This is a genomic window from Pedobacter sp. B4-66, from assembly GCF_018492665.1.
Lineage (GTDB): Bacteria > Bacteroidota > Bacteroidia > Sphingobacteriales > Sphingobacteriaceae > Pedobacter.
Genome location: NZ_JAFVME010000014.1, coordinates 1 through 57,671, shown reverse-complemented (window position 1 = coordinate 57,671; position 57,671 = coordinate 1). Strand labels below are relative to the sequence as shown.

At 38.8% G+C, this 57,671-nt stretch carries 45 protein-coding genes and 1 tRNA gene (1 of these 46 running past the window's edge); 27 read left to right on the top strand and 19 right to left on the bottom strand.

The window, feature by feature from the left end; genetic code table 11:
* The 3 genes in view from J1905_RS20500 to J1905_RS20490 are tightly spaced (at most 18 nt apart) and all read left to right on the top strand, a layout consistent with a single transcriptional unit that may run on beyond the window.
* Positions 1-1,970: the 3' portion of a bifunctional aldolase/short-chain dehydrogenase gene (locus tag J1905_RS20500; RefSeq protein ID WP_214229092.1), read on the top strand. It extends 151 nt beyond the left edge of the window; 1,970 of the gene's 2,121 nt are visible here — the last part of the coding sequence; its start codon lies beyond the left edge, outside the window; its stop codon occupies positions 1,968-1,970.
* Between the two features lie 18 nt (positions 1,971-1,988).
* Positions 1,989-3,263 (top strand): sugar isomerase, encoded by a 1,275-nt coding sequence (locus J1905_RS20495; RefSeq protein WP_214229091.1) that lies wholly within the window; start codon positions 1,989-1,991, stop codon positions 3,261-3,263.
* A gap of 3 nt (positions 3,264-3,266) precedes the next feature.
* On the top strand, positions 3,267-4,637 hold the full coding sequence (locus J1905_RS20490) for an FGGY-family carbohydrate kinase (RefSeq protein WP_502928749.1): 1,371 nt from the start codon (positions 3,267-3,269) through the stop codon (positions 4,635-4,637).
* Between the two features lie 55 nt (positions 4,638-4,692).
* On the opposite strand, the gene J1905_RS20485 is transcribed toward J1905_RS20490, so the two are convergent.
* Positions 4,693-5,640, bottom strand: coding sequence for an EamA family transporter (locus tag J1905_RS20485; protein WP_214229090.1), 948 nt, complete (start codon positions 5,638-5,640; stop codon positions 4,693-4,695).
* A 96-nt stretch (positions 5,641-5,736) separates the two neighbouring features.
* The gene (locus J1905_RS20480; protein ID WP_214229089.1) at positions 5,737-6,663 is read right to left on the bottom strand and encodes a hypothetical protein; all 927 of its coding nucleotides are present in this window, start codon (positions 6,661-6,663) and stop codon (positions 5,737-5,739) included.
* Positions 6,664-6,861: 198 nt separating this feature from the next.
* Here J1905_RS20480 and J1905_RS20475 point away from each other — a divergent pair, with 198 nt between their 5' ends.
* From J1905_RS20475 to J1905_RS20460, 4 genes are all read left to right on the top strand, one after another.
* A complete protein-coding gene (locus tag J1905_RS20475) occupies positions 6,862-8,091 on the top strand; it encodes a polysaccharide deacetylase family protein (protein ID WP_214229088.1) in 1,230 nt (409 codons plus the stop codon).
* Between the two features lie 58 nt (positions 8,092-8,149).
* Positions 8,150-8,221, top strand: a tRNA-Arg gene (locus J1905_RS20470).
* A gap of 242 nt (positions 8,222-8,463) precedes the next feature.
* The gene (locus tag J1905_RS20465) at positions 8,464-9,555 is read left to right on the top strand and encodes a sensor histidine kinase (protein ID WP_214229087.1); all 1,092 of its coding nucleotides are present in this window, start codon (positions 8,464-8,466) and stop codon (positions 9,553-9,555) included.
* A 37-nt stretch (positions 9,556-9,592) separates the two neighbouring features.
* The gene (locus J1905_RS20460; RefSeq protein ID WP_214229086.1) at positions 9,593-10,351 is read left to right on the top strand and encodes a LytR/AlgR family response regulator transcription factor; all 759 of its coding nucleotides are present in this window, start codon (positions 9,593-9,595) and stop codon (positions 10,349-10,351) included.
* Between the two features lie 12 nt (positions 10,352-10,363).
* On the opposite strand, the gene J1905_RS20455 is transcribed toward J1905_RS20460, so the two are convergent.
* The gene (locus tag J1905_RS20455) at positions 10,364-11,185 is read right to left on the bottom strand and encodes a universal stress protein (RefSeq protein WP_214229085.1); all 822 of its coding nucleotides are present in this window, start codon (positions 11,183-11,185) and stop codon (positions 10,364-10,366) included.
* A gap of 333 nt (positions 11,186-11,518) precedes the next feature.
* On the opposite strand from J1905_RS20455, the gene J1905_RS20450 reads away from it, so the two are divergent.
* From J1905_RS20450 to J1905_RS20435, 4 genes are read left to right on the top strand one after another with little or no spacing between them, the layout of a single operon-like run.
* A complete protein-coding gene (locus J1905_RS20450; protein ID WP_214229084.1) occupies positions 11,519-12,652 on the top strand; it encodes an efflux RND transporter periplasmic adaptor subunit in 1,134 nt (377 codons plus the stop codon).
* A gap of 2 nt (positions 12,653-12,654) precedes the next feature.
* Positions 12,655-15,804, top strand: coding sequence for an efflux RND transporter permease subunit (locus tag J1905_RS20445; protein ID WP_214229083.1), 3,150 nt, complete (start codon positions 12,655-12,657; stop codon positions 15,802-15,804).
* A gap of 2 nt (positions 15,805-15,806) precedes the next feature.
* Positions 15,807-17,216 carry an efflux transporter outer membrane subunit gene (locus J1905_RS20440; protein WP_214229082.1) on the top strand — a complete coding sequence of 470 codons (1,410 nt, stop codon included), beginning with the start codon at positions 15,807-15,809 and terminating at the stop codon, positions 17,214-17,216.
* Between the two features lie 10 nt (positions 17,217-17,226).
* A complete protein-coding gene (locus J1905_RS20435) occupies positions 17,227-17,439 on the top strand; it encodes a hypothetical protein (protein ID WP_214229081.1) in 213 nt (70 codons plus the stop codon).
* Between the two features lie 253 nt (positions 17,440-17,692).
* On the opposite strand, the gene J1905_RS20430 is transcribed toward J1905_RS20435, so the two are convergent.
* A complete protein-coding gene (locus tag J1905_RS20430) occupies positions 17,693-19,108 on the bottom strand; it encodes an aminotransferase-like domain-containing protein (RefSeq protein WP_214229080.1) in 1,416 nt (471 codons plus the stop codon).
* A gap of 97 nt (positions 19,109-19,205) precedes the next feature.
* Between J1905_RS20430 and J1905_RS20425 the strand changes: the two genes are divergently transcribed.
* Both J1905_RS20425 and J1905_RS20420 read left to right on the top strand, forming a co-directional pair.
* The gene (locus tag J1905_RS20425; protein ID WP_214229079.1) at positions 19,206-20,087 is read left to right on the top strand and encodes a DMT family transporter; all 882 of its coding nucleotides are present in this window, start codon (positions 19,206-19,208) and stop codon (positions 20,085-20,087) included.
* Positions 20,054-20,725 (top strand): FMN-binding negative transcriptional regulator, encoded by a 672-nt coding sequence (locus J1905_RS20420; RefSeq protein WP_350027992.1) that lies wholly within the window; start codon positions 20,054-20,056, stop codon positions 20,723-20,725. The genes J1905_RS20425 and J1905_RS20420 overlap by 34 nt, the downstream gene beginning before the upstream one ends.
* Here J1905_RS20420 and J1905_RS20415 read toward each other — a convergent pair.
* Positions 20,722-21,918: a multidrug effflux MFS transporter gene (locus J1905_RS20415; RefSeq protein WP_214229077.1), complete on the bottom strand. Its 1,197-nt coding sequence runs from the start codon at positions 21,916-21,918 to the stop codon at positions 20,722-20,724. The two genes, J1905_RS20420 and J1905_RS20415, sit on opposite strands and share 4 nt — an antisense overlap.
* Before the next feature lie 190 nt (positions 21,919-22,108).
* Between J1905_RS20415 and J1905_RS20410 the strand changes: the two genes are divergently transcribed.
* Positions 22,109-24,226 carry a hypothetical protein gene (locus J1905_RS20410; protein WP_214229076.1) on the top strand — a complete coding sequence of 706 codons (2,118 nt, stop codon included), beginning with the start codon at positions 22,109-22,111 and terminating at the stop codon, positions 24,224-24,226.
* A 3-nt stretch (positions 24,227-24,229) separates the two neighbouring features.
* On the opposite strand, the gene J1905_RS20405 is transcribed toward J1905_RS20410, so the two are convergent.
* A complete protein-coding gene (locus tag J1905_RS20405) occupies positions 24,230-25,462 on the bottom strand; it encodes a hypothetical protein (protein ID WP_214229075.1) in 1,233 nt (410 codons plus the stop codon).
* A 217-nt stretch (positions 25,463-25,679) separates the two neighbouring features.
* Between J1905_RS20405 and mgtE the strand changes: the two genes are divergently transcribed.
* A complete protein-coding gene (gene mgtE, locus J1905_RS20400) occupies positions 25,680-27,053 on the top strand; it encodes a magnesium transporter (RefSeq protein ID WP_214229074.1) in 1,374 nt (457 codons plus the stop codon).
* A 394-nt stretch (positions 27,054-27,447) separates the two neighbouring features.
* On the opposite strand, the gene ychF is transcribed toward mgtE, so the two are convergent.
* A complete protein-coding gene (gene ychF, locus J1905_RS20395; protein WP_214229073.1) occupies positions 27,448-28,542 on the bottom strand; it encodes a redox-regulated ATPase YchF in 1,095 nt (364 codons plus the stop codon).
* Positions 28,543-28,643: 101 nt separating this feature from the next.
* Between ychF and J1905_RS20390 the strand changes: the two genes are divergently transcribed.
* Complete coding sequence (locus J1905_RS20390) at positions 28,644-29,156, top strand: DUF5362 family protein (protein WP_214229072.1); 513 nt, start codon at positions 28,644-28,646, stop codon at positions 29,154-29,156.
* Between the two features lie 19 nt (positions 29,157-29,175).
* Here the strand turns inward: J1905_RS20390 and J1905_RS20385 are convergent, their stop codons facing one another.
* The gene (locus J1905_RS20385; RefSeq protein WP_214229071.1) at positions 29,176-29,886 is read right to left on the bottom strand and encodes an SRPBCC family protein; all 711 of its coding nucleotides are present in this window, start codon (positions 29,884-29,886) and stop codon (positions 29,176-29,178) included.
* Positions 29,887-30,041: 155 nt separating this feature from the next.
* Here J1905_RS20385 and J1905_RS20380 point away from each other — a divergent pair, with 155 nt between their 5' ends.
* Entirely contained in the window at positions 30,042-31,481 is a 1,440-nt protein-coding gene (locus J1905_RS20380) for an alpha-L-fucosidase (protein WP_214229070.1), read from the top strand.
* Positions 31,482-31,484: 3 nt separating this feature from the next.
* Here the strand turns inward: J1905_RS20380 and J1905_RS20375 are convergent, their stop codons facing one another.
* The 5 genes from J1905_RS20375 to J1905_RS20355 all read right to left on the bottom strand — a co-directional run bounded on the left by J1905_RS20375 (position 31,485) and on the right by J1905_RS20355 (position 39,147).
* Positions 31,485-34,622 (bottom strand): efflux RND transporter permease subunit, encoded by a 3,138-nt coding sequence (locus J1905_RS20375; protein WP_214229069.1) that lies wholly within the window; start codon positions 34,620-34,622, stop codon positions 31,485-31,487.
* A 17-nt stretch (positions 34,623-34,639) separates the two neighbouring features.
* Positions 34,640-35,743 carry an efflux RND transporter periplasmic adaptor subunit gene (locus J1905_RS20370; protein ID WP_214229068.1) on the bottom strand — a complete coding sequence of 368 codons (1,104 nt, stop codon included), beginning with the start codon at positions 35,741-35,743 and terminating at the stop codon, positions 34,640-34,642.
* A gap of 7 nt (positions 35,744-35,750) precedes the next feature.
* Entirely contained in the window at positions 35,751-37,034 is a 1,284-nt protein-coding gene (locus J1905_RS20365; protein ID WP_250318157.1) for a TolC family protein, read from the bottom strand.
* A gap of 74 nt (positions 37,035-37,108) precedes the next feature.
* On the bottom strand, positions 37,109-38,470 hold the full coding sequence (locus J1905_RS20360; RefSeq protein ID WP_214229066.1) for a sensor histidine kinase: 1,362 nt from the start codon (positions 38,468-38,470) through the stop codon (positions 37,109-37,111).
* Positions 38,467-39,147 carry a response regulator transcription factor gene (locus J1905_RS20355; protein WP_214229065.1) on the bottom strand — a complete coding sequence of 227 codons (681 nt, stop codon included), beginning with the start codon at positions 39,145-39,147 and terminating at the stop codon, positions 38,467-38,469. The genes J1905_RS20360 and J1905_RS20355 overlap by 4 nt, the downstream gene beginning before the upstream one ends.
* Before the next feature lie 287 nt (positions 39,148-39,434).
* Here J1905_RS20355 and J1905_RS20350 point away from each other — a divergent pair, with 287 nt between their 5' ends.
* The 4 genes from J1905_RS20350 to J1905_RS20335 all read left to right on the top strand — a co-directional run bounded on the left by J1905_RS20350 (position 39,435) and on the right by J1905_RS20335 (position 41,575).
* Positions 39,435-39,881: a KTSC domain-containing protein gene (locus tag J1905_RS20350; protein ID WP_068886564.1), complete on the top strand. Its 447-nt coding sequence runs from the start codon at positions 39,435-39,437 to the stop codon at positions 39,879-39,881.
* A gap of 116 nt (positions 39,882-39,997) precedes the next feature.
* Positions 39,998-40,423, top strand: a complete 426-nt coding sequence (locus J1905_RS20345; protein WP_214229064.1) for a hypothetical protein — start codon at positions 39,998-40,000, stop codon at positions 40,421-40,423.
* Positions 40,424-40,455: 32 nt separating this feature from the next.
* Positions 40,456-41,043, top strand: coding sequence for a DUF3267 domain-containing protein (locus tag J1905_RS20340; RefSeq protein ID WP_214229063.1), 588 nt, complete (start codon positions 40,456-40,458; stop codon positions 41,041-41,043).
* Positions 41,044-41,092: 49 nt separating this feature from the next.
* Positions 41,093-41,575 carry a hypothetical protein gene (locus tag J1905_RS20335; protein WP_214229062.1) on the top strand — a complete coding sequence of 161 codons (483 nt, stop codon included), beginning with the start codon at positions 41,093-41,095 and terminating at the stop codon, positions 41,573-41,575.
* 81 nt (positions 41,576-41,656) lie between these two features.
* Here J1905_RS20335 and J1905_RS20330 read toward each other — a convergent pair whose 3' ends face one another.
* A complete protein-coding gene (locus tag J1905_RS20330; protein WP_214229061.1) occupies positions 41,657-42,373 on the bottom strand; it encodes a 3-keto-disaccharide hydrolase in 717 nt (238 codons plus the stop codon).
* Between the two features lie 170 nt (positions 42,374-42,543).
* On the opposite strand from J1905_RS20330, the gene J1905_RS20325 reads away from it, so the two are divergent.
* Positions 42,544-43,455: a hypothetical protein gene (locus J1905_RS20325; RefSeq protein ID WP_214229060.1), complete on the top strand. Its 912-nt coding sequence runs from the start codon at positions 42,544-42,546 to the stop codon at positions 43,453-43,455.
* A 3-nt stretch (positions 43,456-43,458) separates the two neighbouring features.
* On the opposite strand, the gene J1905_RS20320 is transcribed toward J1905_RS20325, so the two are convergent.
* Entirely contained in the window at positions 43,459-44,604 is a 1,146-nt protein-coding gene (locus tag J1905_RS20320; protein ID WP_214229059.1) for a serine hydrolase domain-containing protein, read from the bottom strand.
* A gap of 99 nt (positions 44,605-44,703) precedes the next feature.
* On the opposite strand from J1905_RS20320, the gene rpiA reads away from it, so the two are divergent.
* A complete protein-coding gene (rpiA, locus tag J1905_RS20315; RefSeq protein ID WP_214229058.1) occupies positions 44,704-45,405 on the top strand; it encodes a ribose 5-phosphate isomerase A in 702 nt (233 codons plus the stop codon).
* On the opposite strand, the gene J1905_RS20310 is transcribed toward rpiA, so the two are convergent.
* From J1905_RS20310 to J1905_RS20300, 3 genes are all read right to left on the bottom strand, one after another.
* Positions 45,377-46,264 (bottom strand): cation diffusion facilitator family transporter, encoded by an 888-nt coding sequence (locus J1905_RS20310; protein ID WP_214229057.1) that lies wholly within the window; start codon positions 46,262-46,264, stop codon positions 45,377-45,379. The genes rpiA and J1905_RS20310 overlap by 29 nt on opposite strands.
* A 134-nt stretch (positions 46,265-46,398) precedes the next feature.
* Entirely contained in the window at positions 46,399-48,939 is a 2,541-nt protein-coding gene (locus J1905_RS20305; protein WP_214229056.1) for an ABC transporter permease, read from the bottom strand.
* Positions 48,926-49,621: an ABC transporter ATP-binding protein gene (locus J1905_RS20300; RefSeq protein ID WP_214229055.1), complete on the bottom strand. Its 696-nt coding sequence runs from the start codon at positions 49,619-49,621 to the stop codon at positions 48,926-48,928. Before J1905_RS20300 ends, J1905_RS20305 begins: the two co-directional genes overlap by 14 nt.
* A gap of 83 nt (positions 49,622-49,704) precedes the next feature.
* On the opposite strand from J1905_RS20300, the gene J1905_RS20295 reads away from it, so the two are divergent.
* The 4 genes from J1905_RS20295 to dnaE all read left to right on the top strand — a co-directional run bounded on the left by J1905_RS20295 (position 49,705) and on the right by dnaE (position 55,164).
* Positions 49,705-50,400, top strand: coding sequence for an arylesterase (locus J1905_RS20295; RefSeq protein ID WP_214229054.1), 696 nt, complete (start codon positions 49,705-49,707; stop codon positions 50,398-50,400).
* 53 nt (positions 50,401-50,453) lie between these two features.
* Complete coding sequence (locus J1905_RS20290; protein WP_214229053.1) at positions 50,454-50,906, top strand: hypothetical protein; 453 nt, start codon at positions 50,454-50,456, stop codon at positions 50,904-50,906.
* Between the two features lie 145 nt (positions 50,907-51,051).
* Positions 51,052-52,209 carry a DNA polymerase IV gene (gene dinB, locus J1905_RS20285; protein ID WP_214229052.1) on the top strand — a complete coding sequence of 386 codons (1,158 nt, stop codon included), beginning with the start codon at positions 51,052-51,054 and terminating at the stop codon, positions 52,207-52,209.
* Positions 52,210-52,212: 3 nt separating this feature from the next.
* A complete protein-coding gene (gene dnaE / locus J1905_RS20280) occupies positions 52,213-55,164 on the top strand; it encodes a DNA polymerase III subunit alpha (RefSeq protein ID WP_214229051.1) in 2,952 nt (983 codons plus the stop codon).
* 343 nt (positions 55,165-55,507) lie between these two features.
* Here the strand turns inward: dnaE and J1905_RS20275 are convergent, their stop codons facing one another.
* The gene (locus J1905_RS20275) at positions 55,508-56,806 is read right to left on the bottom strand and encodes an MFS transporter (protein WP_214229050.1); all 1,299 of its coding nucleotides are present in this window, start codon (positions 56,804-56,806) and stop codon (positions 55,508-55,510) included.
* Between the last annotated feature and the right edge of the window lie 865 nt (positions 56,807-57,671).

Here is a 57,671-nt window from a genome sequence, read left to right as displayed (position 1 = left end):
ATACCTCTTGCAAAGCTATCGCAAAACATCCTTTAACCGGAGAGGATACTGAGGTGATGTGGGTTAAAGGGTCTGGAGGCGATTTAGGTACATTAAAGCAAAGTGGTTTAGCTGCTTTGTATGTAGATAGCCTGCGCAATCTTAAAAATATTTACAGAGGGCTTGCACATGAGGATGAAATGGTTGAGTTGTTTAATCATTGCATCTATGATTTGAAATCTAAGGCACCTTCTATTGATACTCCATTGCATGGCTTTTTGCCTTTTAAACATATTGATCATTTGCATCCTGATGCTGCAATAGCAATTGCTGCGGCTAAAGATGGGGAGCGCATCACCAAAGAATTGTTTAACGGAACAATTGGTTGGGTGCCATGGCAAAAACCAGGCTTTGAGCTTGGATTGCAATTGCGCAAATGTTTGGATGAAAATCCTGGAATTAGAGGTATTATGTTAGGCTCACATGGTTTGTTTACATGGGGAGATACAGCTTTCGAAAGTTACATTAACACCCTTGAGGTAATTGAAATGTGTGCCGAATATCTTGAAGAGAACTTTGGTAAAAATAAACCTGTATTTGGAGGTCAGAAAATTGAAAGTGCAGGACAGAATCATCGTCGTAAACAGGCAGCGGCTATTGCTCCTGTGTTGAGAGGTTTTTGCTCAAGCGAGCGTCATATGACCGGTCATTTTACTGATGATGCAAGGGTATTAGAGTTTATTAACTCAAATGATCTGGATCGTTTGGCTCCACTTGGAACAAGTTGCCCTGACCACTTCTTACGCACTAAGATCAGTCCGCTGGTACTTAAATTAGAAGCCAACGAAGATATTAGTGATGTTAAAGCACTTAAAGAAAGATTAGCTCCTGAATTTGAAGCATACCGTAAAATGTATGCTGAATATTATAATTCTTGCAAACATGATAACAGTCCTGCAATACGTGATGCCAATCCGGTAATCATATTATATCCCGGAATAGGAATGTTCTCCTTTGCTAAAGATAAACAAACTGCCCGAGTTGCTGCCGAGTTCTATACTAATGCCATTAATGTAATGAAAGGCGCTGAAGCCATATCTGAATATACTTCCTTACCGAGACAGGAAGCATTCAATATAGAATATTGGCTTTTGGAAGAGGCAAAACTGCAAAGAATGCCTAAACCAAAACCACTTTCTGGTAAAGTAGCCCTCATTACTGGCAGCGCCGGCGGAATTGGTAAAGCTATTGCGCGTAAATTTATTGAAGAAGGTGCATGTGCTGTAATTAATGATAATGATGCAGGAAGACTGCAAAAAGCTAATGATAGCTTTAACAATGAATTTGGGAAAGATGCTTATACAGCAGTAATTTTAGATGTAACTGATGCTGCAAGCATTAAGAATGCTTTTGAAGAAGCAAGTTTAGAGTTTGGAGGGGTAGATATAGTAGTGAATTGCGCTGGAATCTCTATTTCAAAACCAATCGAAGAGCATACCGAAAAAGACTGGGACTTGTTATATGATATCCTGGTTAAAGGGCAATTTCTTATCACTCAGGCAGGAGTAGAAGTAATGCGTAAACAGGAAATTGGTGGCGATGTGTTGAACATAGTTAGTAAAAATGCATTGGTTTCAGGTCCAAACAACGCAGGCTATGGATCTGCTAAGGCGGCCCAGTTGCACTTAAGTAGATTAAATGCTGCAGAACTTGGTGCTGATCATATTCGTGTGAATACGGTTAATCCTGATGCTGTAATATCGGACAGTAAAATTTGGGAAGGCGAATGGGCTGCCGGTAGAGCAAAAGCATACGGAATTAGTGTGCAAGAGTTGCCAGCTTTCTATGCAAAGCGTACCTTGCTTAATGAAGTGATCTTACCTGAAGATATATCTAACGCATGTTTTGCCTTTGTTGGCGGACTAATGAATAAATCGACAGGTAATGTACTGAATGTGGACGGGGGTGTTGCAAATGCCTTTGTTCGTTAACCTTAAAAACCTACACAAATGAAACTTGAAAATTACCACTTAGAATCACATAACAGCGAGCGCTTGGCTAAGCATGAGCGTCAGCTGGATTTCATTACATCAGAGATTTCTGACGCTCAGAACATTATTCAGAAGCTGGTAGACTTCCAGATCGCTATACCAAGCTGGGCTTTAGGTACTGGTGGAACACGTTTTGGACGTTTCTCTTCGGGAGGTGAGCCCAGAAATATTGAGGAAAAGATTGAAGATATAGGCTTGCTTCATAAGCTTAACGGCTCAAGTGGTGCTATCTCATTGCATATTCCATGGGATACCGCTGATAATACAAATGCAATTAAAGCTTTAGCTGCGCAGCATGGTTTACGTTTTGATGCTATGAACTCAAATACGTTTCAAGATCAGCCAGATCAGGCACAGAGTTATAAATTTGGATCATTACAGCATGTTGATAAAGCTGTTAGGAAACATGCAATTGAACATAATATCGAAGTTATTCGTCAGGGTGTAGAGTTAGGTTCTAAAGCATTAACTGTATGGTTGGCTGATGGATCTTGTTTCCCTGGTCAGCTTAATTTTAGGAAAGCCTTCCAGAATACTTTGGAAAGCTTACGCGAAATCTATGCAGCTTTGCCAAGCGACTGGAAAATCTTTGTAGAGTATAAAGCTTTTGAACCTAATTTCTATTCGACAACAGTTGGAGACTGGGGACAATCGTTGTTATATGCAAATAAGTTAGGGCCTAAAGCATTTACATTAGTAGATCTTGGTCACCATTTGCCAAATGCAAATATTGAGCAGATTGTCTCACTGTTACTAATGGAAGAAAAGCTTGGTGGTTTCCACTTTAACGATTCGAAATACGGTGATGATGACTTAACTGCGGGTAGTATTAAGCCTTATCAATTGTTCCTTATATTTAATGAGCTTGTTGAAGGTATGGATGCTCGTGGAATGGATCACAGAGAAGATTTGGGTTGGATGATTGATGCTTCACATAATGTTAAAGATCCACTTGAAGATTTATTACAATCTGTAGAGGCCATTATGATCGCTTATGCGCAGGCTTTATCGGTTGATCGTGTTGCCTTACAGGAAGCTCAAGCTATTAATGATGTGGCACGTTGTCAGGAGATTCTGCAACAAGCTTTCAGAACAGATGTACGCCCATTAGTGGCTGAAGCACGCTTACGTACAGGAGCTGCATTAGCACCACTTGAGGCTTTCAGGACATTTAAAGTGAGACAAGAGTTAATTAGTAATCGTGGATCAAAAACGGTAGCAACCGGGTTGTAATTGATGGGAGTTAAGATGAAGGCGATCCCTGTAATAGCAATTTTTGATGTTGGTAAAACCAATAAGAAACTGTTTCTTTTTGATGAAAACTACAAAATAGTTTTTGAAAGATCGGCGCGGTTTACCGAAACGATGGATGAGGATGGGGATCCTTGTGAAAATTTGGAGAGTTTAAGGTTGTCTGTTTTTGACTCTTTAAGGGAGGTATTCAGAAACCCGGCTTTCGAAATTAAGTCTATTAATTTTGCAACCTATGGTGCCAGTTTTGTTTATCTGGATGAAAATGGTAATCCTTTGGCACCGTTATATAATTACCTGAAAGCATATCCTGAGGAGCTTAAAGATCAGTTTTATAATACCTACGGAGGTAAAGAAGAGTTCTCTAACCTTACTGCGTCTCCTGTTTTAGGTAGTTTGAATTCGGGAATGCAATTGTATAGGATTAAGTATGAAAAGCCTGAGTTGTTTAACAGGATAAAGTATGCGCTTCATTTGCCGCAATACCTTAGCTATCTAATTTCGGGGGAGACATACTCTGATTTGACAAGTATAGGCTGTCATACCAATTTATGGGATTTCACTAAGAATGCTTATCACGAGTGGGTTAAAAAGGAGGGCATATTTGAAAAGCTTGCACCTATTGTTCCTTCTAACAGTGTGATGCCTGCTGCATTTCCAGGGAATAATTATGCCGTAGGAGCGGGGTTTCATGATAGCTCGGCAGCTTTAGTGCCATATCTTGTGAATTTCCATGAGCCATTCATTTTATTATCGACAGGTACTTGGTGTATTAGTTTTAATCCATTTAATTCTTCTCCGCTTACGGCAGAAGAACTGGAAAATGACTGCCTTTGTTACTTGCAGTATGAGGGCAAACCGGTTAAGGCATCGCGTCTTTTCTCTGGATATGAGCACGAGCAGCAGGTAAAACGAATTGCCGCTCATTTTGGTACAGACATTATTACTTATCGCGCTGTTCCATATGATGTAAGGATTATTGAAGAATTGCAGCTTAATGCCCAAACAGACATTACTTCTTTTGGGGAGCGTGACCTGACTGATTTCGCAACCGATATTATTGCGTACCATCAATTGGTTTTAGATCTAGTAAATCAGCAATATATAGCTACAAACAGGGTTCTTAAAGGAACACAAGTGAAGCGAATATTTGTGGATGGAGGTTTTAGCAAGAATAGCATATTTATGAATTTACTTGCTGTGGTTTTTCCTGAACTTGAAGTATTCGCAGCTTTTATGGCGCAAGCAACTGCCGTTGGGGCAGCTTTGGCTATTCATAAATCGTGGAATACAAAACCATTACCAAATGATATTATTGAACTGAAATATTATTCAGTAGTTCAGCACCAGAATTAATTATCGTGAGGCAAATTAGCGGTAATTAATATTGGTTAATTATAGTTTATGAAAATTAAGTCGCCTTAACGGGCGACTTTTTGTATTTAGATAGATTGATAAGTAAAACGCTGGCCAGAATAACAACTAAACCTGTTACCTGAACAATGCTTATAATCTCATTTGCAAAAAATACGGCCAGTAATACAGCAACCACTGGGTTTACATAAGCATAGGTGCTAACCTGAGTTGCGGGACGAACTTGTAATAGCCATACATAGGCGCTAAAGGCAACGATTGAACCGAATATGATTAGGTAGGCCGTTGACCACCACGCAGATTCGGGTACATTTTGAAATTGAAAGCTATTCATTTCCCCTGCTATAATGCTTCCGGGAACGAACACTATTCCGGCAATTAGCATCTGCCATGCAGTAGAAACTGATGCAGGCGTATTAGGTGCAGGGTGATATTTTGAATACAGGGATCCACCAGCCCAACCGATAGGGCCAATGATCAGAAGGATCATCCCTAAGACATTTCTTGAATCTTGTTCAACAGAAAAACTAGCGGTGAGTTGTTCCCAGAATAATAGAATTACCCCTAAAAAGCCGATAATTAAACCAGCCACAGTAAATTTGTTGCTGAAGTTTTCTTTCCATTTACCTTTGTCTAGTATTACAAACCAAATCGCTGCTGATGAAACCATGATGGCAACAAGGCCACTTGGTAAAAACTGTTCAACCCAGATCACTATTCCATTACCCACGCCCAGCATGAGTATGCCACTAACTCCAGCATGAAATATGTTCTTTTTATTAAATACCGGGAGGCCTTTAAAAATACACCAGCCAAGTAGAAGTGTACCCGCAATTATGAATCTAAATGCACCCAAAAAGAATGGCGGGAAACCGGCTACAGCCTTAGAAATGAAGAAATAGGTGGAACCCCATACCAGATAAACAATTAAAAAGGCTAATAAAACAAGTAAAAGTGGAGCTGATTTTTGTTGAACAGAGGGCATAATTCTTTTTTAACAAATAGAACGTTTATCAAAGAGAAAATCATTCTTTAATAAATTATATAACAATTCTATTACCAAATGTGCCTTGTAGTCTATTTACAGCTCTTCTCCGGTTGTCAAGTTTATTTCAGGTCTAGCATTAATGCTCACCCCGTTTTGATTGATCACTGAATAATCGATTTCAATTGAATTGCTGTTAATCTTTACTTCGTTAATAACGCCACTTCTAATTGTCCCAATTTTTTCAAGAAGATCTACATCATACTTTATAGAATTGTCGGCAAGTCTTTTACAAGTAAAATGAAAATCACTGGTTACCAAGATGTATTCTGAAGCAGATAAGGCTTTCTCAGCATACTTAAGGTCTCTCGGAGAAGGGAAACTGCCAACTAAGGTTCCTTGTTCATTGTATATAGAATTAATGGAACTTACGATGTTACCTGCGGTGTTTATTTTACTTTTTGTAATCTGAGTTAGGTTCGTAGTCCAAGGTAATATTTCGGAAGTGTAAGGTTCAGCTTTCCCTGGTATCACCGCAGTGTAACTATTGGTGATTGTACTGGTACTCATATCAATTTTTGTAAAGTCTTCAATAAAAGGATCTGAAGGATTGTTGATCTGGCTTTCTCTCATTTGTCTGGCTATGTAAATAGCTTTGTTAACTTCTTTTATGCGGGTATAAAAATTATAGCCGACAGGTACTTTACTACCGCTTGCAGTTGGAATTTCAGTAGGGTCTTGTGTATAAGTTTGAACTTTTAATTGATTTCCTGAGGCATCAAAATATCCAATCCAGTATTTTTTATCTTTTGCTCCGGCAATTACATTATTGCCTTTGCTATCCTTAAACACTAAAACTTTAATAATAAGATTTTGCTTGTCGGTAATTTTTAGTTTTAATCTTGAAACTAATGAGTCATTACCCAAGCTTGGGCCAGTATCTGGATCTTTTTCAACAGGGTTTTTACTGCAACCTGCAATAGCAAGACATATGATTACAAATAGAGTTAAATGTATTTTCATTAGGTTTAGTTTGGTTCTTTGTTATAACGATTTTGCTGAGGCGTAAACCTTTATTTGTGTTTAGTATCCGTTATGCAGAGCATGATATGGTAAATATATTGTTTTGTATTAAATAGTTAAAGCGCAATGTTAATATTTCGATTAATTATCTATTTTTATAAAGCCCTATTTTGAATTATCCAATTAAAAAGATGAAATATGAAAGTCTACAAAGGTGCGATTGGAAAATTGCTAATATGCGGTTGTGTTAGTTTGACGCAATTTGTAAATACCTCAATTGCTAATGTGATCCATCCTATTTCCCGAAGCAAGACGATCTTTGTTAAGATTAAACTAAACACTAATACCAAGGTTAGTATTGAAAAAGCGGCATTAAAGTATAATAAGCGATTGGCCTATAGCTTTATGTTAGATGATGGGTATCGATCAGCTTTTTTATGTGCTTATCCGTTATTAAACGGAGGTAGAATTAGTGCTTCTTTTATTGATGGGTGGCAGAAAGATCAGGGAGGAGATGGTAGTTTATCGAAAGGTCTGTATTTTTCGGATGGTTGTGGCAATTTAGTCCCTTTTCGCATGGGCATTGCAATTAATGCTGCCAGTCTTACTGAAACACCCGAAAACAGAGGTAACTTATCGTGGTCGGAAGTTAAAACACTTTATAATTCTGGATGGGATATTTTGAATCATAGTTACCATCACTCTACAAAACATGGTACAGATTATTCTGAAGAAGTTCGTGAAAATGGAACTGCCGTGTTTAAGGGATTAGGCTTTCAAATGACACAGTTTATTGTCCCTGGAGGAGAAGGCGATCCTGGTTATCAAGATGAATATGCTAAAGCAGCGTTTGATAACGGGATAGTGGCAGTAGGTACTATCAATGGGGCGGGGCCTATTATAAAAGTTGATAAATCGGTTAATCTTAATCGCCTGGTTTATCAAAGGGATTTTGTTAAAAGTACTTCAAATAAGGGGTTTACAGATATTGATCAACATTTGCATAAAATAGATTTACTTCTTAAACGACCTGAGGTGTTGTGGTATAATGAATTTACTCATGGTGTTGGGAATGATAATTTATGGGATATTAGTTTGACCTTTCCTGATTTTAAGTACTATATGACTTCAATTGCTAAAAGGTACGGAATAGGTGGAACTGATAATTTGTGGATGGCTCCTTGGCAGGAAGTTTATGAATATATATGGTTGAGAGATCGTATTAAAATAAATACTAAACAAAATGGACAGGATGTGACTCTGGAAGTCATTTTGCCTGATATTCCAGCCTCTTTTAGACATGGCGGGATGTCCTTTCATATAAAAACTACCTCAACTTTTAGTGTGATTTCTCAAAGTAAGGATATGAAAGTTACTACGAATGGGAAGGGGAAACATAGTTTGCTGAATATACAGTTAACTAAATGATGTAATGTCTGAAACAGACGGTAATGTATTCAATCAATTTTATATATTTGCGGACTTAGTCTCCGTAGTTCAATGGATAGAATTTTGGTTTCCGGTACCAACGATATGAGTTCGAATCTCGTCGGGGACACATTTTTAACACAGTGCTAGTACAGTGTTAAAGTTTATTAGAAAAATTATTAAAAGGTTATAGATTATTCTGTAGCCTTTTTTTGTTTTGAATTTTCAGAGTCGGATCAAATTCCGGATCAATCCCAAATTTCTTCGATTCAGCACGGTGATGAGGTGATTTAAGTATGGTTTTTGTTGGATGAGCACAATAAAAACATAAAAAGACAGGTTTATGGCTATTTTTGTTTTTACAAAACAAAGATGATGACGGCTAACCGGGAAACTTTTTTAACCAATAACGGACGCAGGATACTTTTTATCCTCTTTGGATTTATCATGATTTATCTGATTACTTATCTGATAGATCCTTATGCGCATTACTGGACTGTATATTTCCATCGACCGATTAAGGATATTGTAATAGAATTGGTATTTACATTGTTTTTCTGCATTCTTATATCTGAATCCAGCATCTACCTCAATACTAAATTCAACGCCTACATCTCCTGGATGGAAAGACCGGTACTGCGGCTAGTGCTTCAAACCTTATCCACTTTAATTTGTACAGCATTGATTATTGCCTTGGAGTTTGCAATCGGCTACTTATTTGACGATCAGAAATGGAACTTTGGACAGGAGGAGATTACTGGAATTAGTCAGTGGATCATTGTCAGTACCATTATTGCGTTAATGATTAGTGGTGTCCATACGGCCAGTTATCTGATTAACAATTGGAAAAATAGCTCTATTCAGGCTGCAGAATTTAAACAAGCTGCTGCCGAAGCCGAATTGCATGCGCTGAAACTTCAGGTTGATCCACATTTTGTATTTAATAATCTCAGTGTACTCTCTGAATTGATTCTGGAAAATCAGCAACTCGGTTATGAATATGCTGAGAATTTTTCGAAAGTGTATCGTTACCTCCTACTGAATGCAAAGAAAAATATCATCAGTCTGGAAGATGAGCTGAAGTTTGTACATGCCTACATTTTTCTAATTGGAAAAAGGGTTGGGACAGGTGTAGTATTTGAAATTGATATCCAGCATCTGTTTCTGGGCTTGCAACTGCCACCTTTAACTATGCAGATTCTTATTGAAAATGCACTTAAACACAATAAAACAGTAAAAAAGAGTCCGCTTAAAATTAATATTACAGTAGATGATCAACAATACCTAGTGGTTTCCAATAATTTGATTCCATTGGAAAGAAAGCCATTGGCTTCTGGTATTGGGCTTGCGAACATCATCAGCAGGTATAAACTAATGAGTAATGAAGAAGTGAGAATTGAGAAGGATCATGGGTATTTTAGGGTTAGTATTCCTTTGTTGAAGTCCACAATTTATCAAAGCTAAATAGCTTCATCGTCAATAAAAAACAAATTATATACTGATGAAAAAGAACATATTGATTATTGAAGATGAGAAACCAAATGCAGACAGATTAAAACGTTTTATTGGTGAGTTGCGATCTGAGTATTTTATTTTGAATCCTTTAGAAGCTGTTGCTGATGCAGTCAGTTGGTTGCAAAACAATCCACATCCCGATCTGATGTTTCTAGATATACGGCTCTCGGATGGATTGAGTTTCGAAATCTTTGACCGGGTGAAAATATCATGCCCAATTATTTTTACTACCGCCTATGATGAGTATGCTGTGCGGGCATTTAAATTTAACAGTGTCGATTACTTATTAAAACCTATTGATAAGGATGAACTCGAAAACGCAATGCTGAAACTTGAAACCTATGAGCAGGAAGTACAGCCCTCTGTTGAGGAGTTATTGTCGTTTCTTAAACGGGATCAGCAGGAGTACCGGACTAGATTTCTGCTTCCCTTCAGGGATGGTTATAAGACGCTTCTGGTTTCTGATGTTGAATATTTCTATCTTGATCAAAAAATCATGTATGCCCGGCTAATGAAGGGTACTGAAGAAATTCTGCCACAAAGTATGGAAGAGCTGGAGCAGCAGTTGGATCCAAAGCTCTTTTTCCGGGCAAATCGTCAAATTATCATTCACATGGACTCAGTGAGTCAGATCGTAAACAGTTTCAACGGAAGATTGAAAGTGACTCTGAAAAAAAGCAGGGAAACGGAAATCTTCATTAGCAGGGACAAAGCCCCCCAGTTTAAAGCCTGGATGGGGGCTTAACAGATATACCTTTTATATAGGTAAGGAAAGCAAGGGTATACTTTCTCCTGCTGCCATTTCCCTGGTTTTGCTCCGATGAACCAAGGAATTCCAAAATCCATACCTATGTGTCACCATGATTAGCAAATCTGTATTAGACGTTACAACCTCTGTCCTAATCGCTTCTACAATCCTTTTTGAGGCTACTCCCTTAAACAAATAGCGAATCCCTTCCAATTCATGCTGGATCAATTCATAATTTTCCTGAATCAATTCAGTTTCCTTTAAGGCGAGAACGTGGTCGCGCACATGAAATACTTCTACTGTTGCACCAAATAGTTTAGCCAGCTGACGGACCTGCAATAGCACTTTAGTTTGAACTCCACGCATAACATCACAAGCAAATATGATCTTTTTGACCCCTTTGTATTCGGCACCTAATGGAATTGCAAGGACCGGAATGTTCAGCCTGTCCATTGATTTTGTGGTGGTATTACCCAATAAGTCCTGTTCCATTGATTTTTGGGGCATGCCCAAAACAACTAGATCTGCAAAGTATTGGGCTTGACATCTTTCCAGTTCCTCGTAAAAGTTACCCGTAGCGAGATGCGGGATAATTTCTATCTCATGTTGCCGGCTGATTTTTTTAGCGACATAGTTGATCATTTGATTGCACTGATAAATGATTTGGTCAAATGAGCTCCCAGGTAGCCTGGCATTGAGTGCATGAATGGAAATGTTTTGCAAGGAGAAGAGGATAATTTTAATCCCGAGTTTACTTGCTGCCTTTGCGGCGTATTGAGTTGCATTTTCTGCTTCAGCAGAAAAATCTGTGGCGACAATGATGGTTTTCATACTTGTAGTGATTTGCATAGGTGATGCCCATTTTTTAGTTTTTTCATTTATTTGATGTTAAATGGTTATTGATAATCCAAAACTAGGCTGATTCTGTAAGGAATGGCCCATTTTTTTGCTGAATGGTAAAAACATGCACCTGAATTGTAAACGTGTCTCTTCTCAACCGTAATGCCTTGTTTTGTGTTTGAAATTTGATAAGTAACCAACTGTGGGGATTCAGAACGGACATGTTTCGATTCAGGTCCAATTATCTACGATTCGGCAAAATATTTCAAATCCCACCCATAACAATCAGGTTACTTTGCCTTTAAATATTAATCACAGAAAAAAATGATTCAGCAAATTATTCAGTGTAGAAGAACTTTAAATAGGCTCTTATTTCTTGCCGCTGCTATGATACTCAGTGCCTGCGGAGGAGGTCAGTCACAAACTGTAAGTCTGGCACTAACAGAAGTCGATTTTTTAACCGTAAGTACCGCTACGGCGGGCATACAGAAAAAATTTCCTGGAAATGTAGAAGGAAGTGTAAGTGTGGATGTGAAAGTGCAGGTTAGCGGTTATCTGGATGCAATTTATGTAAAAGAAGGTGATTATGTGACCAAGGGTCAGCGATTGTTCCAGATTAAATCAGAAGTTTTTAACGAACAGGTCAATAATGCACAAGCTATGCTCAAGTCGGCTATAGCCAACCAAGCCACCGCTAAAATTGAGGTGGAGAAGATCAGACCGTTGGTGGAAGGCAAGGTAGTCTCAGCGGTGCAACTGCAATCTGCTCAGGCTGCTTATGATGCCGCTTCGGCAGCAGTTTCGCAGGCTAAAGCTTCAGTGAGTTCGGCACGGTTAAATGCCGACTTTGCATTGATAAAAGCACCTGTAAGTGGTTATATCGGCCGAATCCCTAAAAGGGTCGGTAACCTGGTTACCCCTTCAGATGCCCAGCCACTTACTACGTTGGCCGATATCAATACCTTGTTTGTTTACTTTTCCATGAGTGAAGCCGAATACATTGGGTTCCGTAAAGATGTTGCCAGGGATCCAGGGATCGTCAATAACGTAGAACTGATCATTGCGGATGGAAGTACTTACGGACAGCTGGGTAAACTAGAGACCGCAAGCGGAAATATAGATCCTTCTACTGGTAGTATCACTTTGAAAGCGGTGTTTTCAAATCCGGATAAACTGCTCAGATCCGGAGGGTCTGCAAGGGTAGTGATCAACCAGAAAATAGAATCGGCATTAAGCGTACCTATGGCCAGTGTAAAAGATATTCAAGACAGATTTTTTGTCTTTATGCTGGATGACAGCAACAAGGTTTCCATGAGCCCGCTTCAGATTGCCGGCAGATCGGGGGAAAATTATCTCGTGAAAAGTGGAATCAAAGCCGGAGATAAGGTAGCCCTGAACAATATAGATGTTTTAGTAGATGGGATGCAGGTAAAACCTAAGCTCGTTAAATCAAAATAGAAATGTTAAAAAAGATAATAGACAGGCCGGTAATGGCCACAGTAATCTCTGTGGTATTGCTCATACTAGGTATTCTGGGTCTGACCAAACTTCCCGTAACCAGATTCCCAGATATTTCCCCACCTACAGTAATGGTGAGTGGAAGTTATCCCGGTGGAAATAGTGAGGCAGTAATCCGCTCGGTGGTTACACCGCTGGAGGAACAGATCAATGGTGTGGAAAACATGCAGTATATCAGATCCTCAGCAAGTAATGATGGTTCATTTTCCATTACTGTGGTATTTAAGCAGGGGGTTGATCCTGATCAGGCCGCAGTGAACGTTCAGAACAGAGTGCAGCAGGCTACTCCAATTTTGCCGCAAGAAGTGATCCGTATGGGATTGACGACTTCCAAACAGCAGAACAGTATGGTGATGATTTTCAATCTCTATACGGAAGATAACAGCAAGTACGATGAGGTATTCTTACAGAATTATGCAAACATCAATCTTATACCACAGGTAAAACGGGTTCCGGGGGTAGGACAAGCACAGTTATTTGGCGCCAAGGATTACTCGATGCGGGTTTGGTTGAATCCTAGAAAGATGGCGAGCGCGGGACTGGTACCTGCCGATGTGACCAATGCGATTGCAGACCAGAGTCTGGAGTCGGCTCCAGGGAAGCTGGGTGAGGAATCGGATGCCGCCCTGGAATATGTGATCAGGTATAAAGGTAAAAAGAATGAACCTGCGCAGTACGAAAATCTGGTGATCAGGAATAACGGTGCAAATGTAATCAGACTTAAGGATGTCGCTAGGGTTGAATTCGGTTCCATATCTTATAGCGGAAACAGTTTATCTAACGGTAGGATTGCCGTTACCATCGCCATATTACAAACTTCCGGTTCCAATGCGAATGACATAGAAATAGGAATCAAGGCAGAGTTAGAAAAATCTGCACGTTCTTTCCCTCCGGGGATAAAAGTTGCGAATTTGATGAGTACTAAAGACCGCCTGGATGAGGCAACTTCACAGGTAGAGCATACGCTGATAGAGGCTTTCATCCTTGTGTTTATCGTGGTATTCTTGTTTTTGCAGGATTTCCGGTCTACAATTATTCCGGCTATTGCTGTTCCGGTTGCAATTGTAGGTACGTTTTTCTTCCTGTTTGTACTTGGGTTCACCATTAATATATTAACACTGTTTGCCCTTGTACTGGCTATTGGTATTGTTGTAGATGATGCAATTGTGGTCGTGGAGGCTGTACACAGTAAAATGGAGGGTAGTAATATGTCCGGTAAGGAGGCGACGCATAGCGCCATGGGAGAGATTACAGGTGCGGTAATTTCAATCACCCTGGTGATGTCAGCAGTACTTATTCCTATTGGCTTTATGACAGGGTCTTCGGGTATATTTTATAAACAATTCGCTTATACATTAGCCATTGCCATTATCATATCTGCGGTAAATGCACTAACGCTAACACCTGCCTTATGTGCTTTATTGCTTAAAAATACACACGCGAATGGTCACCACGGAGAGCCTAAAAAGACTAGCTTTAAGCAACGTTTTTTCATAGGATTTAACTCCGGTTTTGATAACCTGACCAGCAGGTACATTAAAGGATTACGCTTCCTGGCTACGAAAAAAGCAATTGCGGCAGGACTGGTCTTTTTGATCTCGGGCATTGCTGTGTGGATGATGGTCAGTACGCCAAAAAGCTTTGTGCCAATGGAAGATGATAATTTCATTTTATACAGTTTAAGCATGCCCCCAGGTACCGGACTTGACCGGACTACGGAAGTGCTGCACCGAATTGACGAAATACTGAACGAAAATCCGGCCGTGGAAAACAACAACAGCATATCGGGCTATAACATTTTAAGCAGCAGTGCCGGTGCTGGGTATGGAATGGGGTTTGTGAAACTGAAGGATAAAAAAGACCGTGGTGAAATTAAGGATATTGAATTGGTTTTGGCTGATATCAGTGCCAAGCTGAGTACGATAAAAGAAGGAACGGTAATGGCCCTTAGGATGCCGCCGGTAGAAGGTTATGGTATAACCGGAGGAGCCGAGATCGTTTTACAGGATAGGAATTCGCGCGAGCCCGCGGTATTGAAAGCTATGGCTGACAAGGTTATTGGCCAGATTATGCAACAGCCTGGTGTACAATATGCCTATACCACTTTCCGTGCCGATTATCCGCAACTGGAACTTGAAGTGGATGAAGACAAGGCTAAGCAACTTGGGGTAAGCGTTAGCGGGATGCTGGCAACTATACAAACTTACTTTTCAGGAGACCAATCCTTAAATTTCTCTAGGTTTGGTAAATTCTACCGGGTGAATGTAAAAGCGGATGGTGTGTTTCGAACTGATGAAGATGCTTTTAACGAGATCTTTGTGCGTAACGAGCAGGGGCAGATGCTTCCGGTTAAATCTATGGTGAGCCTGCATAAAGTTTATGGCCCTGAATCTGTAAATCGTTATAACCTTTACAATTCAGTAACCATCAATGCAGTAGCTTTGCCTGGTTTCAGTAACGGCCAGGTAATGGAAAATGTAGAAAAGGTATTGAATGACCTACCTGCCGATTACAGCTACGAATGGACAGGACTTAGTCTCGAAGAAAAAGCTTCCGGCAACCAGACCATATTTATATTTGGCCTTTGCCTGTTGTTTGTTTTCTTCCTGCTGGCCGCCCAGTACGAAAGTTACTTGTTACCTCTGGCAGTTCTTTTATCTATTCCTACAGGGATTCTAGGGGCATTCGCAGGGATAAAAATTGTAGGGTTGGATAATAATATTTATGTACAGGTGGGACTCATCATGCTGGTCGGTTTGTTGGCTAAAAATGCGATTTTGATTGTTGAATTCGCGGTGCAACGTAGACGCGCAGGCCTATCTATACTAGAGGCGGCCTTAGAGGCTTCCAAGGCAAGGTTACGTCCAATTATCATGACTTCACTGGCCTTTATTGTAGGTATGATCCCCTTGATGATCGCTACTGGAGGTACTGCCATGGGTAATCGCTCTATCAGTACAGGTGCTGCAGTGGGTATGTTCAGTGGGGTAGTATTGGGGGTATTTGTGATCCCATTATTGTTTATGCTGTTCCAGTACCTTCAGGAAAAGGTTTCCAGCAAGTCTGGTGTGCAAACTGACCATAAGATTTAATTATGAAATTTAACATGAAACACATGGCAGCCTGTTTGATGGTTGCCGCTACACTTTCTTCCTGTGTAGTTGGGAAAAAATATGAAAAGCCGGTGACGGGTCTTCCAGAGCAGTACCGCATGCCGGTTATGCTTACAGGTGATACCACGCTGCTGGAGTGGAAGGTGTTTTTTAAAGATCCTTTACTAGTGAATTTAATCGATTCGGCACTTCAACGAAATAATGAGATTGGTGCCGCTGCATTAGCATTGGAACAGCTGGATCTTTCTTTGAAGCAAGCAAAATTATCCCTTTTACCGACACTGAATGCAGTATCATCAGCAAATAGGAACTACCTTTCAAAAAACTCATTGAATGGTTCTCTTGCGGGGCAGGTTACAGGCGGTAACTTTCTAGACGATTACAGCGCCAGTTTGTCGCTGTCTTGGGAAGCGGATATCTGGGGCAAGGCAGCAATGCGGCAAGGAGGAGCAAGGGCAGAATACTTGGGGCAAATAGAAAATGTCCGCGCCTTGAAAACAAGAATTATTGCGCAAGTGGCAGAGGCCTATTACAATCTGATTAGCCTTGATGAGCAACTGAAGATTGCTGATCAAAATGTATCTTTAAGCGATAGTACGTTGAATATGGTGAACCTACAGTTCTCTGTTGGTCAAATCAATTCTTTGGCCGTTGAGCAGGTAAAAGCGCAGAAAAATACCGCTGAACTTTTAGTGCCGTTAATGAAACAAAACATCGAGATTCAGGAAAACTCGCTAAGTATTTTATGCGGAAGATATCCTGATGCGGTACAACGTGCAGGTCAATTGCAATTACCTGCTTCGAGCATTTTTGTGGCAGGAGTTCCGACACAACTGCTGAGCAGAAGACCTGATGTTAAAGCAGCAGAATTCGCGTTGATGTCTGCTTATGCAAAAACAGGCTTGGCTAAGGCTGCCATGTATCCATCGTTTAGTATTACCGCGCAGTCGGGAGCAAATTCATTTAAGGCAAGTTCATGGTTCAATCTGCCAGCTTCCCTTTTTCATAATTTAGGTGCAAATCTGACTCAACCTATTTTTCAAAGAAAAGAGTTGAGTACCAATTACAAAGTGATTCGGCTGGAACAGGAAAAATCAGTTATTCAATATAAGCAAACTGTTCTTAATGCGGTAGCTGAAGTTTCGAATACCCTGAGCCAGTCACAGCATACGGATGAAAGGTTGGAGATCATTTCGAGGAAAACGGCATCACTGAATAAAGCAAGAACTGATGCGTTAATGCTTTATAAAAGTGGTATGGCAACTTATCTGGAGGTGATTACGGCCCAGAATAATTCCTTGCAAAATGACCTGGAGGCTGTTACTGTTAAACGGGATAAGCTTACAGCTTTAACAGATTTGTACAGGGCATTGGGTGGCGGATTGAAATAATATAATCCGCATGAAAAAATATGCCATTGTCGTGCCTGCTGTTGACTGGAAGCACGGTTACTTTTTTATCATATTCAATACGATAGGCTTGCTTGATAGTGTTGTAGATTGGTCACTAGATTTGGATGAAGCTGATAACATTTATCTCGTTCATGTCAATGAAAGATCATGTAATAAAGTAAAAGATGAAATACCAGTAGTCCAACCAGGGATAGTGGTTTAGATAAGGTGAATTGCTTGTTATTGAGATCGTTGTTTTTCATAAAGTGAATATACAAAAAAAAATAATTATTAATTCAAATAGGCTTTTGAGCCGATTATTTTATTTAATCGGCTCAAAACTTATGATTGGCAATATGAACAATGGCCTCATTTTACCTACTTGACAGAGAAACTTCAACCTATTTCAATTGCATTTGCTAAAGAGTTAGGGAGTGTCAATGACTTACTGACAGGTTTAAACAAATTCCACCACCTTATGAAATCATTTTTGCCAGGTTTCCAAGTTGTTTTAGTTTGAATTTGAGGTCGTCGGACCAAGGCAAGCCTATGCATAGTCTCATGCAGTTTTCAAACTGGTTTTGTAGGGTAAACATCCGTCCCGGCGAAATACTAATATTCTTTTTAATGGCCAGGTCATATAATTTTATAGTATCAATATCTTTGTTAAATTCTACCCAAAGTGCAAGCCCTCCTTGTGGCCTACTTACTTTTGTATCCACAGGGAAATACTCAGGAATGGTATGGATATAGTTCTGATAATTGCTTTTTAAAGCACTACGAAGATGGTGAAGATGATTTTCATATCTGCCAGTTTTTAGGAAGTTACCAACCGCTTCTTGAATGATAGAAGCTGAAGATATAGAATGAACAAACTTTAATTTAAGTAGCTTTTCCTTGTGTTTACCAGGGGCAATCCAGCCAACACGATAACCTGGAGCTAGTGTTTTAGATACAGAACTGCACCATAAAACATTACCTTCCTTGTCGAAAGATTTGCAACATTTTGGTCGCTGAGAACCAAAATAAAGATCGCCATATATATCATCCTCAATAAGTGGAACGCCATGTTTCGCTAAAAGCTCGACAACTTCTTTTTTATGCTCGTCTGGCATACAGCTGCCTAAAGGAGTGTTAAAATTAGGAACCAATAAGCAAAGATTAATTTTGGGGATAACCTTTTTTAGGGCATCTATTTCTATTCCTGTAATTGGATGTGTTGGTAATTCCAGTACCTTAAGACCTAAACTTATTGCAAGCTGTAAAATCCCTGAATAACAAGGACTTTCTACTGCGACAGTATCACCGGGTTTCCCCAAAGCCATAAGGCAAAATGATAAGGCATTCATGCCGCCACTGGTGGTAATCAGGTCATTTTCATTCAAATTTCCACCCCAGGTTAATGAGCGTACAGCAATCATTCTTCTCAATTTAACATTGCCTTGAAGCGGCTCATATTCTGTACCTCCTTCCTTTAATTCCCGTGTAGCATGTAAAATTTCCTTTTTTAGTTTTGCTAACGGTAATAAATTGCCAGATGGAACACCGATTGAGAACAGTGTAAGATCATCTCTGCCCATGTTAGCATAAACCTTAGTAATTAATTCATTTGGTTCTTTATCATTAGCGATGAGGGAAGGACGGCTGATATCAGGAAGAGACAATTTTTGCTGAAGTAATTTACTGACAAAATAGCCTGATTGCGGTTTTGATTCAATTAAGGATTGCGCTTCTAGCTCGAGGAATATACGTTTTGCTGTATTCATACTAACGCCATGTTCGCGACAGAGCATCCTTACAGAGGGAAGTTTCTCCCCAGCCTTTAAAATTCCATTTCTGATCTGGAAAGCAATTCCATTTGCTATTTCGCTATATAAATAAACCTTAGCCATTTTTTGAAACTATTAACTGTGTCCATTCAAAATTACAAAACTGAGACTGTAGTTGTTCTGTGTTCCATGGTAATTTTGAACAGAAATTTTTAGATAGATGACAGAAGTAATAAATAAAGAGAAATCTTCAAGCGGTTGGGTTAATGGTATTATTGGCGTAATTGTATTTAGTGGATCATTGCCAGCAACAAGAGTAGCCGTTTTGGATTTTGATCCGGTATTTCTAACAGTCGCGCGTGCAACTATTGCAGGGGTACTTGCGCTCTGTGCTCTGTTGATCTTTAAAGAAAAGCGGCCTACACAGAAGCAGATCTTACCTTTATTTATTGTAGCATTAGGAGTGGTGGTTGGTTACCCTCTTCTATCCGCATTGGCTCTACAGCATGTTACTTCTGCACATTCTATTGTTTTTTTGGGGATGTTGCCACTTGCCACTGCCATCTTTGGAATAATGCGTGGGGGAGAACGTCCTCCTGCAATATTTTGGCTTTTTTCAATTGTGGGTAGTCTTTTGGTTGTAGGATATTCAATTACACAAGGTTTTGCTGCTTCTCCTATTGGAGATGTTCTGATGCTAGCGGCCATTATTTTATGTGGACTTGGATATGCTGAGGGAGCTAAACTCTCCAAGACACTTGGGGGTTGGCAGGTAATCTCCTGGGCTTTGGTACTGTCCTTGCCAGTAATGGTTCCCCTAACATTCTTTTTGCGCCCAGAATCATTTGCTGGTGTTAGTATAGCCGCGTGGTTTAGCCTAGCCTATGTTGCTTTGTTTAGTATGTTTATTGGCTTTATGTTCTGGTACCGGGGCTTGGCTCAGGGAGGTATTGCAACCGTAGGGCAGTTGCAACTATTACAACCATTTTTTGGTTTAGCATTGGCAGCTACTTTGCTTCATGAGCAAGTAAGCCTGGGCATGTTAGGGGTAACTGTCGGCGTGATTCTATGTGTCGCCGGAACCAAGAAATTTGCCAAATAATAAATAGATTTAGGAATAAAACCTGTCTTATGTTTATACCTAGTATGTTCAAATTTGAGAGTGAAGTTGAAAAAATTGCTTTTATGAAGCAATATAGTTTTGCAACAATAATTACTACCAATAATAATGTTCCTTTAGCCACACAATTACCTTTTGTTATAGCTGAAAGGGAGGAGAAGTTGATTTTAAGTGGTCATTTTGCATTAGCTAATGAGCAGTCTAAATACATAGAGGAAAATACTTCATTGGTTATATTTACCGAGCCCCACGCTTATATTTCACCTTTGCATTATGATAAGCGAGAAAGTGTACCTACCTGGGATTACATTGCAGTACATGCTTATGGAAAAGCAAAAATTATTATAAATGAAGATTTGAAGCTTAAAGCATTAGAAGAAATGATTATGGTTTATGAACAGGCTTATCTGGAACAATGGAATAGTCTTTCTGATAAGTTTAAAAGAGGAATGATAAAGGGAATTGTTGCTTTTGAATTAGAGGTCTCCGACTTGCAGGGACAGAAGAAATTAAGTCAGAACAAATCTGAAGTGGAACGCCAAAGGATTATACAGCAGCTAGAAAAAAGTGGAAGCTCGATAGAAAACGACTTAGCAAATTATATTAAGAAAACTATCTAAATCTCATTATATGAGCCACTTCTGTTTTTATGCTTTAAACATAAATGGGCAAGAACAGCACAAAAGCACATCATTAAAATCATTGGATATGCAGTACTGTTATAAAGTAAACTTAGTACCGATGTAATCAAAAATGCAGATAGATAGCTCAGTGCTCCGACTAATGCAGAGGCGGATCCGCTGAATGAAGGGATGGATCCGATATATAAAGAAGTAGTATTAGGGAGAATCAAGCCAAGCATAGACAAAAATATAAAAATCAAACCTAGTAAAACTGGGAAAGAGCCATTAAAGTATAATGTAATTATCAGCATTAAGCCTGTAACCAATTGGCAAGTGATGGCAAGTTTGGTGATTTTTTGAACCTCAAAATGCTTTAGTAATTTTGTGTTGAGTATTCCGGTAGAGATTATTCCTATGGCTAAGGCAGAAAATACAAAGCCGAATTGCTTTTTACTTAGCCCATAAATCTGTGTAAATATAAATGGCGAAGCTGTAATAAAAGAAAATGCCGCGCTGTTGCTAATGGCTCTCACCAAAGCATAATTAATAAATGCTGGATGTTTTAGACAATAGGAGTAGCTGTTTAATATGCCCGAAACATTTAGTCTTTTGTTATCTGATGCAGCTTTTCCTGCAGGTAAAACGGTTAAACATCCAACTAGCCCTAATCCTGAAACAACTGCCATAATTAGAAATAAATACTTCCAGGTAGATTCTTCGGCTAACATGCCTCCGGCTATCGGTGATAATATTGGAGAAATGCCCATTATTATCTGCAAAATAGTGAAAACGTGAGCTGCATTTTTATCCTTATAGATGTCGCTAACCAACGCTCGGCAAATTACCTGACAGGCACTTCCCGCAAGTCCCTGAATAAATCTCAGCGCTAAAAACAGAGAGAAGGAATTAGTTAGTATGCAGCAAATGCTGCAAAGAACATAGACTGTTAAGCCGATTCTTAAAGGTGTTTTTCTTCCCCATACATCCGATAAAGGGCCAATAAGTAATTGACCAAAAGACATTCCGAAAAGAAATAACGTTACTGTACTCTCAACACGAACAATCGGCACTTTGAAATAATTGGCCATTATGCCAAATGCGGGTAAATAGATGTCAATGGAGATGGAGCCTATTGCTGTTAAAATGCCTAAAGTTAAAGTTATCAATAAGGGCTTCGCATTGATTTTCATCTGTGTATTGAGTAACTGATTTTATGATTGGTAAAACTAATTTTATTATTGGCTCCTTTGCAAATTTTACTAGTAAATAAAAAAGCTTTTATTAGGATTAAAGCTAAAATATCAGGTCAGTGCAGGATGCAAGTTCAAATGAATATGCCTATTTTTAAAATTCAAGATAACCAGATACGACACATCAGCTATGAACAAATTCAGACTATTAATAGCAGTCCAGATATTTTCTATTCTTACCATTCAAAATACTAAGGCCTTTCAACAACAACCATCAAAGATTGATCGTAAGGCTTTAGTTACCAGGCATAACATTACTATAACTGATAGAAATTTAAAAGGGCCAAGTCAGGTGGGGAATGGTGAGTTTGCTTATGGTTTTGATATTACAGGTATGCAAACCTTTACTCAGGCTGGTAATACTATGTCTAACTGGGGTTGGCATGAGTTTCCCTTACCCACTTCAGAAACACCTGCTGATTTTAAAGGACAGGAATGGGAAGCGCAAGGGCGAATGATCAGGTACGATATTCAAAACAAAGAACAAGAAAAGCTTTCTGATTGGATGAGGGGCAATCCGCAACGTATCAATCTCGGTAGACTCGGCCTCATATTAAAGAAGAAAGATGGTACCAAGGCCGTGTTAAACGATCTGCAAAATCCGGTTCAAAAAGTAGATCTCTGGACGGGAATAGCCACCAGTACATTCGAACTTGAAGGGCGAAAAATAAAAGTAACTACAGTTGGCCATCCTACACAAGATGCCATAGCTATCAAAATTGAAGCAGATAATCTGAATGATGGTCTGATTAGTGCGTTTCTGGAATTTCCCTATGCTTCAATGGGTGAATTTGGAAATGGTGCAGACTGGAACAGTTTAGATAAACATACTACAGAAGCTGTATTTTCTAATGGACGGACAGACTTCCATAGAAAACTAGATGATGCGGAATATGATGTAAGGTTGCAGTGGAAAAATGGTGGAACGATAAAAGAAACCAAAAAACATAGATATGAGCTTCAGTTTGCAGGTAAGGATCAAGCAGAAATCAGCCTTTCTTTTTCTAAAAAACCTATAAAATCTAACTTGCCAACTTTCCAGCAGACCAATAATGAGAGCATTAAGAAATGGGAAAAGTTCTGGAAAAGTGGCGGAGCAATAGATTTGTCTGAAAGTAAAGATCCAAGATGGAAAGAACTGGAAAGACGTATAGTGCTCTCGCAATATGTTATGGCTGTCAATGAGGCAGGATCTTTACCCCCACAAGAAAGTGGATTGGTTAACAATGGTTGGTATGGTAAATATCACTATGAAATGATGTGGTGGCATGGTACACATTATGCCCTTTGGGACAGGTGGCCATTACTTGATCCAAGTTTAAAAGCATATGGAGATCATTTGGAATCATCTGCTGCAAGGGCGAAAAAACAAGGGTATGAAGGTGCCAGATGGCCGAAAACCATTGGTGACCATGCCCGTTGGGAATGGCCTTTGGAAATCACAGCTTTATTGATTTGGCAACAACCGCACCCAATATTTTTCGCGGAACTGGATTACAGGGCTCATCCAAATGAGAAAACACTCAATAAATGGAAGGATGTGGTATTGCAATCTGCTGATTTTATGGCTTCGTATGCACATTATAGCAAGGAGCAAAATCGATATATCTTGGGCTACCCCCTACAGGTGGTTTCCGAAAATGCAGATCCTCGCACTACAATCAATCCTACGTATGAGCTTAGTTATTGGCGTACAGGTTTAAAAATTGCTCAGGAATGGCGCAAGAGATTGAAAATGCCCACAAGTCCGAAATACACAGACGTATTGGACAAATTATCACCACTTCCAGTAAAGGATGGACTTTATGTTTCCTGGGAAAATATCGATGACATGTGGAAGAACTACACCTTTGAACACCCTGCTTTGATTGGTGCATATGGCATGTTGCCAGGTGATGGAGTTGATGTGCCTACGATGGAAAGAACATTAAAAAAGGTAGGTGAGACCTGGAAATTTAGCCATACCTGGGGATGGGACTTCCCTATGCTAGCCATGTGTGCCGCAAAACTAGGCCAAGGCGATAAAGCATTAGATTATTTGCTCAACTACCCCGGTTTTCGTTTAGAAGAACATGGTTTGGTTGACGGAGGCGGACCGTTTCCTTATTTTCCAGGTAATGGCGGTTTGCTTTACGCAGTGGCCATGATGGCTGCTGGGTGGGATGGTGCACCTGCCGGCAGTGCTCCCGGCTTTCCTAAAGATGGCTCATGGGTAGTAAAATGGGAAGGGTTAAAGAAAGCGTTATAACTATTACTTAGTTCTCCCATTTGCCCAAATATCTCTAATCGTATCTTCGTCGCCATGGCCATTAGGTACCGCTGCACTACGGTTATTGGCATCGTACCATTTCTTATCTGTAAGTCTTGTCGTTTGTCTGCTTCCTGGCATTTCAAGAAACCCATTAGGATCAGCCTTTGCAAGCCAATTATAGGCATAGTGTAACCAATCACGACGGTACTTGTCATTTTGTTTTGCAAACCAACTGATCTCATCATAGCCCCAAACATAGATATCTCCAACAGGTTTGCCTGGGGATTTGCTTGCGCCAAAGTTGTCAAGTTCAACTAAGTAAGGTAGGTGCTCACATGTCCAGCCACTTGGAGTTATTCCCCCTTTGCTGCGGCTAAAAAGAGCATCTGAATGTCCAACTTTAAGGATTGCCTCTTCAGGTTTTTCCGGTGTTTCCAGAATTCTTAAGGGAAAGGAGTGAAAGTCCATCAATAATTTACCTTCACGTAAAAAACCACCGCTTGGAACGTGTGAATCACATATTAACATATTTCTTCTCGCATGCTTAGCCGCGTATCCTCTAATTAGGTCCAATACCTGTGCATAATGATCAAGGTTTTGGTCATTTTTATTCATTAGCTCAACCTGACCAAAGTGTATGCCCTCAATGCCCGCATCAATGTATGAAGCAGCAAGAAAATAGAATAAAAGTTTAGTCTCAGGTCTGCTGATGTCGGGCACCCCAGAATTACCCCAATGCTTATTCATCCTTCCATCGGCATATAGAATGTCCGCATAGCGGAAGTTTCGTTTTTCTGCTGGAAGATTAAGCGCTTTAAAAGCCCATTCAGGTACAGGGACTTTTTCAATTTCAGGAGTTACAATCTCAAAAATACATGCTTGTAGTATAATGTCCGGATCTATCTTGTGTACTCTCGCTGCAAATTGCTTTTCCTGTTCAAAGTTTTTTAGAAGATCAGCTTCACCTCCCCATTGGCAAACTGCACGACCGATAAACTTGGCGCCAATATTTTTAATCATCCTTAGGTTATCGTCAAAATTACCTTCTCCTGTAAGCATCCTTTGCATGGTTATAGACCGATCTAAATAATTTTCAAGTACTTTTCTGGAGATTTTACCCTTGAATTTGTAGTCAGTTTTTTCTGGAGAGATAGGTTTCGATGTTGTTATTGCGGCCTTGGTTGAAGTAGTCAGGCAAATAAAAGTCAGTACTATTAATGTAGCTCTTAGCATGTCTAATGGTTATGTGAAATATTTGGTCAACTAAATTTATGTTATTTTGTTTATTAAAACCGCTATCCAACTACCTCATTTTTTACTAAAGTTACCTCTGTTTGATGATGCTCATATTTATTATGATATTTTTCTCATTATAAATGCCTTTTTTAAAAATAAAAAGGCATTTTTGCAGCCGTAAAGCAGTGAAAATCATGTAAAGAATTTAGTGTATATGGAAGAGGAAGTTGTTGAAGAAATCGTAAGGCTATTGGAGCTTGAGGACGATGCTCAATTAAAGGTTTATTTAGATGATCTGAATATTTCGGACGTAGAACATCTAATAGACGAACTCCCCCAGTACGCGGTAAAATTTATTGAAACATTATCTGTTAAAAGAGCTGTAAACGTATTCCGAATTCTTGATTTTCCTACTCAGGAAAAGATCATTAAAAAACTTCCTGGCAATAAGTTAGCAGAACTAATCAATTTACTTCCACCGGATGATCGTACCTCACTTTTTAGCGAACTGAAAGGCGATGCCGTTAAAAAGCTGATTATACTTTTGCCAGCTAAGGATAGGATAGAGGCACTTTCACTCCTTGGTTATGAGGAAGATAGTGTGGGTAGGTTAATGACTCCAGACTATGTTGCTGTTAAAAAGGACTGGACTGTAACCCGTGTACTTTCGCATATCAGACGTTACGGTAAAAACTCCGAGACCATTGATGTAATCTATGTGATTGACAAGGATGGTATACTGTTAGATGACATCAGGATCAGGGAAATCTTACTTGCAGATCCCGAAGCTAAAATAGGAGATCTTACGGATAAACGATTAATTGCTTTAAAAGCAAGTGACCACCAGGAAGAAGCCATCAATATATTTAGGATGAACAACAGGGTTGCATTGCCTGTTGTTGATGATAATAACGTATTGTTAGGTATTGTAACTGTTGATGATATCCTATGGATTGCAAACGAAGAATATACTGAAGATATACATAAAATTGGGGGTACCCAGGCCTTGGATGAACCTTATTTAGACATGCCTATTCTTGGTTTGTTTAAAAGAAGGATTGGCTGGCTGGTTGTACTTTTTCTTGGAGAGATGCTTACCGCCACGGCTATGGCGCATTTTGAAGCTGATATTGCTAAAGCAGTTATTTTGGCAATGTTTGTTCCTTTAATTATTTCCAGTGGAGGTAATAGTGGTTCTCAGGCATCTACACTAATTATCCAGGCTATGGCTCTTGGCGAAATCACCATTGGTGATTGGTGGAGAGTTATGCGTAGAGAGATCATTTCTGGCTTAATGTTAGGGCTTGTGTTGGGTTCAATAGGTTTCTTAAGGATTTTTGTATGGACCTTCTTTACTGATATGTATGGTCCGCACTGGATGCTTATAGGTATAACTGTTGGGGTAGCATTAGTAGGAGTTGTACTATGGGGCTCGCTTGCCGGATCAATGCTTCCTTTATTGCTTAAAAAGCTCGGAGCTGACCCTGCAACATCATCTGCTCCGTTTGTTGCAACGTTAGTGGATGTAACGGGCTTAATCATCTATTTTTCGGTAGCAGTGTTGTTCCTTACGGGAGTACTATTGTAATTTTTGTCCATCATCCTGAGGCTCGAGCGTTAGAAAAAATACAAAAAAGTGGTAATGATAGTTTTCGTTGTCAATTTTTTATAGATTTTTTTTGGGTGCAAAGGATGGGTCGGCCTTTCTACTGATATTGTTCGGTACTTGTTCGACGCTCGTCGAACGAGGTACGAACGAAGTCCCTTTAAAAGTAGTGCAAGAGACGACTATATTATGAGTCGTAGGCAGAGCCCCTTTAGGACTCAATACTTAGTTAATTAGAATTTAAGCATGTCCAAATTCCAATTTAATTTTCCAAATCCTTGGAGTACAGTTGGTTTTAAAAATTAAATATATGAAAAAAAGCTTACTATTTCTAGTAAGCTTTTTTAAAATTTTAAACTCTTAAATTTTAAACGTCTTAAACGTTAAAACGGAAGTGCATAATATCTCCGTCTTCAACAACGTAAGTTTTTCCTTCAACACTTAGTTTTCCGGCATCTTTACATGCATTCTCAGAACCTAGAGTTACGAAGTCGTTATATTTAATTACCTCAGCACGGATAAATCCTTTTTCAAAATCTGTGTGAATTACACCGGCAGCTTGAGGTGCAGTGAATCCTTTTGTAATGGTCCAGGCTCTTACTTCTTGTACACCAGCCGTAAAGTAAGTGTACAGATCTAATAATCTGTAAGCAGCACGAATTAGTTTATTTACACCCGACTCAGTTAAGCCTAAATCAGCAAGGAATTCCTGACGTTCTTCATAGCTTTCAAGCTCAGCAATTTCAGATTCAATTTTAGCAGAGATAACCAATACCTCAGCATTTTCATCTTTTACTGCTTCTTTAACACGCTCAACGTAAGCATTACCATCTATAACTGAATTTTCATCAACGTTACAAACGTACATTACCGGTTTTTGAGTAAGTAAGCCTAAATCCTGAATAAATTCAAAATCTTCGGCTGCAACTGCTGCCGAACGAACAGATTTCCCACTCTCAACATGAGTTTTTATAACACTTAGGATATCGAAAGTTCTTTTGGCTTCTTTATCAGTTTTAGCCATTTTTTCAACCTTCTGAATACGTTTTACAACAGTATCCAAATCCTTAAGTTGTAATTCAGTATCAATAATTTCTTTATCACGGATAGGGTCTACTGATCCGTCAACGTGAATCACATTTCCATCATCAAAACAACGTAAAACGTGAATGATCGCGTTTGTTGCCCTAATGTTACCTAGAAATTGATTACCAAGACCTTCTCCTTTTGAAGCTCCTTTAACCAAGCCGGCGATGTCTACAATTTCAATTGTATTCGGTACAATTCGGTTAGGGTTTACGAGTTCTGCAAGTTTAGTTAACCTATCATCCGGAACGGTAATAACACCAATATTTGGTTCGATAGTACAGAAAGGGAAGTTCGCAGCCTGAGCTTTTGCGTTAGATAAACAGTTAAATAAAGTAGATTTTCCAACATTTGGTAAACCAACTATACCACATTGTAATGCCATGTATGTTTTTTTCTTGATTTGGCGCAAAGGTATCAATTTTTTAAAAATATTCTTTATGTTTAGGCAAGCTAAAAGCCTTTAAAAAAACAATACAATTAAACATGGAAGATTTTGAGAAAGAAAATCCTGAGGAAACAACACAAAATGAACCTCAAGAAGTAGAAGAAGTTTTATTGACTGTAACAGAAGATATTCGGAGTTACATATATGAAACAGCCAGGTGGACCAAATTCCTATCTATTGTAGGGTTTGTATTAACCGGAATTATGATTCTGGTTTCCTTTAGTGCAGGAGCATTAATAAGTACTATGAACGACCGTGTGGGGGTTGCAAACAATCCTTGGGCTGCACTGGGAGGAGGTTTCCTTACAGTCGTATTTCTATTATCTGCTTTGCTTTATTTTTACCCGAGTTTGTTATTATTTAAATATGCTAATTCGGCAAAACAGGCAGTATTGTTTGGAGATCAGCCTGCACTAAGCGCAGCAATGGGCAAAATGAAATCGTTCTTTAAATTTTGGGGAATCATTACAATTACCGTATTAGGCCTTTACATTATCTCTTTCCTTCTGGGAGTTGTAGCGTATTTAGGGGCAGGTAATGTAGCCTCTTAATCTAAGCACAAAACATATTTTACAAGGTTCCGTTAGCATATATCGGAACCCTGTTTTCTATAGTATGTTTAAAACTTCTGATTTCCTTTTTTAATAAACTCTCAAAGTAGGGATTTAATAATCTGGCTAAACCTAGGCCAACCCCTCCAATAGGAGGATGATAAGATAAAACTACCTTTAAAATTGTACCTGTTTTATCGGCTGTTTCGGTAAATTTAACCCGGCCTACATGACTTATCAATGAACTTGGAGAAGAACGCCATCCAATTAAACGATTCGGTTCATCCTTAATAATCTCTGCATCCCAGTCTATCGAAAATAAACTCCCCATTACATTGGTTTTCCAATGCGACAGGTTTTCATCAATCACCTCCACATTTAGCAAGTGTTTAATACTTCCCGGAAGGTTATTTAAATCACGCCAGTAAGCGTACACTTCATTGGCAGGTCTATCTATTTCAAATTCGCCCCTAATATTTATTGCTCTCGGTTTATTGCTATCAATGCCAAGTTTTTCATAAAAGAAGCATCTGCCTGTAAACCCTCTGTAAGCCATGTAAGCCCCATATAAAAACTGGGCTTTAAGTGGGCGTTTTATACCTCTGGTCATTAAAATACCACTTAACAGTACAGAGACCATACGCTCTGTAAGGCCTATGTTTTCGTAATGATGCTTTTCAATGGAGAATTTTCCCGACCTAAGTTTCAAATTAGTTTTATGTGTTTTCATTAGATGGCTCATTTTATTGGCTATAGTTACAGAATAACAGTTCGGTAATAGATAAGTTTTAATATTTGCTGAAATCGTTTATTTTTATGACAAAATCATAGAATTTTTAACAGCACTTTAATCGCAATTTTAAAGTTCTTATCTAACCATACACAATGAAACTATTAAAAACCTATTCCGCTGCGGCTTTATGTTCATTATTGTTTACTGCAAACAGTTATGGGCAATCAAGCGTAGCAGCACCTAAACCTTATGGTGCGGTTCCTAACAAAAATCAGTATGCGTGGCAACAAATGGAATATTATATGTTTATCCATTTTGGCCCAAATACATTTACTGATAAAGAGTGGGGGCATGGCGATGAAGATCCAAAGGTATTTAATCCTAAAAAACTAGATGCTCGCCAGTGGGCACGTACAGCAAAAAATGCAGGTATGAAAGCAATCATAATTACGGCTAAACACCATGATGGTTTCTGCCTGTGGCCAAGTAAATTCAGTAAACATACTGTTAGAGAAAGCGCTTGGAAAGACGGCAAGGGAGATGTGTTAAAAGAACTATCTGCAGCCTGTAAAGAGTATGGTTTAAAATTCGGAGTTTACTTATCTCCATGGGATCGTAATCACCCTGAATATGGTACTCCTAAATACAACGATGTATTTGCCAATACACTTAATGAAGTACTGAGCAATTACGGAAGTGTTTTTGAACAATGGTTTGATGGGGCAAATGGCGGTGAGAAAAAGCAAGCTTACGATTGGCCTAAGTTTTATAATGTAGTTCGTAAAAACCAACCTCAGGCAGTAATATTTAGTGATATCGGTCCGGATATTCGTTGGATGGGTAATGAAAGAGGTGTTGCAGGAGAAACCAATTGGTCTACCTTAAATACTGATGGCTTTGGAGTAGGAGCAGAGGCTCCGGAAGGTAAAGTTCTTAATACAGGAAATGAGAATGGTAAATACTGGATTCCTGCAGAGGTTGATGTGTCTATCAGACCAGGTTGGTTTTATAGTGCCAATACCGATAATCAGGTTAAAACACTTGATCAGTTAGAATCTATTTACAATACTTCGGTTGGGCGTAACAGTAACCTGTTGTTAAATGTGCCGGTAAATCGGGATGGTTTAATCCACCCAACGGATTCTACCAGGTTAATGGAATTCAAAAAATATCTTGATGTAGCTTACAAGACTGACCTTGCAAAAGGTAAAAAAGTAACAGTAAGTAACATCAGAGGAAAAGACAAGAAGTTTACTGCGCAAAACTTAACCGACGGAAACAACGAGAGCTATTGGACTACTGATGATCAGGTTAAAAATGCAGTGATTACTATCGATTTGGGTAAAGAGACTGAATTAAACCGTATTGTACTTCAGGAGTATATTAAACTAGGGCAAAGAGTTAAATCTTTCTCTGTAGAATATCTGGAAGGATCTGAATTTAAATCTTTAGATACTCAAACTACCATCGGTCATAAAAGAATTCTAGTATTCCCAACTGTAAAGACCAGCAAGATCAGGGTAAACATTTTAGAATCAAATGCCTGCCCGGTACTTTCAAGCGTACAACTTTACAAAGCACCGGACTTATAGGCATTAGTTCTGGGGTACAGATGGTAAACTTAAATGCTTAACCTTTTTTTTGTATGCCCAATAGACAACTATTGGGTATACAAATAGGTTAAACAAAGTATTGGTTATTAAACCTCCAATAACCACAATTGCTAAAGGTTTAGAAGCTTCTGAACCTATTCCTGTTGATAATGCAGCTGGCATTAAACCAATTGCAGCCATTAGCGCCGTCATAATTACCGGACGCATTCTGCTGGCAACACCATCTCTCAGTGCCTCAGCAAAAGTCCAATCAGGACGATGTTTTAACTCAGCCATGTTGCTTTTAAATCGGGTAATCAGAATTACACCATTCTGTACGCATATTCCAAACAGAGCAATAAACCCAATCCCTGCCGAAATATTAAAGTTTATTCCAGTAGCCAGGAGGGCAAGTATACCACCAATCATGGCAAACGGTACATTGTTTAATACCAATAATGAATCTTTGATGTTTCCGAACAGTACAAACAGGATGAAAAATATAAGTAGCAAACTGATTGGTACTGCTTCCGACAAACGACTGGTAGCTCTTTGTTGGTTTTCGAAATCACCTGCCCATTCCAGTTTATATTCTTTAGGAAGTTTAATTTGAGCCTTTACTTCTGCTTGTGCTTCGGCAATAACACTACCCATATCTCTACCTCTTATCGAAAATTTAATAGCTCCATAACGTTCGTGTTTATCACGGTAAATGATACTAGGGCCTGTAATTTTACGGATAGTAGAAATCTCACTCAATGGAACTTTAGCGCCAGAAATAGTAGGGATGCGTAAGGCTCCAATTGAAGCTTCATCTTTTCTGAAGTCTTCGGGATAGCGGATTCGAAGATCAAACTTTCGCTCTCCTTCATAAATCTGGGTGGCTGCTTTGCCGCCAATGGCCATTTCTATAATAGAGTTCGCATCCTCAGTTCTAACTCCGTACAGAGCCATTTTGCTTTGATCCAGGTTGATCTGCAATTCAGGCTGACCTAAATTTCTAAGAATCCCTAAATCTTCAATTCCGTTAACTGTTTTTAGGATGTTATATATTTGTTGTTCATGCTTTTCGATAAAGGTATAGTCGTTACCAAACATTTTAATAACAATAGACCCCTTTACGCCAGATACCGCTTCTTCTACGTTATCAGAAATAGGCTGAGAAAAGTTTAAACTAATACCCGGATAGCCCTTCAGTTTTTCCTGCATACGCTCTACCAGTTGCTCTTTGGTTTGCTTGCGTTTCCATTCGGATTTTGGATATATGTCGACCAGGAATTCCATATTGTAAAATCCGGTAGCATCGGTGCCGTCATTTGGTCTGCCGGTTTGCGAAATCACCTGTTTTACCTCCTCAAAGCTTAAAAATATCTTCCGCATTTCGTTTGAAAGCTTTTTGGTTTCATTCAACGAAACGCTTAACGGGGCGCTTGCTCTTACATATATCGATCCCTCATCCAGAGTAGGTAAAAACTCTGTACCTAAAAATTTAAAGCTAAACAGTCCCACCACAAGTATGACCATGGCTATACCGAATACAAGTTTTCTGGCTTTAAAACATGCTGTATAAACTCGCATCACGACTTTTGTGAGGAACTCTAAAAATATATTGTGTTTCTCTTTAACGTTCTTTCTCAGCAATACACTGGCCATTGCGGGCACAAGTGTAAAGGTTAATAATAGCGCCCCTAACAATGCAAAACTGAGTGTCCATGCCAATGGCGAGAACATTTTACCCTCTACCTTTTCGAAAGTGAAGATTGGCATTAAGCCGGTAATGATAATCAGCTTGGCAAAGAAAATACCCTTTCCATTTTCCAGACAAGCTCTTTTAATGATACCCAATTTACTCATCCGGTTAAATTTCTCCGTCCCGTTTTTATGGGAGTTGTAATCGAGGGCCACAAAAATCCCTTCAACCATTACTACCGCACCATCTATGATGATCCCGAAATCTATGGCTCCCATAGAAAGTAAATTCGCCGACATTCCCTTTAGTTTTAAACAAATAAAGGCAAAGAGGAGTGCCAGTGGGATAATTACCGAAACAATCAGTGTGGTTCTCCAGTCGGCCATAAATAAGAACACAATCAGAGTGACAAAAATGATCCCTTCAAGCATGTTGTGCATTACCGTATGAGTGGCAAAGTTTACCAAATCCTCACGGTCATAAAACGGACTTATCTTTACATCACCCGGTAGAATGTTTTCATTTACATCCTTAATTTTCTCTTTAAGGTCGTGTATTACCTCGCTTGGGTTTTCGCCTTTACGCATAACAACTATGCCCTCGACAACGTCGGGGTCATGATCTCTGCCAACCTGCCCTAACCTTGGTAAGGCCGATTCTGTAACCTCAGCAATGGTTTTAACGTATACTGGTGTACCATTAAAATTATCAATAATTATGTTCTTGATTTCATCGATGTTGTTTAAAACACCAATTCCGCGAACTACATAAGCTTGTCCACTTTGCTCAATAACATCACCACCGACATTAATGTTGCTCTTAGAAACGGCATCAAAAAGCTCGGTTGCTGTAACGCCATACTGTAAAGATTTCTGAGGATCAACGGTGATCTGGTAGGTTTTAACTTCTCCACCAAAGCTTACCACATCGGCTATGCCGGGTACAGAAAGCAGCTCACGCTGTACCACCCAATCCTGCAAGGTTTTTAGTTCCCGAACAGATTTCTTATCACTCTTAAGTGTATAGCGGAAAATCTCCCCTGTAGGACCATATGGTGGCTGTACTTCTGGTTTTGCACCAGAAGGGAGGTCGGCCTCATCCAAATGGTTGTTGATTTGCACCCTGGCAAACTGATAGTCAACATTGTCTTCAAACGTGACTTTAACTATCGATAATCCAAAAAGAGAAGAAGAACGGATACTTGTTCTTTTCTCAGTAGGGTTCATCGCAATTTCGAGTGGTCGGGTAACAAACTTTTCAACCTCTTCGGCACTACGACCGGGCCATTGTGTTATAATGGTTACGTTGGTGTTAGTTACATCCGGAAAAGCCTCAATAGTAGTGTGCTTGAAACTTAGATATCCCGCCAGCACTAAAATAAAGGTGGCAAAAAATACGAAGTATTTATTTTTAAGGGAAAAGTTTATGATCGACTTAATGAATTGATTCATTACTGTAAGTTAAGTGGTTATTGAGGTTTCAAACTGTCGTACAGAAATAGTTGTTTAGAGGCAACAACCCGGTCGCCGGCATTAAGGCCCTTGCTGATGTAAGCTTTGTCTTCAAACTTTCTACCTATTTCTATTTCCTGAATGCGTACTTTCTTTACAGGATCAAGTACCAGTACGTAGTATTTATTGTTGTCAAAAATGAGACAATCTGTACTTACCACCGGCAAAGTTGCACCATTTCGGGTGGCAATTTGTACAGTTGCCATCATTCCCGGTTTCAATAAATAACCGGGGTTATCAATCACTACGCGTGCATTCATTACCTTACTGTCATTGTCTAATATGTTGTATATCTTACTTATTTTACCTTTAAATGCCTTGTCTGGATAAGATAGAATTGAAATGTTAACCTCATCGCCCTCTTTAATTTTGGAGATGTCTGATTCGTAAATATTAACCAATGCCCATACGTCAGAAAGGTCGGCTATGGTAAATAAGTTTGCATTATTGTCTGGTCTAACCTGCATATTGCTGGTTACGTTTTTATCGATAATGAAACCAGATATTGGTGCCTTTAATGCATAAGTGCCATTTTTATTGCCTCCATTTAATGATAAAATAGATTTGCTTCTTTTGTCTTCGGCCTGTTTAACCAGCAAATCATTTTTCGCCTGATCAAGGTCCCTTTCCGAAGCCAATCCGCTTTTAAACATATCCTCAGTAAGTTTTACGCTGCGTTGGGCATTTCTTAACTCTGCCGAAGAGCTGATGGCTTCTTTATCAAAGCCTGCCATTTCAGCACTGGTCATGGTGGCTAGTAGTTGTCCTTTACTTACACGATCGCCAAGTTTGGCCGGAACATTTTGCACCAAACCACTTACCATAGGGTAAACTTTAGACATCCGTTCTTCGTTGGCCGTAATCTTTGCCGAGAAATTAAGGTCGGCCTGGTTATTAGCACCCTGTACCGTATCTATTTCCAGTCTTTTCAATAAAGAGTCTGTAACTACAAAATTATCCTCCTTAGGAGCCTCTTTTGACTGCTCCGAGCAGCTCGGTAAAAGTATAACAGCGGCAGAGAAAACAGTGATCGCGCCGATTGTTTTAATGATTTTTTGCATGTGTGCGTTATTTAAAAATGGTTGATCCGGTAACAAAATTGATTTCTTCCTTGGCGTTCATCCGCTCATATCTTAATGTGTTCATCTGAAGTGTATTCGCTTTGTAAGAATCATAGAAATCCATAAACTCTAGTAAGCTGATGTTTCTGTTTTTAAAGTTTTTAATTACTTCAACAATCAGTTTGTCAAAATCAGAATTGAAATTGCTGTCGAAACCCCGGTATAGTTTTTCTGTTCTTAGTGCCGAAGCATAACTGTTGTATACCTCATTTTCTAGAATGGTTTCTTGCTGACTTAGATTAGAACGCCCCTCGTCAATTGCAATTTTCGCCTTCTTTATTTCTCCCTGATTTCTGTTAAACAAAGGGATTGGAAGTTTTATGCCGATACCGGTATACTTGTCAGGATAACCACCTCTGCGGTCATAAGTAAGAGACAACTCTACATCAGGTACAGCATTGGCCTTTTGTAATCTTAGGTTGTTTTCCGCATATGCGATTCCTGTTTTAGCCAGCTGAAGATCTGCACGATAGGTTATTGCTGTATCAAGTAGGTTGCTATACGCTTTTTTATCCGGCTGATAATTGTTTTCTTCATCTGCTGAAACAACTAGTTCAAGATTTGCATCAGGCGTGATGTTTGTCATCAGTTTAATCTGAGTTTGCAGGTCTTCAATATCATTAAGCAGACTGTTGTATTCGCCTTGCAGACTGTATAAAAGAGATTTAATCCTTATGATATCCTTCATGGCAACATTTCCCATCTTTAATTGTTGCTCATTAGCGCTCAATAGAAGTTTTAAGGAATTAATCTGTTCCTTATACACCTTGGCAGATTGCTGATCATAATAAGCCTTGTAAAAAGTAGAGCTGAGGGTATAGCGTAAGGTGCGCATCAAATCGAAATATTCATATTCAGCTAGTTTAACTCCTGTGGTAGCCAGCTTAATATTTTTATTACGCTTACCGGCAAGCTTAATCATTTGAGATAGAGCACCCTGATATTGCCCCGTAGTACTATTCGTTTGGAGGAATTTCTTCGTGTCTTTGTTGTATAGAATATTCTCGTAACTGATTTCAGGATTGTCAAATAAGCGAGCGGTTATCACATCGGCTCTTGCCTGATCTGTTTGGTATTGCTTGGCTATTAGCTGGTAGTTGTTCTTTACAAAAAGACTTTCGGCATCTTGCAAGCTTAACTTAATCGAATCTGTTGCTTGTGCAGAAGCTGCGGTCGCAGAAAATAAGAGCAGTAAACAGCTTAAAAAGGTATTGAATCTAAAAGGTATCATGACCATTTGTATAATGTTTGGTCAAACCTACTTTAGATGAATTAAACTGAAATTAAAGAGAAATTAAAATCGGGTTAAAATGGAGGGAATACCACGTGGAAGGTAGTGCCTTCGCCTTTTTTTGACGATACTGTGATTGTTCCGCGGTAAAGTGTGATGATTTTATGAGCCATATACAAGCCCATTCCATTGCCGGTATGTTCGGGTTTAGTAGAGGAACTGTAGAACGGATTAAAAATATTGTTTAGCTCTGAAGGGTCTATCCCAACACCTGTGTCGGCAATAAAAATATGGATGCCATCTTCTTTAACATCAAGCGTGCATTTTACAGGTTGCACATCTGAAAACTTAAAAGCGTTAGAAATGAGGTTGTCAATGGCAATTTGCAATAGGGTAGGGTTGCAGGAAATGGTTAGCTGATCTTCATCCATTGGAAGATCTTTCATTTCAACTATCAATTTATAAGCATCTGATTTTTGATTCCATTCTTGTTGAAGTTTCCATAGCATTTCATCAATACGCACTTTTTCTAGATGAGTAGAGCCGTATTCCAAATCAGCCTGAGCAAGCTTAAGTAAACTGCTAATAATGTCTTCCAGCTTTTCAGCGTCCTCAAGTACTGATGTTAGCGCTTTTTGGTATTCTTCCTTACTACGGTCTTGGGAAAGTGCGATTTCAGTTCCAATAATCATTCTTGTGATAGGGGTCCTGAGTTCATGCGACGCATTAGCCACAAAAGTTTTTTGCAAAATAAAGGATTGCTCCAGATGCTCCATCAGGTTGTTGAAGTTCTGTGCCAGTAGGTAGATTTCGTCTTTATTGACACCTTCCTGTACTCTAAAATGAAGGTTGTTAGATTTAATGAGCTTAACCTGATCTATGAAAAGATTTAGGGGATGGAGTATTTTTTTTGCAATCCATCGGGCAGAAAGCAAAAGTCCTACAAAGATGATAAGGAAAATGGCTCCCATTATTTTCAGAAGTTTATCTACTCTTGAAATGGTGCTTTGATCGATCGCAGAGGCAAGTATTACGAAATCACCTTGATTGTCTTTATAGTAAATGCCAACTACTTGCCGGTTTCCATCTTTAAATCTGATTTTTTTATATCGCCTAACCTTTTCGATGGTTTCATGATTCCAGTATTGCTGATCATCACCAATAAACGTTGCGTCATTTTTGCTATTGTATATACGGGTCACCTCTCCGTTTAGCTTTTCGAGGTACTGCTCACGTACACGGGTCAGAGAGTCTGTTGATATTTCATCGGCCTCCAGATAAAGCTTTGCTGTAACCATGGTCCGATCCGTAAGTCGGGCAAAAAACTCGGCCTGCATAAATTTTATAAAAGTAAAATATATTGCAGACAGCACGCAAAGCAACACCACTGTGCTGATTAGTGTAAAGTATAATGCCAGCCGATCTTTTATTTTCATGCTTCCTTTAGGATATAGCCCATCCCTATTTTTGTGTGTATCAATCGTTTATCAAATCCTTTTTCAATCTTCTTTCTAAGGAAGTTGATATAAACATCAATTACATTGGTTCCTGTGTCAAAACTAATGTCCCATGCGTTTTCTGCAATGTACTGCCGGGATAATAATCTGTTAGGGTTTTTTAAAAACAGTTCTAACAGGATGTATTCTTTAGCGGTAAGTTCAATTGGTATTCCAGCCCTTTTAACAGATTTACTATAGGTATCCATCGTAACATCAGCAAAATTGAGGGTATTATGATCGTTCGGTTTTTTGTCGCTTCTCCTTAAAAGGGCTTCCAGACGAGCCAGTAGTTCTCTGAAGTGAAATGGTTTAAGCAGATAATCATCGGCACCGGAACTTAAGCCAATTACCTTGTCCTCAATAGATCCAAGGGCTGTGAGCATAAGAATAGGGAGGTTTTTGTTCTTTGTTCTCAATTGGCGACAAACTTCTATTCCGTTTAAGCCCGGCATCATAATATCAAGTATTACCAGATCATATTCATGATCTTTAAATTCTGCAAGAGCCGAACTGCCATCATGAATAGGGGTAACATGGTATTGATGTTCTTCTAGCCCGCTTTTTATCAAGGCGGCTATTTTTACATCATCTTCTGCTAATCCAATTTTGAACATATCTCGCAAATATATAGTATTTGCTAATTTATAATAATGCAGATTCGATTTGAGTTTTATTATGAAGGAATTTACTTATTAAGTAATACTGAGCCTGTTACTAAGGTTTTGCCAGGGCTTTAATAGTGCTGAGGCTCCATTAACGCCCTAGTAAGGCCCCGACAACGCCCCAAAACATAAATGGGAAATTTAACTTGGATTGAATATGTTTTAAAGAATATATTTCTTAATTAATTGAAACTTAATGTGATTAGATCAAAAAAACTCCGTACCTTCGCGCAAATTTTATGAAGAAGATAGTTGATTACAGGAAGTTATTGGGTGTACAGAAGGATGCCGAATTAAAAGAATTAAAAACCATTTATAGGGGTTTAATGAAAGATTGGCACCCTGACAAGTTTCAGGATAGCGAAGAAGCTAAATTAGAAGCGGAAACCAAAAGTAAAGAAATTATTGAAGCTTACCATTTCCTGGTTAGCATTGCCCCGGAAACGCTTGCGCTTTCGCTTGATGAATATACTCAAACTACTGCAACTTGTGGTATTGCTGATTATAGTTGGGCAGGTTTAGTATTAACCGTTCATTTTCTTGATGGTAGTGCTTATGAATACTTCGGTGTTCCTAAAGCTGTTTACGTAAAATTAGTAAATGCTGATTCGCCAGGTAGATTTGCACGCAGACATATTTTTGGTTCTTTCCCTTACAGAAACATTGTAAAACTGGAAACAGCTTAAGCTTAAAAACTATATCCAAATTATACAGATCGCTACATCTTTAGCATTAAAAAATGCGAAAGGTGTAGCGATTTTTGCTTTTAATCCGTTTTAGCTGCAAAACTTAAAACATGGATATGAAAGTGTACTTTTTGGTGATTCTTGCTTTTACAACTGTAGGTTTCTATTCCTGCGAAAAACAAAAATCTGAACCAAATATTGAGCAAAAGCTGATTGGGAATTGGGAGCTTAAGTTTTCAAGGGGCGGTTTTACAGGAGAAACTAAACCTGCTGAGGAAGGAAAAAGGTCTGTTTTAGCATTTAAATCTAAAGATACCTATCAACAGCTCGAAAATGGAAACCTTGTTAAAGAAGGTAAATACGAGTTCTCAACAATAAAAAGTATTTATTCCGGACAAATCGAGACCGCAATATCATTTAATGAAGTTGATACACCTGCTAAAGAAATAAGAAAGTATGTAGTGTCTTTAAGAAAGGACTCATTATTTCTTAGCGATAATTATTACGACGGATTTAGTACGCTTTATTTGAGGGTAAAATAATTCAATTTACTTTTTTATCTTAGTTCGAGACTATGGAACAGCTCGAAATACCTGATTATAAAATGGAGGAAATGACTATTGATGCTGCGAAAGCGCAAGTGAACTCCATTTTTTATTTTATTCCTTTTGCCATTTTATTTGGTCCTCTTTACTATTTTTTATGGGGTGATGGAACACTTGACATCTTTAAGGATTTATTTCCAAAAGAAATGAATGGATTGATGACAAGTGCAATCATGATTTTGGTAATCCTTATTGGAATTGTACTTCATGAATTAATTCATGGTATAACCTGGTGTTTATTTGCAAAGGAGGGCTTTAAGTCGATTAAGTTCGGAGTGATTTGGAAAGCAGTTACGCCTTATTGCCATTGTAAAGAGCCATTAAAGTTGAGGCACTATTTAACTGGCGCTATTATGCCCGGTATATTATTGGGGATATTGCCTTCTATTATCGCTTTAATTACGGGGAACATTCAACTTTTTGCATTTGGTATGTTCTTTACCATGGCAGCAGGGGGTGATTTTATGATGATAAATATGATTAGAAAATTGGATATGGAAATCTTGGTACAAGATCATCCTTCTAAAATAGGATGCATAGTTTATAAAACCATTTAGGGTATAACTTTGTATAGTAATTATTAATCCATCAACTTAAATTATGACCATGAGAAAATCAGCACTTTATTTAGCATTTATAGCTTTGCCTTTGGCATTTAGCTGTACCCAGGGAGGAGATAAAACCTCGGAACTGAAAGATAGTACCAAAATGGATACTGCAGATGCCCAGGTTAGTAAAGAATGTTTTATTGCTATAGATGGGGTAGATACTGCACATCTTAATGTAGTTACTTCTGCTCAGGGAAAAGTTACTGGTGGTTTGGTTATAAAATATCATGAAAAAGCAACTAACGATGGCTTAATTGCGGGGAAATTTAGTGGGGATACATTATTTGTTGATTACACTTTTAACATTGGTACAAACAAAACCATTTATAAAAATCCGTTGGCGTTATTGAAAAAAGATGGCAAACTAGTGTTGGGCGTTGGTCAGATTGAAACCTCATTAGGGAAATCGTATTTTGTAAAAGGAAAGCCGATCAATTTTGAAAAGGGCAGATTCACTTTTGCGCCAGCGGAATGCAAATAGGATATAAAAAAGTGGGATCATAAACTATGATCCCACTTTTTTATATAAATATCGGTTTATACAATTATGCTTCACGCAGAATTATAAAGTACGGATTTTAATGTTTCTCCACTGGCTAGAGCCCGGGTGTTCTTGCAAAGCAATTTTACCTTTCGCAACTTTCGCAAAGTCAGCAAAGTCTTTGTTTTTAAATTTACTGTTAGCGACCATTTGGTTCCATTCGGCGCTACCTATTTGTCCTTCGAATGTTTTGATGCCGTTTAGCCAGAAAGTAAGATGTCCTTTATTCTGGATCAATTTAACTTTGTTCCATTCGCCAACTGGTACCGGTTTAGAAACTGTAGCGTCTCCAGACATATCATACAAACATCCTGCAAGGTGATTCTCTTTTTTGTTATCGCTAGCATCAATATTATCTAATACTTGCATTTCAGGACCAGTAAGGTAAGTAGCTCCATATTTTGGATCTTCCTGAATATCGAAGATGATTCCACTGTTACCACCTTTAGATATTTTCCACTCTAGGTTAAGTTCATAATTCTCATAAATGCCATCAGTAACAAGATCGCCTCCACCAGTTGACAAGGTTGGATTAAAAACTATTGCTCCATCTTTAACCTCCCATTTTGCACCTGCTTCTTTTTTAAGATAGGTGTGCCATCCTTTTGTCGTTTTTCCGTCAAATAACAATTTCCAGCCAGCCTTTTTTTCTTCTTTTGAGAGCGTATTAGGTGTTTGAGCCATTGCACTGCTAAATATGAATGCAGAGACTGCTAAAACGATTAATTTTCTTTTCATGAGTTTTTATTTTAAGGATGCTAATATAAGAATTAGCTTAAATAATTAGGTCTGAAGTTGAAATATATCAAACACTTTTCATTTTAGGTTTAATATAGCTTTTTATAGAAAAACACTATTCGAGGTAAACTGTTATAGCTGTTATAACGTATATTTCAATAAGGGGCTCAATGAAACTATTCTATCTAATTGTAGTTTTTTATTTTGCAGGTATTGAAACTGTAATTCCGCAAGTTGGTATCTCGGCGGGCAAAGATTCATTGGTTACCCTAAGGTATTTATGTAATAGACAATACAGTGATATTTATAAGGAAAATGGAGATTTATCGTACATTTCGCCCAGAGGTGAACTGGCTGGTCCTGTTAAGTATATCATTAATGGGAGAATTACCAGGACGTATATAATATTGGCTATACCTGAATCACCTGTCGCTTTTGCTATGGTCCCAGACTTTACAGTTAAGGTTATTGACGATAAATCATCAGGTGTGAGGACTCCGGATTTGAAGCTGGGAGGCACTTTCTATTTTAGGCTCAGTCAGTCTGTTAAGAATTATAAGTACGCAACGTTAAAATTTACTCATCATTCAAATGGTCAAGATGGGGAAGCGTTAAATTTGGATGGTACTATAAACACCAAAACCGGCAATTTTAGTACTAATTACCTTACTGTAGGCTACAATTTTGGCAACCGAACCAAACCACTTAATTCTATTTATTATACATTAAATCACTATGGTGGCTTTGAATGGCACAAATGGTTTAATTATGAAAAGGTGCTTGTACATGATTATGGGTTTACAAGGGTGCTGTACGATTTTTCACTTCGTAGATATGTTAAACAGAAAGAGAACTGGCGTGCAAATATTGGTTTAAATTATGCGGTGAATCCTATGGATAATTATGATGCTTTTGCTATAAAGAAACGCCTTAATGTAGAAACATCATTTAATTACAGTTTCCCTTTTATGAGTAATGTATTTTTAATGGCTGCTGTGGGCTATTATGGTGAAGATCCGTATAATATCTATTACCGAAATAAGTATAGCTATTTGCGACTAGGTATATCTACAGGACTGTAATATCTATTTTATGAAATTGTTATACAGACAATTGATGGTTTCTAATAATATGCTGTTAAAATCATTGGTGTAAGTAGTATTGGAGCCGTTGGTGATGACAACTATTCCAAACTTTTCTTTTGGTTCAAAAAACATAGCACTATACAATCCGTAAGCAGAACCTGTATGTCCTGTCATGATCTTTCCTGGAATCAAGTTGTCTACATTCGTTATTGCCAAGCCATAACCCTCTTCTTCAGAAATTTTTGTTTGCATTAATTTAGCGCTCTTTTTGGTGATGATCTTTACACCTTTATACTTACCCTGATTCATGTGCATGGTCATGTATCTTGCAAGGTCGGTAGCGGATATCTTCATTCCTCCAGTTGGAGAAAATAGAGGAGTACTGTAACCTGTTACATAGTTTTTTAACTCTTCCCTGCGTGATGCATAGGCGGAAGGATCTGGGACAAAAGTTTTGGAAACCTTGTCGTATTCATATAAAGTTGTGAATAGGCTGTTGTCTAATGAATCTACACAATAGCCACCATAGAGCTTCAATGGATCTAGGATGTGATGCTTTACATATTGATCGAACCTTTCTCCTGATAGTTTTTCTATTACTGCGCCCACCATATTAAAATTCAGATTGCAGTATTTGTACGCTTTCCCGGGTTCGTAATCATTATAACATTTTGTCCAATTCTGGCTTTTCTCCGGGTTAATAACATTGAAATTGAAATAGCCTTCACTATCATTTATACTAGAGGTGTGGGAAAGTACCATTTTAAGGGTAATGATGGTTTCAGGGAATTTGGGATTTCTTACTTTGAAACCAACCAGTTTGCTGAAGTCATCATCTAAAGATAGTTTTCCTGCTTCTGCAAGTTGCATAATGGAGGTGGCAGAGAAGGATTTTGAAATAGATGCAATTCTGAAAATATCTTTATCTGTCAGTGCTGTATTGCTTTCAATATTTTTAAGACCGAAGGAGTTTGTGTAAATGATGTTGCCCTTTTTTACGACTGCAACTGATAGCCCTACGGCATCCAGTTTTTTCATGATGTCTCTTATCTCAGCCTCTGCTTTGGCAGCCTGACCAAAGCTAAATAGAGAGGTGCTTAAAATAAGTATTGTTGTTGTAATGTACTTAAGGGGTCTTTTTATCATGCTTTTAGAGCGTTACTTTCGATTGGTTTTAGTGGCTTATGGATTAAATATAGTGAAAATAATTGTTTGAAATCTGCCGTGAATTTCTAAATTGCCGCCATGATCGATTATAAGATAGAAGCAGCAAAGGCAGCCTTGCCTTTCATTAAAACAGGGCAAATTGTAGGTTTAGGAGCGGGAACAACGGTATCTCATTTGGTAGACATGGTTAAGCAGGATGAGGATTTGGCTGCAAGTGTTACTTTTACTTCGTCGTCATTTAAAACCACTGTCTATTTACAGCAAAACGGATTAAAGGTGCAGTCGCCATCGCTACTTAAAAAGATAGATGTTTATTTTGATGGCTGTGATCAGTTTGACGAAGAACTGAATGCTTTAAAAAGTGGCGGTGGGATTCATACCACCGAAAAGATTCTGGCGGCGATGGCAACAGATTTTATATTGATAGGAGATGAGGGTAAATTCTCCGAAAAACTGGATGCTACTTATCCGCTAGTGTTAGAAATACTGCCGCAGGCTTTGCAAATGGTACTTGGTAGATTGTCGTTTGAGTTTCCGGGTTCTTCAATAAAGCTGCGCATGAGCACTCAAAAAGATGGTGCTGTTATCTCAGACAATGGCAACCTATTGGCTGATGTTCATTTTGCTGAATTACCTGAATTGCAAAAGCTAAACGTTCAAATTAAAATGATACCGGGTGTGGTAGAGCATTCTTTATTTTACGGGATGGCTACAAAGGCAATCATAGCAGGTAAAAATGGAATTAAGGTAATTACGCCAAATGTGGCTCAACGTGTATAATTACATCTTTAATACTTAAATCTGAAGCCAGGAGTTCGTCTTTTACCTGATGGGCTACCTGGTGTGCAGTAAATACATCGATGGTGCCATCTACTTCTATGTGCATATCTACATAGTATTGTAGACCCATTTTTCTGACGAAGCACTTTTCCACTTCCTTTACTTCGATATGTTGAGCGGCTATTCTGGAAATTTCTGCTATGAATTCTGGTGATGGCGCGGCATCCATAATTTCTGAAAACGCGGGACGTATGATTTTTATAGCATTATAGATGATGAATACGCAGGCCATTAATGCCGCCCAGTCGTCGGCTCCTTCATATCCTTTACCTAATACAAGCGCAATTACAATTCCAATAAATGCTGCAATTGAGGTAATGGCATCACTTCTATGATGATAAGCGTCTGCTTTTACAGCCTGACTGTTTAATCGTTTCCCGACTTTAAGTACATAGCGGAACAAGATTTCCTTTGAGAGAATTACGATAAGTAGTACAATTAGGGTATAGCTTTTAGGAAGTCCGTGCGGTGTTCTGATGTAATATATGGAATGGTACGCAATCCATCCTGCAGCTGCTATTAGAAATAACCCTATTAGTACTGCTGCGATGGGCTCGGCCTTTCCATGCCCATAAGGATGCCCCTGATCGGCAGGTCGTTGAGCATAAATAAGTGCCAGCCAAAGTAAGCCTGAACTAACTACATCTGCCCCGGATTCGGTAGCATCAGCAATTAAAGCATAGGAATGACCAAGATATCCTGAAAGACCTTTCACAAATATTAAAGCTATGCTGATAATGATACCTAGCTGAGTAGTTCGTATGGCTTCTTTAGAAGTGTTTTTTGATGATAATTCCATTGCAAAGTTAGTTGTTATTAGATTATCCTCAGGATGATGATGAGCTAAATATATCTTCCTGGGAATTCCTTTTGGGGGCGCAAAAATAGCGTTTTATGTGGATGTGTATTGTATGTTTTCGAATAAATTATAGGTTAAGAGTTTAATACAGCTAACGGAGGAGTGTTTAATACTTTTCTGCTATTCAGTACCCCTGTTAATACTACTAAAAAACAAATTAGGGTAAATAACAAAAGTATTGGAAGCAGGGAAGGAGTAAAGCTGGTATCAAAACTGAATACGGCTAACAACCAACTGCCTCCAAGGGCAAGAATTATCCCTGCACCGGCAGAGAATGCACCTAGAAATAAATACTCAATAGCTGTAATTACAAGAATCTGTTTTCGGCTTGCTCCAAGGGTTCTGAGTAATACGCTTTCTCTTAATCGCTGGCCTCTGCTAGTTAATACCGCCGAAACGAGCACTATCCAGCCTGTTGCCATGCTAAATGCCGCCATAAACTGGATTACAAAACTTATTTTCGACAATAGTTCATCCAAGGTTTTTAATATGAGCCCTAAATCTATAACAGATACATTAGGGAATTCTTTTACAACAGCACTTTGGAAATTGGCCGAAACATCGTTTGAGGTAATTCGGGTCATCAATACATGAAATTGCGGAGCATCCTCAAGTACGCCTGTCGGGAAAACAACCCTAAAATTGGTCTGCATCCTTGCCCAATTTACTTCTCTTAAACTTCCGACAACAGTAGGTATCAATAATCCTTGTACATTAAAAACGATACTATCGCCAACGCCCGCATGGATATGTTTGGCATAACCTTCTTCTAAGGATACATATACTTGTGCCCCTGGTTTTATTTTGCCTTTCCATACACCTTCTGTTACTTTTTCTGCTGAGGTTAGTGTGTCCTGAAAAGTTACCCTAAGTTCTCCCTGTGTTGCACGTTTAGAATCTTTAGCTGTATCCTTAAGTGCTTTTTTTGCATATATCTTTTCGATTCTAACGGTTACAACCGGCACCTGATTCATTACCGGTAATTTATAATCTCGGGTTAATTTTGCTACGGCTTCCTTTTGTTCGTTTTGAATATCAAATAGAATCATGTTTGCCTGATTTCCTTCAGCAGATATGGTTACCCGTTTTATTAAAATGCCTTGTACAAAAAATAAGGTACAGATAAATGCTGCTGATAAACCTATAGATACCGTAAGCATAAGGGTTTGGTTATTTGGTCGGTAAAGGTTAGCAAAACCCTGTCTCCATAAATAACTGGAAGAGCTTGGGATGACTCTTTTTACCGCCCACATTAGGAGTCGGGATAAACCAAAAAGTAAAAGGAACGCAATCAGGATACTTGCAGTAAACACAGCCGCCTGCATCCAGCTACTCATTTGGAATCTGGTAAAGGCCAGTACAAAAAGTAAGATAAGTAAATATACGAACCATTTTAGCGGATCTCTTGGGTCGGTTGATTTCTCAAACGAATGTCTGATGGCGTTTAATGGAGAAATAGTACGTACAGAAAGAAGTGAGGGTAGTGCAAATAAAACTGAAATGATTAAACCTAGTAATACGCCTTGTCCGATGGCAAGCCATGAAATTTGCAGCGTAAGTTCTACAGGTATGAAATCTTTTAGTACCATTGGCAGTGCAAACTGTATTATTGTACCTAATGCAGCGCCTAAAACAGCGCCAATAAATCCAATAAAAACAATTTGGATGAGGTAAATTAAAAATGCCTCCCATGCTTTTAAGCCCAAACAACGTAGGGTAGCTATGGAGTTTAGTTTTTCGCCAATGTAAACATGAATGGCACTTCCAACACCTATACATCCTAATAGTAGCGCAATAAAACCTGATAGCTCAAGAAATCTGCTTACATCTCTGAACGACTTTCCGGTGCTTTCCTTTTTAGATTCTACAGTTTCTGTGTCGAGGCCTTCCTTATCAAGTAAAGGTTGGATTTTTTTTACCTGAGTTGCTACAGCGGATGGTTTATTGTATCTGTAGTAATACTTGTATTGGATTCTGCTGCCTATTTTAGTTAATCCGGTTTGCTCAAGATACTTTAATGGAATATAAACTACAGGCGCTACAGTAGCTGATATTCCGGTTTGTCCGGGTGCTTTATCCAATATTCCGGCTATTAGGAAGTTAAGGCTGCCAATTTTAATGGAGTCACCGGGTTTGGCGTTGAATTGCAGCATTACTGTTTTATCAACTAATGCCCTGCGCTCTTGCTGAAAGGTCCTTGCAGCATTTGCCGGAGTAGTTTCAATGGTGCCGTAAAACGGATAATTACCTTCGAGTGCTCGCACTTGCACCAATCTACTGCCTTGATTTTTAAGAAAATAGATCATTGATGCAAAGCTTCTTTCTGATGCTTTTTCATTTCCTAAGGTATCCAGTACGGCTTGGGTTTTTGCACTCACAGGTTTGCGAGCTTGTATGGTCAGATCTGCTCCGGTAAGCATTTTGGCCTGATTATCAATGTCGCGCTGCATGTTATCTCTAAATGAATACACAGCTACTAATGCTGCAATTCCGAGGATAATTGACGAAACGAAAAGAAACAGACGGGATTTATTGCGACGCGCATCACGCCAAGCCATTTTAAAAAGCCAGCTAATGTTTACAGATCTTTTAAGTGCGGGATTATCTTGTTGCATTTGGATTGTCTGAAATGATTACGCCACCTTTTATTTTTATTATTCTGTTTGTTCTCATAGCCAGTTCCAGATCGTGGGTAACGATGATCAATGTAGTTCCGGCATCTCTGTTTAGTTCAAACATTAGTTTTTCTATCTTTTCGCTGGTTTCGGCATCCAGATTACCCGTCGGCTCATCAGCAAAAAGTATAGCCGGTTTATTGGAAAATGCCCTTGCCAATGAAACGCGTTGCTGTTCACCTCCTGAAAGCTGAACAGGATAGTGGTGCGAGCGTTCTGCAAGGCCTACTTTATCTAATAAATCCATGGCGTGTGTCCGAATATCTTTTTCTCCGCGTAATTCCATTGGCACCATTACGTTTTCAAGCGCGGTTAAGGTTGGCATCAGCTGGAAATTTTGAAATATAAAACCTATGTAACGGTTGCGCACTGCTGCCCGTTGGTCTTCTGTAAGTTCATCGAGTTTGATGCCGTTTAGTTTAACGGAGCCTGTGGTCGATCTGTCGAGCCCGGCACAAAGTCCCAGAAGTGTAGTTTTACCACTGCCGGATGGGCCGGTAATTGCAAGAGTAGAGCCTCCTTCTACAGAGAAATTAACGTTGTTAAGTACAGTAAGCTCTTTACCTGCACTTTTATATATTTTACTTACATTTTCAATATGGAGTATGTTTTCTGAAGGCATATTATTAATAAATAGGTATTTTTATAGCTAAATATACGAGGCCTAATAAGTAATGGCTAATTTTAGAATTATATTACATAGATATGTTACGTTTTAAAGCTTCAACCCTGATCGCCCTGCTGTTCGTTGTGTTTGCATCATGTGGAAACAATCAAAATAAACAGACTGATGAAACATCAAATGCAAAGTCTGCTGAGGCAGTGCCTGAGGCTACTGAGGTTCCGGTTAAAGAAAAAAACATCTTATTCTTCGGCACAAGTTTAACCGCAGGGTATGGGCTTGAACAGGGGGAGGCATATCCCGAATTGCTGCAGAAAAAACTGGATTCACTTAAACTTCCTTATAAAGCAATAAATGGGGGCCTAAGCGGTGAAACATCTGCCGCCGGAAAAAACAGGATAGACTGGTTGCTGAAACAACCTATTGCTGTGTTTGTGCTCGAATTGGGTGCTAATGATGGCTTGCGTGGAGTAGCGGTTAGTGAAACTACGGCAAACTTACAGGCTATAATAGATAAGGTTAAAAAGAAATACCCTGAGGCTAAAATGATTTTAACCGGAATGGAAGTGCCACCTAATATGGGTGCTAAATATGCTTCTGATTTTAGAAACATGTTTAAGGAGCTTGTTGCTAAGAATGAAATGGTTTTTCTGCCATTTTTGTTGGAGGGTGTAGCAGGCATTCCTAAGCTAAATCAGGGCGATGGTATTCATCCTACTGCTGAAGGGCAAAAAATAGTGGCAGAAAACGTTTGGTCGAAATTGAAAGGCGTGTTGTAATTAGTAAAGATTTTTTTTATTATCTTCATTATCTAATCAAATAGGAATAGTGTATGAACATAGTCATTAAAATTTGGGTGCGCAACCCTGAATGGTACTGTAATGATCAAAAAAATCCAGATAACCGAATTCCAAAACACTCTCATAGTGCAGCTTTTAAATTTTCAGAAGAAGTAACTAGCTATGCTAAAGTGGATACCGATACGTATGAATTGATAATCTCTGCCGAAGATGATAGTAATGAGAATTCTGCTGTTCTGGGTACAGTTGTATTAAAAGATGTTCATGTAACTGAGTTTAATCATGGAGAGGATAGTACCCCTGTTATTATATCAAATGAGATCATTCATGATATTGTTACTACTCAAAAGGAAAGCGGAAAGATCTGCTGGGATTATTTTCTTAAAGAGAACATCGATATTTTAAATCTGGAATCGAATATCTGGCTGTCTGGTGCCCATAGGGATCAGCTTCTTAAAGAGGTTCCTGGCCTTACGCTTGCTTAAAGTGAGATTTTATATTTGACTAAGTAAAAATATTTATTTGCTTAAATAAATAGCAAACGGCGTATTTTTAACTAATTTAATTAGTTTTATGGTTGTTTTACTAATTTATTTAGCTTAATTTTGTCGTGACCTAAATTTATTTGTCATGAGCGAAGGGAAGCAAATAATTCATATGGATCAGGATGCATTTTTTGTGTCTGTAGAGATTAAAAAAAATAAAAAACTTGCCGGGAAACCTATAATCATTGGTGGTACCTCAGATAGAGGAGTGGTAACCTCATGTAGTTATGAGGCCCGTAAGTTTGGGGTGCACGCCGCCATGCCAGCCAGAATGGCAAAAATGTTGTGTCCACATGCAGTTTTTATTAAAGGTAATATGGATGCTTATTCAAAGGCATCCCATGAAATTACCGATATTATTAGGGAAAAGGTACCGCTGTTTGAAAAAGCCAGTATTGATGAACATTATATAGATATGACGGGTATGGATAGGTTTTATGGCTGTATGACCTATGCACATGAGCTTCGGGAAACTATTATTAGAGAATCGGGTTTGCCAATTTCTTTTGGATTGTCGGTAAATAAAACGGTCTCTAAAATGGCAACTAATGAGTGCAAGCCAAATGGAGAGAAGAATGTTAAAGCATCAGGCGTACAACCCTTTTTAAATCCCCTTTCTATCAGGAAAATTCCGGGACTAGGCGAAAAGACTTTTATAAAGCTTAGTGATATGGGCATTAAGAAGATTTATATGCTGGCCCAAATCCATCCAGATCAGATGAATATGCTGATGGGTAAAAATGGTTTGTCGCTACTTCAGAAAGCTAAAGGCATAGATAATAGTCCAATAATTCCTTATGCCGAGCAAAAAAGTATTGGTACACAATGCACATTTAAAGCAGATACTATGGATATAAATATGATCAATAATCTGCTTACTGCAATGGTAATGGATATTGCATTTCAGCTGAGAGAAAAAAAGAAACTTGCAGCCTGTATTACGGTAACGATTAGGTATTCCAATTTCGAAGATGTTACCAAACAGGCCTCTATTCCTTATACAGCACTTGATAGTATATTTATTCAGAAGGCAAAGGAACTTTTTAAGCAGGTATATGCCAAGAGGATGTTATTGCGACTTGTTGGTGTGCGTTTGTCTAATTTGGTAAATGGTTTTGAGCAAATAGATATGTATAGTGAGTCGCAGGAACAGTATAGCCTGGTGCAGGCAATGGATAGAATCCGCAAGCGCTTTGGCGAGAAGGCAGTAACAAAGGCGTCCGTTCTGGGTATTAATGTATAAGCCATGTATCTAAATGTTCATTCTCAATATAGCCTGCGCTATGGTACTATGTCTATCGAAAAGCTCATAGAAGAGGCGGCTTTTCGAGGGGTCACACAAATGGCGCTTACTGATATTAATAACTCTACAGGGGTTATGGAATTTATGAGGGCTTGCAATAAGAATGGTATTAAGCCTATTGGAGGCATTGAGTTTAGACGAAATAAGCTATTACTTTATATCGGGGTTGCCAGAGATAAGGAGGGAATGAAGGAGTTGAATGATTTCCTGACTGAGCATAATCTGGAACAGAAGGAATTGCCAGACAAAGCAAAGACCTTTAAAAATGCAGTTGTAATTTATCCTTACAGGAATGATATTGAAACAAGAGTATTAGGAGAAAATGAATATCTGGGGATTCGATTTGATGAATTACATAGTTTGCATGGAAAGGATATTAATCACATAAAAGATAAATTACTGGCGCTGCAGCCTGTTTTTGTGGCCGACAAACTCGAATATCGTCTGCATGAGTATTTGAGGGGAGTGGATTTGAATACGCTGCTTACCATGGTTACATCCGAAGATAAATGTAGTAGTACCGATCTATTCTTGTCGGCAGGAGAGTTGGAAGCGAAATTTAGTAAATATGCCTTTATACTGGATAATACGCGGAAATTGATGGATGGCTGCAAGATGAATTACACGCAGGGAAAAGTTCACCTCAATCGTAAAACCTTTACAGGGAGCAATAGTGATGATAAAGCCCTACTTGAAAAATTGGCAATGGAGGGTATGGTATATCGTTATGGAAAGAAGAATAAGGATGCGTTAAAAAAAGTAGAGAATGAGCTGAAGGTAATTAATGATTTGGGGTATTGCGCCTATTTTTTAATTACATGGGATATTATTCGTTATTCTATGGCCAAGGGCTATTATCATGTGGGTAGAGGATCGGGGGCCAATAGTACGGTAGCTTTTTGTTTACGGATTACTGATGTAGATCCGCTGGAGCTTGATTTGTATTTTGAACGTTTTTTGAATGCACAGCGCACCTCGCCTCCTGATTTTGATATTGATTATTCCTGGGATGAACGTGAAGATGTACAGGATTACATTTTTAAGCGCTACGGAAAAGATCATACTGCGCTGCTAGGCACAATAAGCACCTTTAAAGATCGCTCCGTTATCCGTGAGATTGGTAAAGTAATGGGATTGCCAAAAGCTGAGATTGATGGTTTTACAGATCCAGCCAAAGCTGAGGAAAACCGAGATAATGCTACTTTTAAAAAGATCACGGCCATATATGAGATGATGAAGGAAATGCCCAATCAAAGAAGCATTCATGCCGGTGGGGTTCTGATTTCGGAAGAACCGATTACCTATTACACTGCATTGGATTTTCCACCTAAAGGAATGGCAACTGTACAATGGGATATGTACGAGGCGGAAGCTATTGGCTATGATAAATACGATATATTAAGTCAAAGGGGGATAGGGCACATCAAAGAAGCGGTAAGATTGGTAGAGGAAAACCAACAACGTAAAATAGACATTCATCAGGTAAAGGCGTTTATGAAAGATGCTAATCTGAATAACAAATTAAAAACGGGGGATAGTATAGGCTGTTTTTATATCGAATCGCCTGCCATGCGACAATTGCTTACCAAGCTTGGCTGCGAGAATTATCTGACACTAGTTGCAGCCAGCAGTATTATTCGGCCGGGTGTTGCACAATCAGGTATGATGAAGGCTTACATTCAAAGTTTTCACAAACCAGATACTGTAGAATACCTACATCCGGTAATGAAAGAACAGTTGGAAGATACTTTTGGGGTAATGGTTTATCAAGAGGATGTGATTAAAATTTGTATCCATTATGCCGGAATGGATGGTACAGATGCAGATATCCTGAGGCGGGGAATGAGTGGTAAATATCGTTCGAAAATAGAATTTAATAAACTGGTAGAGAAGTTCCATGATAGTGCAAAGGCATTAGGCCGACCGGAGAATATTACAGATGAGGTATGGAGGCAGGTATATTCTTTTGCAGGTTATAGTTTCTCTAAAGCACATTCGGCCAGTTTTGCCGTAGAAAGTTATCAGAGTTTATTTTTAAAAACCTACTATCCTCAGGAATTTATGGTTGCGGTACTGAATAACTACGGAGGCTTCTATATGCGTTGGTTATATGTTCATGAATTGCAAAAGGTCGGTGCAAAGGTACACTTGCCTTGTGTTAATGTAAGCGCATCTGTAGTTTCTATTAAAGGATCTGATGCTTATCTGGGGCTTATTGGTATACAAGGATTTGAGAATAAATTTATAGAATTGATTCCTGAAGAGGTTAAACTAAATGGTGCATTTGCCGATCTGGAAGATTTTGTGAAACGTACAGGTATGGGGCTGGATCAGGTAATTATCCTAATTAGGGTTGGTGCTTTGAGGTTTACAGGTAAGAGTAAGAAAACCTTGTTGTGGGAAGTTCATATGATGTTGGGGGGTAAAGTTAAACCTGTTAATTATGCGGAACTTTTCCACCTGGATAGTAAACATTATGCGTTGCCGGAACTGATTAATACTGAACTTGAAGACGCTTATCATGAATTTGAACTACTTGGGTTTCCTTTGTCGCTCTCAATGTTTGATCTATTGAGAACTTCATATAGAGGAGATGTACGCACAAATAACTTGATTCAGTATGTTGGCCAAACGGTTAAAATGGTTGGCCTATATGTTTGCGAAAAAACTGTGCATATGAAGAATGGCAAGAAAATGTGGTTTGGTACTTTTCTGGATGCTGATGGAAATTTCTTTGATACGACACATTTCCCTGGTAGTACGCCCACTTATCCTTTTAGAGGAAAAGGTTGTTACCTAATATTAGGCAAGGTGGTAGAAGATTTTGGTTTCCCAAGTGTTGAGGTGGTTAAGTTTGCAAAGCTACCTATAGTTGATAACCCTGTGATGGCTTAAGTTTTGTCTATGGCTTGGTGAAACACTGATTTTTGAATAAGTACAAAATTTGGTATTTTATTTTTCTGGGATGATAATGCCAAACAAAAAATTGTCGGAAACTTAATAGCCGGAAAAAGTGCGGAATATATAATGTTCTTTGCTTTTGATGTAAGAGAGTAAGACTTTTGTTGATAGAATTGTGTGCCTAAATTGTAGTCTCATAAATTAATTTTTGTTCAGCACTTTTCTTAGTTATGTCTATTTAGATTTGTAGACATGGTTATATTTGGTTTTTAGGCATTGTTGTTCCTGCATCGAACAGCAATGCCTTCTTTAAAGTACTCACAACGATTTTCTTTTATTAGCTGTCCTGATTTAGTTTTGAAGTCTTTTTTGTATCCTTCATGAAAACATACACCAATAAGGAGATGAAAATACAAACAGTAATATACCAGTAGTAGTATTCTTCGTGATGCCAGTTTTTTAGTTGCAAAGCAATATATTCTGCTGATCCACCGAATATAGCAACAGTTAGTGCGTAAGGCAGTCCAACCCCTAAGGCTCTAACTTCAGCAGGAAACAATTCTGCCTTTACCACTGCATTGATGCTGGTGTAGCCACTCACAATAATTAAAGCAATCATTAAAAGGAAAAATGCTTGCCATTGCGATGTGGTATGACTTAGTGCAGTAAGTAACGGAACTGTGCATATTGTACCCAATACACCAAAAGCGATAAGAAGTGGTCGCCTTCCTATTTTGTCTGACAAGGCTCCAAATAAAGGTTGCAAACAAGCAAAGATGAAAAGCGTTAAAAACGACATTAATGTAGATTGCTCCTTTGTCATGTGAACAGTGTTGACAAGAAACTTTTGCATATAAGTTGTGTAGGTATAGAAAGCCAGTGTGCCACCTAATGTTAATCCTATTACTGTAATTACAGCTTTTGGGTGTTTTAATAACTCTTTTACTGTTCCTTTTTTTTCTGTTCCGCGTGCTTTTTGGTTCTCGAATGCTTTTGTTTCGTCGAGATTTTTTCTGAGATAAAGTGCTACGATAGAAAGGATCCCCCCGAAAATGAATGGGATGCGCCATCCCCATTCCTGAAGTTGAGTTTCGGAAAGTAGTACTCTTTGTAGGACTAATTGAATAGCAAGGGCAAGTAATTGACCGCCTATTAAGGTTACATACTGAAAGCTGGAATAAAAACCGCGTCTGTTTTTGGTGGCCATTTCACTTAGATAGGTTGCGGATACGCCGTATTCGCCACCAACACTTAATCCTTGAAGTAGCCTCGCGGTTAATAATAATATAGGTGCTATAATGCCGATGGTTTTGTAAGTGGGAGTTAGTGCAATTAAACATGAACCAAGCGACATTAATAGTACGGAAAGAGTCATAGACTGTTTGCGGCCAACGCGATCAGCAATGCGACCAAAAATATAGCCGCCTAATGGGCGCATTAAAAATCCTAGGGCAAATATCCCCGCAGTATTTATTAATTGTACGGTAGGGTTCCCTTCAGGGAAAAAAGAAGCAGAGAAGTAAATTGCAAAAGCGGAGTATGCATACCAATCGTACCATTCTACAAGATTGCCTATTGAGCCACCGAAAATAGCTTTTAGTCTTCTTGCCGAGATTTTATCTTCGTTTTCGTTCATTGGTTCTATAATCAAATGTAATTTATAATGTTTAATTTTTTGTGGGTAATAATTGGCTGTTCTAAATTTTTTACCAGCTGATACAATATTTCGTTTCTAAATGCGTCTTTATGTGGAGAGCGTTAATTTAGATAGGCAGGAATGGTTGGTATGATCATTCCTGCCTTCTTTTTAAGCTTATCTCATTACGCTTTGTTCCTTTCCCTTTTTTTATAGTTAAGTCTATATGTAGTAAGCGCTCGCGTTGAAGTGTACTCGTGTTAAAGTATTCTCCTGTTAAAGTATAAGGATATCTTTTATTATATGTTAAGTGTATACTATATATAGGTATAGATTATAATAGGTGTATTGCATATATAATTATATATAATAGTGTATACATAATGGTGTGTCTGGATTTAGGTATTGGGCGTTCTTTTTTAATCGATCGTCATGCTGAATTTATTTCAGCACCTCTCAAGAGAAGGAAAGCCTTGATAGTGTGAGATGCCGCTCTTCAGCGGCATGACGTTCGCTTTGATAGAGCGTTTAAAACCTCTCTGTCATTGGTAATTTATTTTGCTTCGCAGCTTCTTCAAGGTCGGCATCCCGCAATAGACACTGGTAATAAATACGCCTAATAGCTTAAGATAAAAAACGGCCGTATCCATTGGGTACCGGCGGTATACCGGCTTGGTGCCGGCTCGGGAATAATGAGGCTTTTCTGGGGGGATCTCTCAGGCTCACCTCAGGCCAACCTAAGGTAAATCGCGCAGGTATCAGGGTCTAATTTAATTTTCTGCCTAGCCTCTAGTGAGTTAGGAGAATTCACGAAATAATAATGGGAAAGGGTTTGGAGGTTGGTGGAATTTTCCTACTTTTGCAT

Bases quoted from the DNA above. Each gene is read 5' to 3' on its own strand.
- J1905_RS20495 (WP_214229091.1), top strand. From the start codon at position 1,989: ATGAAACTTGAAAATTACCACTTAGAATCACATAACAGCGAGCGCTTG.
- J1905_RS20490 (WP_502928749.1), top strand. From the start codon at position 3,267: ATGGGAGTTAAGATGAAGGCGATCCCTGTAATAGCAATTTTTGATGTT.
- J1905_RS20485 (WP_214229090.1), bottom strand. From the start codon at position 5,640: ATGCCCTCTGTTCAACAAAAATCAGCTCCACTTTTACTTGTTTTATTA.
- J1905_RS20480 (WP_214229089.1), bottom strand. From the start codon at position 6,663: ATGAAAATACATTTAACTCTATTTGTAATCATATGTCTTGCTATTGCA.
- J1905_RS20475 (WP_214229088.1), top strand. From the start codon at position 6,862: ATGAAAGTCTACAAAGGTGCGATTGGAAAATTGCTAATATGCGGTTGT.
- J1905_RS20465 (WP_214229087.1), top strand. From the start codon at position 8,464: ATGATGACGGCTAACCGGGAAACTTTTTTAACCAATAACGGACGCAGG.
- J1905_RS20460 (WP_214229086.1), top strand. From the start codon at position 9,593: ATGAAAAAGAACATATTGATTATTGAAGATGAGAAACCAAATGCAGAC.
- J1905_RS20455 (WP_214229085.1), bottom strand. From the start codon at position 11,185: ATGAAAACCATCATTGTCGCCACAGATTTTTCTGCTGAAGCAGAAAAT.
- J1905_RS20450 (WP_214229084.1), top strand. From the start codon at position 11,519: ATGATTCAGCAAATTATTCAGTGTAGAAGAACTTTAAATAGGCTCTTA.
- J1905_RS20445 (WP_214229083.1), top strand. From the start codon at position 12,655: ATGTTAAAAAAGATAATAGACAGGCCGGTAATGGCCACAGTAATCTCT.
- J1905_RS20440 (WP_214229082.1), top strand. From the start codon at position 15,807: ATGAAATTTAACATGAAACACATGGCAGCCTGTTTGATGGTTGCCGCT.
- J1905_RS20435 (WP_214229081.1), top strand. From the start codon at position 17,227: ATGAAAAAATATGCCATTGTCGTGCCTGCTGTTGACTGGAAGCACGGT.
- J1905_RS20430 (WP_214229080.1), bottom strand. From the start codon at position 19,108: ATGGCTAAGGTTTATTTATATAGCGAAATAGCAAATGGAATTGCTTTC.
- J1905_RS20425 (WP_214229079.1), top strand. From the start codon at position 19,206: ATGACAGAAGTAATAAATAAAGAGAAATCTTCAAGCGGTTGGGTTAAT.
- J1905_RS20420 (WP_350027992.1), top strand. From the start codon at position 20,054: ATGTGTCGCCGGAACCAAGAAATTTGCCAAATAATAAATAGATTTAGG.
- J1905_RS20415 (WP_214229077.1), bottom strand. From the start codon at position 21,918: ATGAAAATCAATGCGAAGCCCTTATTGATAACTTTAACTTTAGGCATT.
- J1905_RS20410 (WP_214229076.1), top strand. From the start codon at position 22,109: ATGAACAAATTCAGACTATTAATAGCAGTCCAGATATTTTCTATTCTT.
- J1905_RS20405 (WP_214229075.1), bottom strand. From the start codon at position 25,462: ATGCTAAGAGCTACATTAATAGTACTGACTTTTATTTGCCTGACTACT.
- mgtE (WP_214229074.1), top strand. From the start codon at position 25,680: ATGGAAGAGGAAGTTGTTGAAGAAATCGTAAGGCTATTGGAGCTTGAG.
- ychF (WP_214229073.1), bottom strand. From the start codon at position 28,542: ATGGCATTACAATGTGGTATAGTTGGTTTACCAAATGTTGGAAAATCT.
- J1905_RS20390 (WP_214229072.1), top strand. From the start codon at position 28,644: ATGGAAGATTTTGAGAAAGAAAATCCTGAGGAAACAACACAAAATGAA.
- J1905_RS20385 (WP_214229071.1), bottom strand. From the start codon at position 29,886: ATGAAAACACATAAAACTAATTTGAAACTTAGGTCGGGAAAATTCTCC.
- J1905_RS20380 (WP_214229070.1), top strand. From the start codon at position 30,042: ATGAAACTATTAAAAACCTATTCCGCTGCGGCTTTATGTTCATTATTG.
- J1905_RS20375 (WP_214229069.1), bottom strand. From the start codon at position 34,622: ATGAATCAATTCATTAAGTCGATCATAAACTTTTCCCTTAAAAATAAA.
- J1905_RS20370 (WP_214229068.1), bottom strand. From the start codon at position 35,743: ATGCAAAAAATCATTAAAACAATCGGCGCGATCACTGTTTTCTCTGCC.
- J1905_RS20365 (WP_250318157.1), bottom strand. From the start codon at position 37,034: ATGATACCTTTTAGATTCAATACCTTTTTAAGCTGTTTACTGCTCTTA.
- J1905_RS20360 (WP_214229066.1), bottom strand. From the start codon at position 38,470: ATGAAAATAAAAGATCGGCTGGCATTATACTTTACACTAATCAGCACA.
- J1905_RS20355 (WP_214229065.1), bottom strand. From the start codon at position 39,147: ATGTTCAAAATTGGATTAGCAGAAGATGATGTAAAAATAGCCGCCTTG.
- J1905_RS20350 (WP_068886564.1), top strand. From the start codon at position 39,435: ATGAAGAAGATAGTTGATTACAGGAAGTTATTGGGTGTACAGAAGGAT.
- J1905_RS20345 (WP_214229064.1), top strand. From the start codon at position 39,998: ATGAAAGTGTACTTTTTGGTGATTCTTGCTTTTACAACTGTAGGTTTC.
- J1905_RS20340 (WP_214229063.1), top strand. From the start codon at position 40,456: ATGGAACAGCTCGAAATACCTGATTATAAAATGGAGGAAATGACTATT.
- J1905_RS20335 (WP_214229062.1), top strand. From the start codon at position 41,093: ATGAGAAAATCAGCACTTTATTTAGCATTTATAGCTTTGCCTTTGGCA.
- J1905_RS20330 (WP_214229061.1), bottom strand. From the start codon at position 42,373: ATGAAAAGAAAATTAATCGTTTTAGCAGTCTCTGCATTCATATTTAGC.
- J1905_RS20325 (WP_214229060.1), top strand. From the start codon at position 42,544: ATGAAACTATTCTATCTAATTGTAGTTTTTTATTTTGCAGGTATTGAA.
- J1905_RS20320 (WP_214229059.1), bottom strand. From the start codon at position 44,604: ATGATAAAAAGACCCCTTAAGTACATTACAACAACAATACTTATTTTA.
- rpiA (WP_214229058.1), top strand. From the start codon at position 44,704: ATGATCGATTATAAGATAGAAGCAGCAAAGGCAGCCTTGCCTTTCATT.
- J1905_RS20310 (WP_214229057.1), bottom strand. From the start codon at position 46,264: ATGGAATTATCATCAAAAAACACTTCTAAAGAAGCCATACGAACTACT.
- J1905_RS20305 (WP_214229056.1), bottom strand. From the start codon at position 48,939: ATGCAACAAGATAATCCCGCACTTAAAAGATCTGTAAACATTAGCTGG.
- J1905_RS20300 (WP_214229055.1), bottom strand. From the start codon at position 49,621: ATGCCTTCAGAAAACATACTCCATATTGAAAATGTAAGTAAAATATAT.
- J1905_RS20295 (WP_214229054.1), top strand. From the start codon at position 49,705: ATGTTACGTTTTAAAGCTTCAACCCTGATCGCCCTGCTGTTCGTTGTG.
- J1905_RS20290 (WP_214229053.1), top strand. From the start codon at position 50,454: ATGAACATAGTCATTAAAATTTGGGTGCGCAACCCTGAATGGTACTGT.
- dinB (WP_214229052.1), top strand. From the start codon at position 51,052: ATGAGCGAAGGGAAGCAAATAATTCATATGGATCAGGATGCATTTTTT.
- dnaE (WP_214229051.1), top strand. From the start codon at position 52,213: ATGTATCTAAATGTTCATTCTCAATATAGCCTGCGCTATGGTACTATG.
- J1905_RS20275 (WP_214229050.1), bottom strand. From the start codon at position 56,806: ATGAACGAAAACGAAGATAAAATCTCGGCAAGAAGACTAAAAGCTATT.